The organism is Pseudoduganella sp. GCM10020061, from assembly GCF_042683405.1.
In the GTDB taxonomy this organism is placed as follows: Bacteria; Pseudomonadota; Gammaproteobacteria; order Burkholderiales; family Burkholderiaceae_D; genus Telluria.
On the sequence record NZ_JBHUJS010000002.1, the window covers coordinates 677101 to 733826 of the forward strand.

Below are 56726 nucleotides of genomic sequence, written 5' to 3' on the forward strand. Positions count from 1 at the left end.
CGTTTCGCGCCCGCCGGCCGTTATCGCAGCGCAAACGCCGCGGTCATCCCGGCGCGGGCCGGGATCCATGCCGGACTACCGGAGTTGGCACGCCTTTGCGGGCGGCGGGGCGACGACGGTTATTCGCGCACGATGCGCAGCAGGCGCCCTTCCGCCTCGTCGGTGAGCGCATACAGGTGCCCGTCCGGCCCCTGCTTGACGTCGCGCACGCGGGCGCCGATTTCCAGGCGCTCCTGGCGCACCGCGTTGCCGTTCTTGTCCACCGCGATGCGGCGAATGTCCATGCCCACCATCGCGCCGCTGAAGACGCTGCCGCGCCATTGCGGGAACTGGCTGCCGCTGTACACCGTGAGCCCCGACAGCGCCGGCGACGGGACGTACGCGACCTTCGGCCCGACCATGCCCGGTACTTCCCGCTGCCCCACCGGCTCGGCGGTCACGTAGTCGGCGCCGTAGCTCTGCAGCGGCCAGCCATAGTTCTGGCCTGCCACCACCAAATTCAGCTCGTCTCCGCCGCGCGGGCCGTGCTCGGTCGCCCACACCTGGCCGGTGGCCTTGTCGACCGCCAGGCCCTGCACGTTGCGGTGGCCCATCGACCAGATCTCGGGCAGCGCGCCCGGACGCTTGGCCAGCGGGTTGCCCGGCGCGGCCTTGCCGTCGGCAGTCAGGCGCAGGATCGAACCCTGGTGCGTGGCCAGGTTCTGGGCCTGTTCGCGCGCGAGGCGGTCGCCGATGCGGGTGGGCGGATTGCCGCCGTCGCCGATGCTCATCAGGAGCGTGCCGTCGGGCAGCCACGCCAGGCGCGAGCCGAAGTGGGCGCCGCCGCTCTTGTCCGGACGGGCCTGGAACAGGGTCTCGATGCCGTGCACGCGCTTGCCGTCGAAGGTGCCGCGCACCAGCGTGGTGCGGTTGGCGGACGAGGTGCCGGTGGCCAGCGTCATGTAGATGCGCGGATTGTCCTTGTCGCCCGGGTGCACGGAGACGTCGAGCAGTCCGCCCTGGCCGCTCGTGAACACTTCCGGCAGGCCTTCCAGCGGCACTTCGTCGAAGCGGTTGCCGTTCACGACGAACAGCTTGCCGTGCTTGCTGGTGACCAGCGCGCGGCCGTCCGGCAGCCAGGCCATGCCCCACGGCCGGTCCACGCCCTTGGCGACGGTAACCGCGCGCCAGCCCTTGACGGCGGCCGGCGGGCCGCTTGGCTCGATCGCCGCAGCGTGGGGTGCAAATGCAGCTGACAGTGCGAGGGCGACGGCAAGGGTGACGGTGGATTTCAGCGGGAAGGTAGGCACGGACAGCTCCTCGGAACGGGAAGTTCAAATTGACAATAATCCTACATGATACCGCGCCTCGCGGACGGCTTCCGGGGAGCCCCATACCACCAGGAATGCTGTTATATTCAAAAAGTATCACAGGGGCTCCTGTGAAACACGCAAAGTATCGAAACTGGGCGACGGTTACCCAGCGGGTAGAATTTGCTGATGGATAACTTGAGCCACCTGGCCGCCGGCCTCGCCGCGGGAGAACTCATTCACCGCCTGCTCCCGCGCGAGGCGGACCCGCACGGCCACGGCACGCGCCGCCGCCTGCTGCTGTTTTCCTGCGCCGCTGCGAACACCTTTCCCGACCTGGACCTGGTGCTCACCCAGATGCTGCCCGCGCCGCTCGGCTACCTGTTGCACCACCGCGGCCACACGCACACGATCCTGTACGCGATCCCGCAAGCGCTCGTGCTGATGCTGGCCACGCTGCTTGCCTGGCCCAATGCGCGCCACCTGGTGCGTGCCAGCGGCGCCGCCGGCCGCGGTTTTGTGGCGGCAGTGACGACCGGCTTCGGCCTGCACCTGCTGATGGACTTCCTCAATTCGTACGGCATCCACCCGTTCTACCCGCTCGATGCGGAATGGCGTTATGGCGACATGGTGTACATCATCGAGCCGGTGTTCTGGGTCGCCTTCGGCGTGCCGCTGGCGATGATGGTGCGGCGGCGCATGCTGCGCGCGATGCTGCTTGCGCTACCCTGCCTCGCGCTCCTGTTCTTCACCGTGCGCGGCTTCCTGCTGCCCGCCTCGCTGGCGGTGTTGGCCGCGCTGGGCGCGGGCGCAGCCATCGCGCAGCACCGTTCGGGTCCGGCCGGCCGGGGCGCGCTGGCCGGCGTGTTTGCGCTGATGCTGGGATTCGTCGCGCTGCAGGGGGCCGCCTCGTCCCACGGCCGCAGCATGGTCACCCAGGCCCTGCTCCGCGCGCAGCCGGACCAGCGCGTGCTCGACGTGGCGATGACCTCCTTCCCGTCCAATCCGCTGTGCTGGAATTTCGTGTCAGTGCAGGCGAACGAAGGCGCCGGCACCTTTACCGTGCGCCGCGGCGTGGCCAGCCTCGATCCCGCCCTGCTCGCCCCGTCGCAGTGTCCCGCCGCCATGCTCGCCATGGGCGGCGGCACGCCCGCCGATGGCGCAAGCGGCGCTGTCCTCGTCCAGCTCACCCGCGAGGCCAGCCTGCCGGCGCTGCGCGCGATGTACCACAACGCATGCCACATGCGCGCCTGGCTGCGCTTCGTGCGTTCGCCGGCGCTGGACGCGGAAGGCGGCTGGGACCTGCGCTACGGCAGCGGCCCGGACGGGAATTTTTCCACCATCCGCCACCGCGATTTCAGCGGGCAGCCCTGCCCGCAAGGCGTTCCCGAGTGGGGATTCCCGCGCGCTGATTTGCTCGGGCTGCAATAGGGTAAAATGGACGGGATATCCCACTTTTCCCCGCACGCTTCCATGAGCAACGATAAGAATAATCCGGCGCCTGTGGCGCCGGCGCCCAACTTTTTGCGCACGATCATCGAGCAGGACCTCGCCGCAGGCAAGCATCGCCGCGACGGGCTGCCGGACGTGATCACCCGCTTCCCGCCGGAGCCGAACGGCTACCTGCACATCGGCCACGCCAAGTCGATCTGCGTGAACTTCGGCCTGGCCAAGGATTACGCCGGCCGCACGCACCTGCGTTTCGACGACACCAATCCGGAGAAGGAAGAGCAGGAATACGTCGATTCGATCATCGACAGCGTGAAGTGGCTGGGCTTTTCTTGGGGCGAGCACCTGTACTACGCGTCCGACTACTTCGAGCAGCTGTACCAGATGGCCGAGTACCTGATCGAAAAAGGCTACGCCTACGTCGACAGCCAGAGCGCCGAAGAGATGGCCGCCAACCGCGGCAATTTCGGCACGCCGGGCACCAACTCGCCGTACCGCAACCGCCCTGCCGCCGAATCGCTGCAGATGTTCCGCGACATGCGCGCCGGGAAGTACAAGGACGGTGAGCACATCCTGCGCGCCAAGATGAGCGAAGACGCGATGTCCTCGCCGATCATGACCAACCGCGATCCGGCGCTGTACCGCATCCGCCATGCGCACCACCACCGCACCGGCGACAAGTGGTGCATCTACCCGATGTACGACTACACGCACCCGATCTCGGACGCGCTGGAAAACATCACCCATTCGATCTGCACGCTGGAGTTCCAGGACCACCGCCCGCTGTACGACTGGCTGGTCGACACGCTGGCCGAGGGCGGCTTCTTCCGCAAGCCGGTGCCGCGCCAGTACGAATTCGCGCGCCTGAACCTGACCTACATCGTCACCTCAAAGCGCAAGCTGCGCGCGATGGTCGAGGAAGGCATCGTGGACGGCTGGGACGATCCCCGCCTGCCGACGCTGGTGGGCATGCGCCGCCGCGGCTTTACGCCGGAAGCGATCCAGATGATGGCGCAGCGCACCGGCGTGACCAAGTCGGACGGCTGGATCGACTTCGGCGTGCTGGAAGGCTGCGTGCGCGAGGACCTGGACCCGAAAGCGCCGCGCGCGATCGCGGTGCTGCGCCCGCTCAAGCTCGTCATCGACAACTTCCCGGAAGGCCAGTCGGTCGAGTGCTCTTCGCCGGTCCACCCGCACCATCCGGAGATGGGCGAGCGCACTTTCCCGCTCACCAAAACGCTGTGGATCGAGCAGGAAGACTTCATGGAGACGCCGGTCAAGGGCTACTTCCGCCTCACCCCGCCGGTCGGCGATGCGCCGGGTTCGCGCGTGCGCCTGCGCTACGGCTATGTGGTCGAGTGCACCGGCTTCGACAAGGATGAACAGGGCAACGTGACCGCGGTCCACTGCAAGTACTTCGAGGATTCGAAGTCCGGCACGGAAGGCGCGAACAACTACAAGGTCAAGGGCAACATCCACTGGGTGTCGGCCGAGCACGCGCTGGCCACCGAAGTGCGCCTGTACGACCGCCTGTTCACCGACCCGATGCCCGATTCCGGCGGCAAGGACTTCCGCGAATTCCTCAACCCGCAGGCCAAGGAAGTCGTCCAGGCCTACCTGGAGCCGGGCATCGCCGCCGCCCAGCCGGAAGACCGCTTCCAGTTCGAGCGCCACGGCTACTTCGTCGCCGACCGCGTCGATTCGAAGCCCGGCAAGCCGGTCTTCAACCGGATCGTCACGCTGAAAGACAGCTGGCAGAAGTAAGCGTCCATAAAAAATCCCGCTGCGGCGGTAATGCCGTTCAGTTAGCACTGAACGGCATTTTTCATGGCCGCTTCCTTTGCGTCATCCCAACGCCAGAGCGGCACTCGACTTATCGCTTTCAACAGTTCAGCAGGCACAAATAGCAAACATATCAGCGGAGCCCCCGCCCCAGCGGTAGGAATAGCACAGGGTGGGTCCTCCCAATTCCGAGAAAAATTGTCTGCTCTATCGTTTTCCGTCGCTTTTGCATTTTTTGGGCTAAATCCGTGTCTGTTTACCTTGAAAACGGATCGGTTGCACAATCTCATGGACAAAAAGCGACATCGCTCGCGATCGAAACAGACAAATTTTCCGGGGCTTCGCGTTCAATCGCGAATCTTGACAGACCAAACGCGACATTTAGCCGCAGTCCAAGCGACACAAATCGCGCTCGAAGAGACGTTTTCCTCACCACCCGTTTCGCTGCCTGAGCGAGGAGGCAATCTTCCAGCTCGTGTCATACGGAAGATGCACCCACACGTGCCGCCAGGCGTTCCGTCCCTCGACGCCGAACGCGTTTGCAAACACATGCGGCGACATTTCCTTACCCTCGCACTGGATCCGGTCGCCTTGCACGGCGGCGTAGTAGGTCCTGCGCCGGACACGGGTTTTCAGGCGCGTGCCGTCGGGTAGAAAAACGTCCTTCCATTGAAATCCTTGCGGCGCCTTGCCCGGCGCTTCGGCGGCACGCGCACGTCCGTTGGCGATATATGCCAGGATCGCGTCGCCCGCAACGAACGCGATGTCGCGTTTGCAGCGTACTCCGTCCATGTAGTCGCACAGTGCATTGAACGCTTTATCTGGTACAGGAATCGGGATCGTGATGACGGTTCTGGTTTTCATCGCAAAGTCTCCAAGTCGTGTCGGTTTGAGGGTGCAGAAATGTCTGGAACGTTCGGAGCAGTGTCTGTTTCGATCGCGCGGGCACGCGATTTTTGTCGCAAACGCATGTGCGCGATGTCTGTTTCGTACTTTGGTTTGACGGCCTGCGGCAAAAACAGTTCAGTTAACAGGCCCAGATCGGTGAAAGAGTACGAAAGCGACGAAAAACGATCGAAGAGACAAAAATATTCGGAGTTGGGAGGACCCACCCTGTGCTATTCCTACAGTCGGGGATGGCGGAAACGGCCCATTTATGGCGAATTCCGCCACAAGTGACCACCCCGCACGGCTGGTGGAAAAGTGGCCGGCCGGCAGCCGCATGCCGTTCAGTTAATGCAGCATCCTGCCCTTAAGACCGGAGCCCGACTTCACGTTTCTTGACATTAGTCAATTTGTGGTTACAGTTGAGTTCCATCTGTTTCTGTACCGGTGACTCGTGGACAAAAAGAAGACTCTCTCCGCCCTGCTGGCCGGAGCAGTACTCTCGGCGGTGGTGGGCTACCTGCTGCACTGGGTGACGGCCAGCTGGATCGAGGCGGACAACCGCGAACGCTTCGAGCACCTGGCGCGCAACGCCCAGTACATGATCAGGACGCGCCTGAAGAGTTATATCGATGTCCTGCGCGGCAGCGCCAGCATGATGCGGACCCTCGGCAATCCGACCCGCGAGCAGTTCCACCGCTACGTCGACGGCCTCGAACTGCCATACCATTTCCCCGGCATCGTCGCCGTGAATTACGCGCGCCGCGTGCCGGCGGCCCAGATGCCTGCATTCCTGGCCGAGATGCACTCGCTGCCCGTCGACGGCCCCGATGGCTACCCCGCTTTCCCCGAGTTGACCTACAACGGACGCGCGGATCCGGAGTTGATCGTGCTGATCGATCCGGTGGAAGTGTGGCGCGGGCGCTACGGCCGCGATGTGGGCGCGCACGATGTCTGGGGTGGCCTCGACCGCGCGCGCGATACCGGCGGCATGGCCAGCTCCGGGCTTCCGCTGCCGATCATGAACGACCATCTCAACATGGGCATGGCCTTGCGCCTGCCGATTTACCGTGTCGGCATGCCCACCAATACGGTGGCGGAGCGGCGCGCGGCCTATGTCGGCTCGATCGGCATCGGCTTCTCGATGCGCAACCTGGTGCAGAACGTGCTCGACGAGATGGGCGCGGACGACGTGCGTCTGTCCATGTCGGACAGCAAAGCAGGGATCCTGCTGTACGACAGCGCGTCGACCAGGGCCAATCCCGCGCCGCCCATGCCGCGAGCGGACCATCACACCTTCGTCACCCAGGTCGAAATCCCGTTCGCGGGCCGCACCTGGGTCGCCAGCTTCAGCACCCGCAAGCAGGACGCCTACACCCGTTTCGACGCCAGCCTGCCGTGGATGGCCGCCGCGGCCGGGTTCGTGGTGACGATGCTGCTGTCGGCGCTGTTCCAGACCATGGCCACCTCGCGCCGGCGCGCGCTGCACCTGGCGAACCTGATGACGCGCGAACTGCGCGAAAGCCAGGACCGGCTCGAGGTCTCGCACCGCAAACTGCGCGGCCTGGCCGCGCATGCGGACCACATCAAGGAAGAAGAACGCAAGCGCATCGCCCGCGAGATCCATGACGACCTCGGACAGAACCTGCTGGCGCTGCGCATCGAGGCGGACGTGCTGTGCTCGCGCACGGCCACGCGCCATCCGCGCCTGCACGCGCGCGCACGCGAAACCATGGAGCAGATCGACGCCACCATCAAGTCGGTACGCCAGATCATCAACGACCTGCGCCCGAACGTGCTGGACCTGGGGTTGTCGGCGGCCGTCGAATGGCTGATCGCGGACTTCCGGCGCCATACCGGCATCGCCTGCGAGCTGGTCGACGGCAACCACGACGTCGCTGTGGACGACCATTGCGCCACCGCGTTCTTCCGCATCCTGCAGGAGTCGCTCAGCAATGTGCGGCGCCATGCGCGCGCCACCCATGTCCAGGTGGAATTAAAGTGCCGCGACGGCGTGCTGTCGATGACCGTGGCCGACAACGGCATTGGCATGCCGCCTGGCGGGCGCGACAAGGCGAACTCGTTCGGGCTGGTCGGTATCGAGGAGCGCGTCAAGATTCTCGGCGGCACGTTCGTGGTGCGCAGCGAGCCGGGCGCGGGAACCCTGATCTCGGTCTCGGTCGCACTGGCCCGGTCCGACAGGCCGCTGAACGCCGCGCAGCCAAACCCTGAATTATGTGTCTAAAAGTTATTAATTGCTCGCGAAAAATGTTGACGTAAATCAACATCCACCGTGGCTTTTATAGCAGACTTTGATCCGGCGCCTTGCCAAACTCTTACGACCGGAGGAACCCCATGGAAACCACCCACGACGATTTCGCAGCCATCGCAGCCCTCGACCTGGATCCGATCAAGGTCAAGCTCATGCACGCGCAGTCCGGCGAGGGATGGTCGCGCGAGAAGGCCGACGCGGTCGAGTTCGAGTACCGGCGCTTCCTCTACCTGATGAAGAAGTACCCGCACGAGCAGAGCGCGCCGCTGTTCGATGTCGACATCTTCTGGCACTACCACATCCTCGATACCATGAAGTACATGCAGGACTGCGATGCGGTGTTTGGCCACTACCTGCACCACTTCCCGTATGTCGGCCTGCGCGGCGAAGAGGACGAGGCGCTGCACGAGCGCGCCGGCGACCGCATGAAGGAACTGTACGAGGAAAACTTCGGCAAGGACTCGTTCGCGCATGCGGCCAGCCAGATCAACGGGCCGCGCCAGGACGTGAACGCATGGTCGATGGTGCCGCCTGCCCAGGCCGTCGCGGCCTGGTCGATGGTGCCGCCCAAGCAGATCGCCACCGCATGGTCGATGGTGCCGCCCAAGCAGCCTGCCACGGCGTGGTCGATGGTGCCGCCCAAGCAGCCTGCCAGCGCGTGGTCGATGGTGCCGCCTTCGCAGATGTCCGCCAGCGCGAGCGGCGCCCTTTCCCTGGCCCGCCCTACCCTCTGACACCGTCGTCCCGGCGCTAGCCCGGACCCATGCCCGCGTGGCATTGCGCATGCGCGATGGTGCGCTCGCTCAGGATGGGTCCCGGCCGTCGTCCGGCCGGCAGCCGTCTTCCCGGAATGCCGCCAGCGCCGCCTGCACCGTCCGATAGCGCAAGCGCACCCCAAGTTCCGTGCGAAGCCGCCCATTGCCGATCCGCCGCGATTCGGACATGAAGGACAGCCGCAGCGGCGTCGATTGTGCCGCCAGTTCGGCGCGCGACAGCCGGGGCGGACGCGCCAGCCCGAACGCGTCGGCCACCGCATCGAAGTACTCGCCCATCTTCATCTCCGTATCGTCCACCGCGTTGTAGACCCGGCCCGGCAGGCCGCGGAACAGCGCCAGCGCGGCGATGCGCGCCAGGTCGTCCGCGTGGATATGGTTGGTGTACACGTCGTCGGCCGGCGCCAGCGCCGGCGTCCCCTCTTCCAGCCGCTCGAGCGGCAGCCGCTCGCGCGCATAGATCCCCGGCGCGCGCAGTATCGCCAGCCGCCCGTGGCGCGCCAGCACCGCCTGGCGCAGCGTGCGCTCCGCATCCACCCGGCGCCAGGCGCGCGCATTGTGCGGCGCGGGCGGCCGCGTTTCGTCGATACGCGCCCCCATGCAGTCCCCATACACGCCGGTGGTGCTGATGTAAACGACAACTGCCCCCTCGGGTAGAATGGCGGTCACGTTGCGCGTGCGGCGGTCGAGCATGCCGTCCGCCTGTGGCGGCGCCAGGTGCACGATGTAGCGCGCCAGCCCCTTGAGGCGCTTGAGCGTGCCCGGGCGGTCGAGGTCCGCCACGACCGGAATCGCGCCTGCCGCGCGCAGCTCGGCGCGGCGTTCCGGCCGGCTGGTCAGCGCAAACACGCGAAACCGGTCGCGCACCAGCGGCAGCAGGCGCATGCCCACGTCGCCGCATCCGATGACCAGGAGGCGCGGGCGCCCCGTTTTTATGTTGTTCATTTTGAGGATTGTATGACTTTCGAGATCACTGTCCAGCCAAGCGGCCACCAGTTCAGCTGCGAGGAAGACGAAACCGTCCTGGCCGCGGCCATCCGCACCGGCGTGGGCCTGCCGTACGGCTGCAAGAACGGCGCCTGCGGTTCGTGCAAGGGAAAAATCGTCGAAGGCACAGTGCAGCACAAACCCTACCAGAAGCGCGCGCTGTCGGACGAGGAGAAGGCCGAGGGCTTCGCCCTGTTCTGCTGCGCGCTGCCGCAAACCGCGCTGACCATCGCCGCGCGCGAAGTCACCGGTTCCAGCGAGTACCCGGTGCGCAAGATGCCCTCGCGCGTCATCTCGATGGACCGCGCCGCGCCGGATGTCATGATCGTCAAGCTGCAGCTGCCGGCCAGCGAGGCGTTGGCCTACCGCGCCGGCCAGTACGTCGAGTTCCTCCTGCGCGACGGCAAGCGCCGCAGCTACAGCATGGCCAGCGCGCCGTCCTCGCTGGAGTCGCCGCTGGAGCTGCACATCCGCCACATGCCGGGCGGGGTGTTCACGGAGCAGGTGTTCGGCACGATGAAGGTGCGCGACATCCTGCGCTTCGAAGGACCGCACGGCAGCTTCTTCCTGCGCGAAGAGTCGGACAAGCCGATCGTGATGCTGGCGTCGGGCACCGGCTTCGCGCCGATCAAGGCGCTGGTCGAGCACATGGCGCACCTGAAGTCGGAGCGCCCGGTGCACTTCTATTGGGGCGGGCGCCGTCCGCAGGACCTGTACATGCACGCGCTGGCGGAGGAATGGGCGCGCACCATCCCGAATTTCAAGTACATTCCTGTGGTCTCGGACGCGCTGCCGGAAGACGGCTGGACGGGCCGCGCAGGTTTCGTCCACCAGGCCGTGATGCAGGACCTGCCGGACCTGTCCGGCTACCAGGTCTATGCCTGCGGCGCGCCGGTGATGGTCGACTCGGCGCGACGCGACTTCATCGCGCAGTGCGGACTGCCGGCCGACGAGTTCTACTCCGACGCGTTCACGTCGGAGGCCGACCTGGCGCAGCCCTGAGCCGTCGGCAGGTCATGCACTCCCCCGTCATCCCGGCCAAGGCCGGGTAGTGACGGTTCGTTCAATCCGAGCAGTTATGAAAGGGTCTTACGACATGCAAAAGCCAAACCGGTTCGTCCACTTCATCGCCGCAGCGTTAATGGCGGCCTGCATCCTGCCTCCCGCAAGCGCGCAATTCAGCGCGTTCCAGGGCGCCATCGAGCACAAGGCGCGCGAAGGCGACCGCAAAGATGACGCCAGGCGCAAGCCAGCCGAGTTCCTCGCGTTCACCCAGGTCAAGCCGGGCATGAAGGTGCTGGACGTGGCAGCTGGCGCCGGTTCCACTTCGCAGCTGCTGGCGCTCGCCGTAGGTGAAAGCGGCACCGTATATGCGCAGACCGGCAAGGAATCGGAAAAGCTGAAACAGCGCCTTGCGGCAAACCCGCAGGCCAACCTCAAGCCGGTGGTCGCGCCGTTCGACAATCCGGTCCCGGCGGGCACGCCGCCGCTCGACCTCATCGTCATCAACATGTCGTACCACGACATCGTCAACACCCCGGCCGACCGCGCCGCCATGAACAAGGCGCTGTTCAACGCGCTCAAGCCGGGCGGCAAACTGGTCATCATCGACAACGCGGCCAAGGCTGGCGCGGGCATCGGCGCGACCAAGACGCTGCACCGCATCGAGGAAGCGGCCGTGATCGAGGAAGTCACGCGCGCGGGATTCTCGGTCGATGCGCGTTCGGACTACCTGCATGTGCCGAGCGATCCGCGCGAACAGCCCTTCTTCGAGATGAAGGGCACGCCGGATGACAAGTTCGCGGTCCGCTTCATCAAGAAGTAAAGGGCCTGACAGGCGGGGGACTGTCCCGCAGCCGCTGAGCGGGCAGTGACAGTCCCCTTCCCACGCACACCATGTCGATCACTTCGCCGTCAGGCGGTTTCGGGGTTCTCCGCAACCGCAATTACTCGCTCTACCTTTCCGCGCGCATCCTCGGCACCCTGGCGGTGCAGATGCAGAGCGTGGCGATCGGCTGGCAGGTGTATGAAATCACCGGCAACCTGTTCCACCTGGGCCTGATCGGGCTCGCGCAGTTCGCGCCGTTCCTGGTGCTGATCCTGTTCGCGGGCCACGCGGCCGATACCTTCAACCGCCGCAACATCATTGCCGCCTGCCTGGCGGTGCAGATGCTGGTCGGGCTGCTCCTGCTCACGTTCACGCTGTCCGGCAGCACGGTGGTGTGGCCGGTGTTCGCGATCCTGGTGCTGTTCGGATCGGCGCGCGCGTTCATGATGCCCGCCTCGCAGGCCGTGCTGCGCAACCTGGTGCCGATCCAGGACTTCAGCCAGGCGGTGGCGCTGTCGTCCTCCGCCTTCCACGTCGCCGTGATCCTGGGGCCGACGCTGGGCGGATTGCTGTACATCGCGGGCGCCAAAGCGGTCTATATCGTTTCCTCCTCCCTGCTGCTCATCTCGACCGCCGCCATGCTGATGACACGCGCGGCGCCGCAGGCGAAGAGCAGCGAACCGTTCAGCTTCCATACGCTGTTCGAAGGCATGCGCTTCGTGCGTTCGCGTCCGATCATGCTGGGCGCCATTTCGCTGGACCTGTTCGCAGTGCTGTTCGGCGGCGCCACCGCGCTGCTGCCGGCCTATGCGCGCGATGTGCTGCACGCGGGCCCGGAGGCGCTCGGCATGCTGCGCTCGGCGCCCGGCATCGGCGCGGCAATCTGCTCGATCGCGCTGGCGTTCTATCCGATCCGCCGCCACGTGGGTGTGTGGATGTTCGGCGGCGTCGGCGCGTTCGGACTGGCCACGGTCGGCCTGGGCGTGACGGACAGCTTCCACGTGGCGCTGGCCTGCCTGTTCCTGCTGGGGTTGGGCGACATGGTCAGCGTCTACATCCGCCACCTGCTGGTGCAGTTCGAGACGCCGGACGAGATCCGCGGCCGCGTCAGCGCGGTCAACGCCGTCTTCATCGGCGCATCCAACGAGCTGGGAGAATTCGAATCGGGGATCATGGCCGGCTGGCTCGGGCTGGTGCGCGCGATCGTGCTGGGCGGGGTGCTGACGCTGGGCGTCACCGTGCTGTGGGCGTGGAAGTTCCCGGTGCTGTCGCGAATGGACCGTTTCCCGCACCACGGCAAGCCCGATTAGGGCTCAACCGGTTGCCAGATGACTTTCATTTCCGCTGAGAAATAGATCGATGCCGTGTATGATCAAATCGTCTCAATACAAGCGGGAGCAAGAATGCAAATCAATGTGAACACCGACCACACGATCGACCGGCACCAGGGCCTGGACGAGCACGTGACCCAGGTGGTGAATGCCGCTATCGGGCGCTTCGGCGAGCAGATCACGACGGTGGAAGTGCACCTGAGCGACAACGTGCGCGAGAAGTCGGCCGACGGCGCGAACCGCTGCATGATGGAGGCGCGCGTGACGGGCTATGCACCAGTGGTGGTATCGGACCATTCGGCCACCCTGCACCAGGCGGTGAACGGCGCCGCCGACAAGCTGAAGCGGGCGCTGGACAGCGCGATCGGCCGCCTGCACGACAAGGACAAGAAACACCCGTCCATGAAGCACATGGCGGCGGACGGCAGCAGCGCTGCCGAGATAGTCGAAGATTAAGCCCGGACGGAAAAGCCGCTCCGGACTGACGGTTTCATCCCCGCATGGCGCGGGGATGAACGCGCCAACACCAGGGCCCGCGGCGTCAGCCCTCGGCCAATTCCCTCAGGTAGCGCAGTCCGCGCACCGCCCTGCTCCCGTACCACGACAGCATTTCGCCATCCACCAGCCGGACCGGCTTGCCGAGCTGCCGTTCGAGCGCGTCCGCGTGCTCCTCGGTAAAGCGGTACGGTTCGGTCGACAGCAGCACCTGGTCCAGCGAGCGCACCAGCGCGTCGCTCCACTCGAAGCGCGGGTAGCGCGCCTCGCCCAGTTGCGGCACGGTCCAGCCGATCTCCGCCAGCATCGCGGCAATGTAGGTGTCCTGCGACACCGCCATCCACGGATCCTTCCAGATGCAGTACAGGACGCGGTTGGGGCGCCGCGGAGCGGCCTGCAGCAGCGCATATTCCCGCTCGAAGGCCGCGCACAGCGCTTCCGCCTCGTCCTCGCGCGCAAAAATGTCGCCCAGCAGGCGGTACAGCGCCAGGTTGTCGCGCGGCGCATTCGGATGGGTCACCACGATATGGGGCACGAAGCGCGCGATCTCGTCGACGGTCGGCTTTTCGTTCTCGTCGACGTTAACCACCACGTGCGTCGGCGCGATCCGGCGCAGCTTGTCCAGGTTGACGTCCTTGGTGCCGCCCACCTTCGGAATCGCCGCCACCGCTTCGGCGGGATGGATGCAAAAGCCGGTGCGGCCCACCAGTTGCGGCGCCAGGCCGAGGTCGCACAGCAGCTCGGTCACCGACGGCACCAGCGAGACGATGCGCGCGTCCGGCGCGGTGTTGTGATGCTGCCCGATGGCGTCAATATATGTCATGGCGGATAGAAAAGTTGCTGCTCACTATTGTATGATGACGCGGTACAGAATCCGAGAAACGCAATGGAGAGAATCGGCACCTTCGGTGCATCGCGCTACACGGTGGGCCAGCTCCAGCTGTTTTGCGACACCAATCACGAGCAGATCGCGGCGGCCATCGCCGAATGCGCCGTGGTCCGGCTGCGCAAAGGCGCGCGGCTCGAAGACGCGCACCGCCCGCGACTGTACATCGTGCTGTCCGGCTGCCTGTCGGTCGAGGGCGACCAGCGCGGCCTGTCCGACTCCGCGGCCGGCCAGATCTACCCCGGCGAAAGCGTCGGCGAGCAGTCCGTGCTCGACGAGGCGGCCAACCTGTCCGCCATCGGCGCGGTGGACGACACCGAACTGCTGGCGATCGAGCCCGAACTGGTGTGGCGCCTGATCGACAGCTCCAACGGCGTCGCGCGCAACCTGCTGCGCCTGCTCTCGTTCCGCATCCGCGCCGTCAACGCCACCCTGCGCCGGCGCGAAAAGCTCGGCGAATTCTACCGCCAGCTCTCGATGAACGACGCCCTCACCGGCCTGTACAACCGGGCCTGGCTGAACGACGTGCTGCCGGGCCTCGTCGCCAGTGCGCACGCCGGCAACACCCCGCTGTCGCTGGTGATGATCGACATCGACCACTTCAAGCGCTTCAACGACACCCACGGCCACCAGGCCGGGGACGACGCCCTGCGCCTCGCTGCACGCACCGTCTCGGCCGCGCTGCGCCCCTCCGACTTCGCGGTACGCTATGGCGGCGAAGAGCTCATGGTGCTGCTGCCGAACACGCCCGAACATGTCGCGCTGATCGTGGCCGAGCGCCTGTGCCAGCGCATGCGCGGCGCGGTCGTCTTCGACACCCCCGACATTCCGATGCCGCAGCTGACCGCCTCCTTCGGCGTGGCCAGCCTGGCCGCGGAACAGGACGAGCGCGCGCTGGTCAAATGTGCCGACGCCGCCCTGTACCGCGCCAAAGAAGCGGGGCGCAACCGCGTCTCGCTATGATTGACAGACCATGACCCATACCTTCCTCTGGCACGACTACGAAACCTTCGGCGCGACCCCGCGCCGTGACCGCCCTGCGCAGTTCGCGGCAATCCGCACCGACGCGGAACTGAACGAGATCGGCGAACCGATCATGCTGTACTGCCAGCCGGCGCCGGACTTCCTGCCCGACCCGGTGTCGTGCCTGATCACCGGGATCACGCCGCAGCAGTGCCTGGAGCTGGGCGTGCCGGAACACCGGTTCGCCGCGACGGTCCAGCAGGCGTTCAGCGAGCCGGGCACCATTGGCGTCGGCTACAACACCATCCGCTTCGACGACGAGGTGACGCGCTTCCTGTTCTGGCGCAACCTGATCGACCCGTACGCGCGCGAGTGGCAGAACGGCTGCGGGCGCTGGGACCTGCTGGACGTGGTGCGCATGACGTACGCGCTGCGCCCGGAAGGACTCGAATGGCCGCGCAAGGAGGACGGACGCCCCAGCTTCAAGCTGGAAGACCTGGCGCGCGCGAATGGCCTGGTCCACGAAGCGGCGCATGATGCGCTCTCGGACGTGCGCGCGACCATCGCGCTGGCGCGCCTGATCCGCTCGAAGCAGCCGCGCCTGTTCGACTTCTGCTTCGCCCTGCACAAGAAGGACCGCGCGGCGCAGGAGGTCGGCATGCATCTGGCGCCGGAGCTGCGCCAGCCCTTCCTGCACGTCTCGGGCATGTTCCCGGCCGAGCGCGGATGCATCGGCCTGGTGTGGCCGCTGGCCGCGCATCCTACCAACAAGAACGAAGTCATCGTGTGGGACTGCAGCCACGACCCGTCCGAACTGTTCGGGCTGGACGCGGAGACCATCCGCCTGCGCATGTTCACGCGCAGCGACGCGCTGCCGGAAGGCGTGACGCGCCTGCCGGTGAAGAGCATCCACCTGAACAAGTCGCCGATGCTGGTGGCGAACCTCAAGACGCTGAGCGCCGAGATGGCCCAGCGCTGGGGCATCGACATCGAGCAGGGCCGGTCGCATGCGGCGCTGATCGCGGCGGGACCGGACATGTCCGCGGTGTGGGCGCAGGTATTCAAGCGCGAAGCGGCCGGCGGTCCGGTCGACGTGGACGAGGACCTGTACGGCGGCTTTATCGGCAACGGCGACCGGCGCAAGCTCGATGCGCTGCGCAGCGAGAAACCGGAGCAGCTGGCCACCGCCAGCCCGGCGTTCGACGATCCGCGCCTGCACGAACTGCTGTTCCGCTACCGCGCGCGCAACTTCCCGCATACGCTGTCGGAAGCGGAGCAGATCCATTGGGAGCAGCACCGCGCAAACCGCCTGTTCGACGGCGAAGCGGGTGCGCGCACGGTCGAGCAGCTGTTCGGCGAGATCGATGCACTGTCGGAAGAGGCGGACGAACGCGCAGAGCACATTCTCGGCGCGCTCTATGACTACGCCGAGCACATCGCGCCCCAGCGCTACTGATCAAAGGGAGCGGTCCCCGCAGGGACCGTCCCCGGCCTAGCGGTAGCGGTTGATTTCGTCGCGGGTCTGGATCGCGACGCGGCGCGCGGCCGCAGCAAAGTCCTCGCCGTGGTTCGGCAACGCGTACAGGATCGCGCGCGACGAATTGATCATCATGCCCGTGCCGTCGGCGGTCTTGCCGGCGGTGACGGTGGCCTGCACATCCCCACCCTGCGCGCCCACACCGGGCACCAGCAGCGGCATGTCGCCGACGATCGCGCGCACCTGGCGCAGCTCTTCCGGGAAGGTGGCGCCCACCACCAGCGCGCACTGCCCGTTCCGGTTCCACTTCTGCGCCACCAGCTGAGCGACATGCTGGTACAGCGGCTTGCCGCCCACGTCCAGGAACTGCAGGTCGGAGCCGCCCGGGTTGGACGTGCGGCACAGGACGATCACGCCGCGGTCCGGCCACTCCAGGTAAGGCTCGACCGAATCGAAGCCCATGTAAGGGTTGACGGTGACCGCGTCCGCGCCATAGCGGTCGAATGCTTCGCGCGCATACTGGTGCGCGGTGGCGCCGATGTCACCGCGCTTGGCGTCCAGCACCAGCGGGATCGACGGATATTTGGTGCGGATGTAGTCGCAGACCTGCTCCAGCTGGTGCTCGGCGCCCAGCGCGGCGAAGTAGGCCACCTGCGGCTTGAACGCGCAGGCCACGTCCGCGGTCGCGTCCACGATCGCCTTGCAGAACGTGACGATGCCGTGCGCATCCTGCAGCCCCGCCGGCATTTTGGCCAGGTCCGGATCGAGGCCGACGCACAGCAGCGAGCGGTTGGCGGTCCATGCCGCGGATAGCTTGTTGATGAAATTCACGGCTGCGCCCTCCCTGGTTAAGAACCTGCCATTGTAACAAGAGCTGCCCCGTCGTCCCAGCGCGGGCCGGAATCCATGGGGCGTGCGCACCCGGCCCGCGCCGGGATCGCGAAGCGCATGCACCGGTCGATTTGAGGTATATTTTGATATCAAGACAACTTTCTGATGGAACCGCCATGACCAATTCGGTATACGCCCGCTGGATTCGCCTGATGCTCGCCCTGTCCCTGTTCGGCTCGCTGCTGTCGGGCTGCGGCTACAACACCTTCCAGGAAAAGGATGAGGGTGTCAAAGCCGCGTGGGGCGAAGTGGTCAACCAGTACCAGCGCCGCGCTGACCTGATTCCCAACCTCGTGAACACGGTGAAGGGCTACGCTTCGCACGAGCGCGAAACGCTGGAGGCGGTGACCGCCGCGCGTGCCAAGGCAACCAGCTTCCAGATCACGCCGGAAGTGCTCAACAACCCGCAGGCGTTCCAGCAGTTCCAGCAGGTGCAGGGCGAGCTGTCGAGCGCCCTGTCGCGACTGATGGCGGTCTCCGAGCGCTATCCGGACCTGAAAGCGGACACCAGCTTCCGCGACCTGCAGTCGCAGCTGGAGGGCACCGAGAACCGCATCACCGTGGCGCGTGCGCGCTACATCGCGGCGGTCCAGGACTACAACGTCTCGGTCCGCAAATTCCCGACCAACCTGACCGCCATGATCTTCGGCTACGACGTGCGCCCTTCGTTCACGGTGGAGAACGAAAAGGCGATTTCGACCGCGCCGACCGTCGATTTCGGCGGCGAGAAGAAGTAAGCGATGCCGATGCTGCGTGTGCTGCTGCTGGCGGTGTTCGCGCTCTGGATGGGCGCGGCATCCGCACAGCAGCTGGTCCCGGTGCCCGAACTGAAGGGCCGCGTGAACGACAACGCGTCGATGCTCACGCCCGCCCAGCGCACGCAGCTGGAAACGGTGCTGGCCGACTATGAAAAGCAGACCGGCAACCAGATCGTGATCCTGACCGTCTCCAAGACCGAGCCGGAAGCGATCGAGCAGTACAGCATCCGCGTGGTCGAGGCATGGAAGCTGGGCCGCAAGGGCATCGACGACGGCGTCCTGCTGATGGTCGCCAAGGATAATCCGAGCAGCCTGCGCCGGCTGCGCATCGAGGCCGGCCGCGGCGTGCAAGGCGTGCTGACCGACGCCCAGTCCAAGCGCATCCTGCAAGACGTGATCGCGCCCCATTTCCGCCAGAGCCAGTACTACGACGGCATGGTCGCGGGCGTGTCCGCGATCGCGGCGCTGCTGCGCCAGGAACAGCTGCCCGCCCCCGCCCGCGAAGCCGAACGCGCGGCGGTGGAGAGCGACGGCGGCCCGTCGTGGCCCTTCATCCTGTTCGGCGTGCTGATCGCGATGTCGATCCTGCGCTCGCGCGGCGGACGGCGCGGGCGCGTGCGCCGTGGCGGCTGGAGCTCCGGCGCCACCGGCTTCATCCTCGGCAATGCGATCGGCGCGATGACCAGCCGCGGCCACCATGGAGGATTCGGCGGGCTTGGCGGCGGAGGCGGCTTCTCGGGCGGCGGCGGAGGCTTCTCGGGCGGCGGAGGTACATTTGACGGCGGCGGCGCCTCGGGAGACTGGTGACATGGCTGGGTTCAAGGACAAGCTGGCGCGCCGCTTGCGGCATCTGCAATCGGGCATCGGCCCGGGCGAAAAGCTGTTCCCGCAAAACGTGCTCGACCTGATCACGGCCGCGATCGCGGAAGGCGAAGCTACGCATCGCGGCGAAGTGCGCCTGATCGTGGAAGCGGCGCTGCCCGGCGAATTGATCTGGGACGGCGTCACGGACCGCGAGCGCGCGCTCGACCTGTTCGCCGAACACGGCATCTGGGACACCGAGGACAACTGCGGCGTGCTGGTGTACGTGAACCTGGCCGACCGCAAGGTAGAGATCGTGGCCGACCGCGCGATCAACCGCAAGGTCGAACATGCGCAATGGCAGGCCATCTGCGACACCATGACGCAGGGCTTCCGCCAGGGCGACTACGGCCGCAGCACGCTGGCTGCCATTGCACAGGTCAACGCGCTGCTGCGCCAGCACTTTCCTGCCGACGGCAGCCGCGGGCCGGACGTCAACGAACTGCCCGACCAGCCGGTCATGATCTGATTTTGCCCCGCCGCGGGCTGCTCTGGTTAAAATCGCCATGGTGAACCACAACGAAAGACAGAGCATGAAATTAGCAAACAAGGTAGCGATCGTCACCGGCGCGACGCAGGGCATCGGCCTCGCGTGCGCGCAACGCCTGCTGGCGGAAGGCGCGAGCGTGATGCTCGCCGACGTCAAGCCCGAAGGCGCAGAGGTCGCTGCATCGCTGGGCGAGAAGGCGCGCTTCTGCGCAGCGGACGTGAGCAAGAAGGCGGACGTGGATGCGCTGGTCGAACAGACCGTGCGCGAATTCGGCCGCATCGACATCCTGGTCAACAACGCCGGCGTGACGCACGCCGCGGACTTCCTCGACCTGGCCGAAGAAGACTTCGACCGCGTGCTCGGTGTGAACCTGAAATCCATGTTCCTGTGCAGCCAGGCGGCGGCGCGCCACATGGCGAAGCAGGGCTCGGGCTCGATCATCAACATGTCGAGCGTGAACGCGACGCTGGCGATCCCCAACCAGGTGCCCTACGTGGTGTCCAAGGGCGGCGTGAACCAGCTGACCCGCGTGGCGTCGATCGCGCTGGCCGCGCACGGCATCCGCGTCAACGGCGTGGCGCCTGGCACCATCCTCACCGAACTGGCCAAGAAGGCCGTGATGGGCAGCCCGGAAGCGCGGCATACCATCCTGTCGCGCACCCCGCTCGGCCGCTGCGGCGAGCCGGAGGAAGTGGCGTCGGTGGTGGCGTTCCTGGCCAGCGACGATGCCTCGTACATGACCGGCGAGACGGTGGCCGTGGACGGCGGCCGGCTTGGCCTCAACTACGTGGTGCCGGTCCGGGAATAACCGTACGCGCCGGCCGGGCGGTGATATATCCAATGTTTATGACAGTCATCGGAAACATCCATTGGACGAATATGATTGCAAACAGCATAATCTCACCTGTCTCCACTATTCTCCTCCAAGAAATAGTTTTAAGCCCGCTCACGTAGCGGGCTTTTTTTTATCCGGCGCTGGCCGCCGGCAGGCAAGCGCAGTACGGCGCGGCGGGCCTGCCGGCCGAGTTCCGCGCGCGACCCGCAGACGTTTGACGTACGTCATACCCCTGTCACATCCACTCCCTATACTGGTTTTCATCCGCGGTACGCGCAACCGATCTGCGCGGCGGCGGCCAGGCGGTCCGGTCAAGGCCGATCGCCGCTCCCCCCGAATTCCCCAGTAGCACGCAGTGACTCTTGGCCCGATCTTGGGTTTTGCCCGCTCCAAGCAGCGGGCATTTTTTTTTATCCCTGGTGCCGCCGCGCGTGCTTGAATGCCGGGCGCGATAGGCTTACGATGATCGTTCGGCCATTGAAGGAGTATCCACAAATGGAAAAACAGAATGTCGCGAGAATGGACCTGGACGCCGCCAGCCACCCGCAGCGCCGGGCGAATGAAGGCATGCAACACTTATTCCTGCGCGAGCTGGATCCGGCGGACGTATTCGACCGGCCGCAGGCACTGTCGCTGCCGCTCCTGTCGTTCGGCACCGTGCGCGAAACCTGCCCGCACTGCGCCGGCCAGCACCTCAAGCTCATCCTGCGCCAGGAGACCGTGCGCCTGGCCCACCTGTTCTGCGAGCACTGCCACGCGTGCTTCGATGCGCGCTACGCCAACGGCCGTTGCGCCCTGACCATCTGAGCCTGCCCATGGTATCGTTCGGGTTCCGTAAACCCGACGATTCCCATGATGTCCCTGCTTCGAGCCTGGCTGTTTTCCCCTGACTACAAGACCCTCCGCTACGCCGGCGCCTGGCTTGCCTATGCCGTGATCATCATGGGCGGCGCCATTCCCGGCGCACGCGCCGAGATGGGCAACGTGGCGCCGGGCATCGTGCTCCATTCGGTGGCCTACGCCACCATCACCTACCTGCTGCTGACGGGCGCGAACGGAAGCCTGCCCGCGCGCGCGGTCAAGGCGGTCCTGACCGTGGCGGCCATGGGAGCGCTCGACGAAGCCATCCAGACCCTGCTGCCCTACCGGCGCGGAGCACTGATGGATTGGGTGGTCGATGTGACGGCGGCGCTCACCTGCGCCGCCGTCTGCTGCATCTTGATGCGCGGACGGCGCGCTTAAGGAAGGCTGTCGCAGTCGCAGTCCGAGTGGCTGCCAAACTGCAGTTCCTGCTGGGCCAGCTGCGCACGCGCGTGGACGCCGGCGTCGCGCCGCAGCTGGCGGATGCGCGACGCGCGCACGTAGTTGCCGTTGGTGCGCAGCGCACGTTCCGCATTCTTGCGGATCTCGGCCAGCTGCTCGCTCTTGGCCTGGCGCACCAGGGCGTGCAGGACCTGGCGCATGGCGTAACGGTGCCTCTCTCCCTCCCCTTCCCAATGGTTTGCGGCAATGAAATCTTCAATGATGGTATTGCAGCTAAGCATTCTTACCCTCCTTAAGCGACGAAGCATTATTCGCCAATTCATCAGGGAAATTATTGATAGCGCTCAAACGCAGCGCGAAGGGCGAAGAAGCGTGCAGTTGAGCTGATCTGGCACAAGGCACGCACGCCATCCGGGAACCCGCCCATCGCGCGCCAGTCTCAGGCAGGTGGAGGTATAACACCAGACGGGTCACTAACGACAGGAGAACAAGATGAAGATTGCACAAATCCGGGCGCTTCCATTGGCGCTCGCACTGGTGGCGCTGGCGGGATGCGAACACATGAAAAAGGACCAGGCCGGCACCGATACCATGGGCCGGAGCAGCACCACGGCCAGCACCTCCACGACCCAGTCCTCCTCCGATCAGGGAGCCAGCGGCATGCAGGCCGGCACGGCAGCGCCGGGCGGCACGGGACAGGACATGGCGATGGCGCCCAACGCGGTCGTTGTCAGCATCGAGCCGATGTCGCGCGAATCGGCGACGATGGGATCGTCCTCGTCCGGGCAGGCCGGCAGCTCGCGCACCGCGACGGGCAGCGACCAGGTGCACCGCGTCACCGTGCGCATGGACGATGGCAGCATGGTATCGATCGTGCAGGAAGCGGCGCCCACGTTCAAGAGCGGCGACCGGGTGCACGTGTCGAACAACATGATCCAGCAGCGATAGCCGTCCGCCAGGCAGCCGCGCCGGCTGCCGAATACATCGCGAACGCGCAACAGGCAGAGCACGCCGACCCGGTCCTGCCGCGCGGTTCGCGCCGTCAAGCGGCAGCGGCAGGTGCGACATACCCCCTGCCTTTTTCGTGCACCGGCTTGGCCCTGCCTATACCCCCTCCTTTTTCCTGCATGATCAGCGGCGCGCCGCATACCCCTGGTCGCGGAAACGCTTTTGCTGTTCGGGTGGCCAGGATATTGCGCCCCCAAAATAAATGGGGACGGTCCCGGAAGGAACGTCCCCACTTTTTTCGAATGCGCGTGCAAGGAAGCCGGAGCCGTCCGGAAGGACGGTCCCAGTGCTGCCTTACTCGGCCGCGGAGGCGCGAGCCGCTTCGCGCAGGCGCAGCACGTCTTCCGCTGCCTTCTTGCCCGCGACAAAGGCGTGGTCGGAGTTGTAGTACTCCCACTCGCTGTAGCGGCCGGACAGCAGGATGTCGTAGCGCGCCAGCCAGTCGCGGATGGTCTTCACGTTGTGCGCACGCTGGTGGTCGTACACCACGTATGCGTACGGCATGTCGACGATGTTCGCAGCGATGATCTTGTCGTCCTCGCGCAGCATGGTGACCTTCTTGCAGTCCTCGATGCAGCGGTCGATCAGCTCCTGCCCGTCGCACGGCAGCGGCTTGTACGTCGGCGAGTAGGTGATCTCGCAGGTCAGGCCAAAGCCGCCCGGCGGATTGCATTTCGGGCTGGCGTTGCCCTGCACGAAGATGCGGTGGAAGATGGTCTCTTCCGGGTAGTACACCCAGTGCTTGTCGGTGATATTTTCGCGCGCGACGCCAAGGTTCACGCACTTGACCGAGATGTGCTTGAGGCCGCGCGCGGCTTCGCGCACTTCCTCCGGCGCCTCGGCGCCGATCAGCTTGATCAGCTCCGGCAGCGGCATGGTGCTGATCAGGTTGTCGTAGCGGTACCGGCTACCGTCGTCAAGGACGATCATGTGGTCGCGCGGCAGCACCTGCGCCACTTCCACGCCCAGCTGCAGCTTGCCCTTCAGGTGCGGCAGGAAGCCTTCCATCAGCGCCTGGAAGCCACCCTCCAGCGGATAGCCGAAGCGTGCGTTCGGACCCATCGGCTTGCCGACCGGTTCGAGCGCGCCTTCAATGATCTCTTCCAGGTTCGGCAGCGGCACGCGCCCGCCCAGCCAGGACGTTTCCATTTCAGTGAGCGGCACGCTCCACAGCTTGCGGTTGTACGGGATCGCGAAGTGCTTGGCGATGCCGGCGCCCCAGACCTTGTAGATGAATTCCTCGAAGTTGGCCGGCTCGCGCTTTTTCGCAGCTGGCAGCGTGGCGGTCGTGCCCGAGGCGATTTCCACGGTGCCGTCGGCGCAGCAGTCTTCGACCGGCTTGGCCGGCGCCGCTGGCGCACTGGCGCTGCCGTAGCGCGCTTCGATCGCGCCCATGATGCATTCGGTGATGACCTTCGGTGGCAGGCCGTACAAGGCGCCCTGGAACGGGTAGCGCGTGTAGACGTCCTTGGAATACACCCACGCCTCACGGTTCTGCCAGTGCAGGTTCTTGCCCAGCAGGATGTCGTACATCTTGAGCACGTACGGGTCGTTCGAGAACATGATGTGGCCGGCGTAGTCGAACGTGAAGCCGTTGTCGCGGATCGAGCGGCACCAGCCGCCGACGGTCGCGTTACGTTCGATCAGCACGCTGCTCTCGCCCAGGTGGTAGGCGGCCGACAGGCCGGTTGGGCCGGCGCCGATGATGGCGGTCTGCACCGGTTGGGCCGTCTGCGCCGACGCGGTACGCAGCGGGTTGACTTTGGCGGTGCTGCCGCCGAGGGTCGCTTCCGCCGCGACGGCGGGCGTGGTAAAGCGCGCTGGCTGGCGCGCCGGGGTGGTGTTTTTCATCAGTTCTACCATTCGTTGTGCGGTCTTGTTCCACGAGGTTGCGGAAACGATTTCGCGCATGCGCGCGGCCATCTTTTCCTTGTCGGCCGGGGACATGGCGAGCGCGCGCTCGCAGGCGGCGGTAAATTCGGCCGGGCTGTGCGCGATCGCGACGATGTCGCCATAGGGGCGGACCACGTCGGTAATCGGGGTCGAGACGATCGGGCGCTGGGCGGCCATGTATTCCAGCACCTTGGTCGGGCTGATGAATTTGGTCGACTCGTTGAGCGCAAACGGCATCAGGCACACGTCCCAGCCCGCCAGCAGCTCCGGCAGCGCCGAGTACGGCTGCTGGCCAAGGTAGTGGACGTTCGGGCGCTGCGGCAGGCTGGCCGGGTCGATCTTGACCACCGGGCCGACCAGCACGATCTGCCATTCGGGATGCGCGTCGGCCATTGCCGCGATGATCTCGGGATCGAAGCGCTCGTCGATCACGCCGTAGAAGCCCAGGCGCGGATGCGGCAGGTGCTGCTGGCCTTCGTGCTGCAGCGACCGGTCGAGCGACTTCTCAAAGTGCGCAACGTCAACGCTGCTCGGGAAGCAATGCGCGTTGGCGTGGCGTTCCTTTTTCGCTTCGTACAGGCTCGGCCCGCCGGTGAACACCAGGTCGGCGACTTTGAGCAGTGCGCTTTCGCGCTGCAGCAGCTGCTTCGGCGAATTCTTGAAGGCGGCCAGTTCGTCCATGCAGTCATAGACCACCAGGCCGGCGTGAAGTTCCGGCAGCAGCGGCAGCGCCATCGGGGTGTAGAACCAGGCGATCGGGTCGTGGTCGTCCGGGACCAGTTCGGCCAGCAGCGGGCGCAGCACGGGAATCTGGTCGTCGTGGAAGCCATGCGCGGCCACCTGCGTATGCGGCTGGCAGATCGTGATGTTCGGCTCGGGACTGTGCTTCTTCAGGAAGCTCTCGCCCTCGTGATAGATGGGCTCTTCGACCACAAGCACGTTGTAGTGTTGCGCCAGTCGGCTCAGGAGGTGCTGGGGACGCTGGTACACGAAGTCCCAGCGCAGGTGGCAAAACACGATAATCGTAGGCATATCTCTTCCTCATTGTGGCCCCCGGGGGCCTTCACAGTTATAAGTAGTTGATGCTGTTTACTCTTGTCTAAACACTCCCTCCGGCGGCGCGTTGCGTGTCGCCGCCTTGATCATTTCCAGTGGCACCTTCGGGCTACGGTCCGCCTTGAGCAGGCCGTTCGCCTCCTGGAAGGTGTCCGCAAACTGGGTGTAGCAGAAGCCTGCAAACATCGCGGTGTTGTTGACCACGGCGAGCATGCGGCGGTACAGCTCCAGGAAGCTCTCGGCGGTATGGGTGCGCGAGTAGCCCCAGGTGTGCTGGTCGGGCGGCGCGTCGAGGTCGCAGGCGACGCCGCCAAATTCGGTCAGGACGATCGGCTGGCCGCGGTGCGGGAAACCGTCCAGCGTCAGGATGCGCCCGCCCGGACGGCGCTGGTCGAACAGCACCCGGTGTTCGGACGTTTCGTAGCGCTGGCGCAGCCGCTCCGGGTCGCCCTCGTAGTCGTGGATGCCGAGGATGTCGGTGGCCGAGGCTTCCCAGCCGTCATTGCCGATCACCGGGCGCGTCGAATCCAGCGTCTTGGTCAGGTGGTACAGGGCTTCGACCGCGTTGCGATGCGCCTGGGTCAGCGTCAGGTTCGGCACGCCCCACGACTCGTTGAAGGCGACCAGCACGATCACGCACGGGTGGCTGTAGTCGCGCTCAATGGCCTCGGTCCATTCGCGCACCATGCGCGTGATCGCGCGCTGCGTGAAGCGGTATGACGACGGCATCTCTTCCCACACCAGCAGTCCGAGCTTGTCGGCCCAGTACAGATAGCGCGGCGACTCGATCTTCTGGTGCTTGCGCACGCCGTTGAAGCCCATCTCCTTGGCCAGCTCGACGTCGTGCTTGTAGGCGTGGTCGTTGGGCGCGGTCATGAAGCTGTCCGGCCAGTAGCCCTGGTCCAGCACCAGCCGCAAGTGGTAGGGACGGCCGTTGAGCATGATGCGGTCGCGGTTGACCGAGATCGAGCGCAGCGCGGTGTAGCTGCGCACGGTGTCGAGCACCTTGTCGCCGTGGCGCAGCGTGACTTCCGCGTCCAGCAGCGTCGGCCGCTCCGGGCTCCACAGCAGCTCGTTGCGCGAATCGTCGATGCCCGGGTCGGACAGCGCAATCTTGCGGTTGGCCTCGTTGTTCAGCAGCTTGTAATAGTCGTCCGACAGCAGCTCCTTGCCGTGCCAGATCTTCACTTCCACAAACAGGTCGTCCTTGATGTCGCCCGGCGCCACGATCTCGCAGCCGATCTCGAAGGTCTCGAAGATCGGGGTCCAGCGCAGCGTCTGGATATAGGTGTTGGAGACCTGCTCCACCCACACGCTCTGCCAGATGCCGGTGGTGCGCGGGTACCAGATCGAATGGGGTTCGAGCAGCCAGTCCTGCTTGCCGCGCGGCTTGGCCAGGTCATGCGGATCGTCGGCCACGAAGACGGTCACGGTCTGCGTGCCGGCGCCGTCCAGCGCGCACGAGATGTCGATCGTAAATGAAGTGTGCCCGCCCTCGTGCTCGCCCACCAGCTGGCCGTTGACCCAGACCCGCGCGAAGTAGTCCACCGCGCCGAAGTGCAGCAGCGTGCGGCCGTCGTGCGGCATCAGCTCGAACTCGCGTTCGTACCAGCAGTGCGGGTGGAAACCCGTATCCTCGATCCCGGACATCTTCGACTCGGGGCAGAACGGCACCTCGATCTCATGGGTCCAGGTCAGCTGGTCGCCCGGCACCTTGCACACGCCACCCTGGTCGAAGGTAAAGCGCCATTTGCCGTCAAGGCTCAGCCAATTGTCGCGCACCAGCTGCGGGCGTGGATAACCAAACTTGCTCATGTGCTTTCCCCATTGTTTGCCGCCATTTCCGGGATCAGGATGCGGCCCTGGCGGTGCGCGGTGTTGTAGCGGAATAGCGCTTCGCGCGCCGCCGACTGCGCCCTGCCCTTTTCGCACAGGGCCACGACGGCCCCGCCAAATCCGGCGCCGGTCAGCCGTGCGCCATATACGCCGGGCTGCTCGCGCAGGCGCGCGCACAGCACGTCGAGCTCTTCGATCGAGACTTCGTAGTCGTCGCGCAGGCTGGCGTGCGATGCGTTCATCAGCTCGCCGAAGCGTGCGGCCGACACCCCGCGCGCAGCTTCCAGCACGCGCATGTTTTCGCGCACCACGTGGCGCGCGCGCTCGCGCAGCGGCGTGGGCAGGCGTTCGACGGAATCGGGGTCGGTGACGTCGCGCAGCGCCTGCACGCCGAGCATGCGCGCCGCCTCGTTGCATTCGGCGCGGCGCTCGTTGTACTTGCTGGCGGCGAGCTTGCGCGGCACGCCGCTGTCCATCACGATCAGCTCGGCGCCTTCGGGCATCGGCAGCAGGTGGTGTTCCAGTGTGCGCGCGTCGATGAACAGCAGGTGCTCCTCGTCGGCGATGCTGGAGGCCATCTGGTCCATGATGCCGCAGTTGACGTGGGCGAAGCGGATCTCGGCCTGCTGCGCCATGCGCGCCAGCAGCACGTCGTCGACGTTGGCGCCGGTCAGCTCGCGGATCGCGCGCAGCACCGCCACTTCCAGCGCGGCGCTGCTGGACATGCCGGCGCCCACCGGCAGGTTGGTGCTGACATACACGCGCAGCGGCGGCACGTCCACGCCGTGTTCCTCCATCAGCCGCACGCAGCCTTCGATATAGCTGCCGAAGCCTTGCGGCGCATGGAACTTGCGGCCGAAGGAGACGCTCTCGTCCAGAGTGCTCGAATAGAAATGGAAGTGGTCGTCGCCGCTCGGCTTGACCGCGGCCAGGGTGCGCTGCGGCGTCGCCACCGGCAGCATGAAGCCGTCGTTATAGTCGGTGTGCTCGCCCAGCATGTTGACCCGGCCGGGCGCGGACGCGTTGACGGCTGGTGCGCCGTCGAAGAAGGTTTCCGGCGAAATCATGATTCCTCCAGCACCACATGGACTTCGCGCAGCTGCGCAGCGGTGGCTTCCGGCAGCACGTCCATCGCGAACATGCCCGCGCCCAGCTCGGTCCCGGCCAGGTACTTGAGGCGGTCGCGCGATCGGTATGGCGGCGAGAAGGTCGCGTGCAGCTGCGTCTCGGGATGCGCGCGGCCGTCCAGGGGCGCTTGGTACCACGTCATCAGGTAGGGGAACGGGCGCTGCCACAGGCCTTCGTACTTCAGCAGCACGGTCTTGAGCGCGCGCGCCAGGTCGGCCCGGGCCTCGGGCGTGAGCGCATTGAAATCGGGGGTCGGCGCGATCGGAGTCACCCACACCTCGTACGGATAGCGCGCGCATGGCGGGACGAAGGCGACCGCGTGCTCGCCGCGGTACAGCAGCCGCTCGCCGTTGGCGATCTCGGCCTGCACCATCTGGCACAGCAGGTTCTGGCGGTGGCTGGCGAAGTGCGCGGCCTCCTGCTCCAGCATGCGCGCCGGCACCGGCGGGACGAACGGATAGGCGTACAGCTGGCCGTGCGGATGGTGCAGCGTGACGCCGACTTCCGCGCCGCGGTTCTCGAACGGCAGCACGTAGCGGATCTGCGGATTGCGCGCGGCGCGCGCGGTACGGTCGCCCCACACCTGCAGCAGCAGCTCGATGCGCGACAGCGGCAGGCCGGCCAGCGACGCCAGCGGATCCTGGGTAAACACCACGACTTCGCAGATGCCCTCCCCGGCCGCGGTGGGCACGTCCAGCGTGGGCGGGCTGTGCGATTCGAGCGTCAGCGTCGGGAAGCGGTTCTCGAACACCGCCACTTCATAGTCGCCCGGCGGCAGCTCGGTCGGGTTGGCCGGATCGACCATCGGCGCCAGCGGGTTGTACTCAGGCGGCGGCTGGAAGGTGCGGTTCTGGCGGTAGGCCGCATAGGCGACCCACTCGCCGCGCATGGGGTGCCAGCGCAGGTGCGGATTCGCGCCTTGCGGCTCCGCAAACGGACTGGGCGCAACGATCGTGCCCTCGATGGGGCGGTTGCTGTACAACGTCAGTTTGCGCCCGTCGGGCTTGTTCAGGTCGAGACTATGCATGGGAAATATTCGTTGAAGAAACGCTCATGTCACCGTTTCGGGGACACCAGCAACGATGCTATCAGAGGGTTTTTCGAGGTATTTCTGACAATCCATTTCTTCTCAGGAATTTGTAACTAGCAGTACACAAACAAAAATAACAGAATGAAAATTCAGGATGGCTGCGCCAAGGGAATCGGCGCTTTCGATAACTGGTGTGTAACCATGCGTAGGCGTAGACCTACGACTTAGTTAGACAAATTCGACAGACCCGACAAGGCGAGCGCCTACACGTGCATTACCCGCAAAGTCAACGGTGCGACCCGGTTTTCGATGTTATTTGATCAACGGAAATTGCCGTTAGACTAGTTTCCAGCAGCCCATGCGTGTGGCCCGCGCCGGCGGCATCGGGTATCGTGGCGATGACAGGGAGATCACACATGAGCGACAGGACCATCCGGCGGCTGCATGCTGCCTACCGCGACGATATCGGCGACCTCGGCACGCGCCGGCCCCTGCCCGGGCCGCAGATCGCGCAGCTCGATCCTTTCCTGTTCCTGAACCACCATGGCCCGCAGACTTACCCTCCGAGCAACCGCGGTCTGCCGTTCGGGCCGCACCCGCACCGCGGTTTCGAGACCGTCACCTTCATCCTCGAAGGCTCGCTGATGCACAAGGACAGCGCCGGGCACGCCAGCGTGATCGGCGCGGGCGGGGTCCAGTGGATGACGGCCGGGCGCGGGATCATCCACGCCGAGATCTCGCCGCCCGAATTCCTGGAGCACGGCGGCGCGCTCGAAATCCTGCAGTTGTGGGTCAACCTGCCCGCGCGCCTGAAGATGACCGCGCCGGCCTACGTGGGCCTGCAGGGCGGCGAGATTCCAGCGCACCCGGCGGCCGGCGCGACTGTCAGGCTGATCGCCGGCGAATGGGAGGGACACCGCGGGCCGGTGCATCCGCTGCTGGACATGTTCATGGCGGTGGTGGAGTTCGAGCCTGCCGGATCGGCGTGGTTCCACGGCCTGGAGGGGCGCAGCGTGTTCCTGTATGTGGTGCGCGGGACGGTCTCGATCGCGGGACAGCTGGCGCCGCAATACAACCTGGTCGAGCTGGAAGACGGCGACACGCTCCACCTGTCCGCGGTGGACCGCGCGCTGGTGCTGGTGGGGCACGCCGCGCCGCTGGGCGAGCCGGTCGTGGCGCACGGCCCGTTTGTCATGAATACGCGCGAGGAGATCGTCCAGGCCATCGACGACTACCAGGCCGGCAAGTTCGGCCCGCCCATGTGAGCCGCCGATCCGGCTGTCCTGGCGGTTCCAGCTAAAAAAGCTGGGGACAGTCCCTTGCAGGGACAGTCCCCGTGCGCCCCGTTTGCTTGCCCGGCGATATGATGATCCCGGAATCTGTCGGGAGCATGCAATGAAGTTGGTACCACTCGTCGAAACAACGCGCGGCGGTCACGTCGAAAACATTCACTTCGGTTCGGTTGCGGTGGTGGACACCAGCGGCAAGCTGCTCTGGTATGCGGGCGACCCCGAGTTCCCCACGTTCACGCGCTCCGCGCTCAAGCCTTTCCAGGCCCTGCCCTTCATGCTCGACGACGGCCCGGCCCGGCTTGGCCTGTCGCTGCGCGAAGTGGCCGTGATGTGCGCCAGCCATTCGGGCGAAGAGCAGCACGTCGACACGGTGCGCGGCATCCTCGACCGCATCGGCCTGGACGAGAGCCACCTGCAATGCGGCTGCCACCAGCCGACCTTTTATGAAACCCTGAACCTGCGCGTGCCCGGCGACCGCACCTGGACGCCGCTCCAGCACAACTGCTCGGGCAAGCACAGCGGCTTCCTGGCCTGGTGCACGCTGCATGGCGCGCCGACCGAGACCTACGTCGATCCGGACCATCCGCTGCAGCGCGAAGTGCGCCTGCGCCTGGGCGAAACGCTCGGCATGGATGGCGACATGCTGGCGCGCGGCATCGACGGCTGCTCGGCGCCGAATTACGCGTTCCCGCTGTCGCGACTCGCGCACCTGTACGCGCGGCTGGCGCAAGGCGCCAGCGATCCGCAATGGGGTGCGGCCATGGGCACGCTGCGCGAGGCCATGACGATGCATCCGGAACTGGTGTCGGGCGAAGGCAGGTCCGACCTGGTCTACATGAGCGTGTCGAAAGGGGACTGGGTGACGAAGGTGGGCGCCGATGCGGTGCAGGCAGTCGGCGTGACTTCCGCCGGGCTGGGCATCGCGATCAAGATATCGGACGGCGCTCCGAGGTCGCTACAGGCAGTGACGATGAGCGTACTGGATCAACTTGGACTGATGAATGAAGAACGTGCCGCTGCGGTCGAGCGCTACAGGCAGCCGCCGCTGCGGAACTGGCGCGGCACGGTCGTGGGGGATATACGGCCGGTATTCAGGCTTGCGCGCGCAGGGTCTTAGCCTGCGCGCGCCTCACCTGGGTACTGGTTAGCGCGCCATGCGGACCGAGATGTCGTCGCCGCGGGTCGCGTCCTTGTCGAAGCTCACTGCCAGCTTGGAGTCGACGCTGACGAAGGTGTTCGGGGTGACCGACAGCAGTTCCACTTCGGTGCCGTCCATCGACGCGTAGTAGCGTGCGTTGCGGCTCGACAGTTCGATCTCCGAGCCGTTGGTCAGCTTGTAGCTGCCGTTGAACTGGGTGGCGAATTCACGTGGGCTCACTTTGTAGCGGTGCACGGCGCTTGGCTGGCCGCCTTGCACGCGGACCGACGAGATGGCAGCGTTCTGCTGCTCGATGGTGGAAGGGACACCTGCTGCGAAAGCGGAGGTGGAAACCAGGGCAGCTGCAACGACGATAGCGATATGGCGCATGATATTTTTTCCTGTCAAAGTGATTGGAGAAGATATCGCCATGTCTGTTTTGTGTTGCATGGCGAATGATGAAACTGTACCCATCACGCGGACCGGATGCATGCGGATTGCGACAAAATGCGGGATTTGGAGGACAGGATGCAGAAACGCCAACCTGATGTGAAAAACGCTAGAACGGGCGCAGGTACAGGCTGCGCCTGATTTCGAATATGCATAAGAGGCGGCGTTGGGGACTGTCCTTTCGCGTCAGGATGGCAGCACCTTTCCCTGGTTTATGCATGCATATGAGGGTGCATGCCGAAGACCTGGACACGGCTCTGCCGCATGGCGATCAGCGGACAGTCCCCTCGCTCAGTGCGCGCTATTGCGGCGGCTGAACAGGTAATAGCCGATCGCGCCAATCGCGGCGGCCACGCCCACCTTCATGGCAAGCCCTTGCGGGTTATGCTTGATCTCGGCCTTGATGCCCATCTCGCCGAGGAAGTTGGGAATGTGTCCCTGCATGAGGTCGTCGCCGATGCCTTCCACCACGTCCACGCGGTCGGCCAGCAGCAGCATCTGCCAATGCCGCACGTCGTTCTCCGACAGCTTGTAGGCGGCTTCGCGCATCTTGCCCGACAGCCCGCGCGGCGGCGTGCTGGTGCCGAACACGGGGGTGATGCCGGGCCGTTCGGTCGAGTGGAACACCTTGATGCGCAGCGGCTGCTGCTCCGGCTGGTTCCAGTGCACATTCTCCAGCCGCGGCGGGTTGTGCTCCATCGGCACTGCAGGGCGGTTGGCACGGTCGAGGTCCGAACCCCAGCCCGGAATATGCGACATGTCCCTGTTGCGATGCTTCTGCGCCTCGCCGTGCGAGTGGTGGTCGTGGCCTGCGCCTTCGAACTCGCGCATCGAGTCGTTGCCCTCGGTGGTAAAGCGGGGCGCGTCGTTGTAAGTCTGCGTATGAGTATGCATGCTGTGCTCCCAATCAATGACGTGCGGACGAGCCCGGCGGGATCAGCACCGGCTTGATGCAGTTGTCCAGCTTGGCCGAGAAGATGTGGTACGCATCCGAGACTTCTTCCAGCGGCACGCGGTGGGTGATGACCTGCTTCGGATCGATATGGCCGGCCTGGATGTGCTCGATCAGGCGCGGCAGGTGGCGCTTGACGCTGGCCTGGTTCATGCGCAGGGTCAGGCCCTTGTTCAGCGCGCTGCCGATCGGCACCGCGTTGAAGGTGGGGCCGTACACGCCCACGATCGACACATTGCCGCCCTTGCGCACGGAGTTGATGGCCCAGTGCAGCGCGGTCGCCGCGCCTGCCTGCATCATCAGGTAGCGCCCGGTCAGGCTCTGCATGGCATTGCCGGACGCTTCGCATCCGACCGCGTCGATGCATACATCGGCGCCCAGCCAGTCTGTCATCTTCTTGATGTGCTCGGCCATGTCGCGCACGTCCTTGAAGTTCACGATCTCGCAGTGGGCGAAGTGCCTGGCGAACTCCAGGCGGTAGTCGATGTGGTCCACCACAATTACGCGGCCGGCGCCGAAGAACCACGCGCACTTGGCCGCGAACAGGCCCACCGGGCCGGCGCCGAACACCACGACCGTGTCGCCCTGCTTGATGTCGCCCATTTCCGCCGCCTGGTAGCCGGTCGGGTAGGCATCGGTCAGCAGCACCGCATCGTCCTCGTGCAGGTCGGCCGGGATGATCGTCGGACCGACGTCGGCCATCGGCACGCGCACGTACTCGGCCTGGCCGCCGTCGTAGCCGCCGCCCGTGTGCGAGTAGCCGTACATGCCGCCGGACGCGGTCGCTTGCGGATTGGTGTTGTGGCAGTTGCCGTATAGTTCCTTCTGGCAGAAGAAGCAGGATCCGCAGAAGACGTTGAACGGCACCAGCACCCGGTCGCCCACCTTCAGGTTCTGCACGCTCGAGCCGATCTCCTGCACCACGCCGATAAACTCGTGGCCGAAGGTCATGCCGACCCGCGTGTCCGGCACCAGCCCGTGGTACAGGTGCAGGTCGGATCCGCAGATGCAGGCACGCTCCACGCGCACGATCGCGTCGTTCGGATGCTCTATGATGGGCTCGGGCTTGTGTGCAGCCCGGATGCGGTACGGTCCTCGATAGTCCATTGCTAACATACGCTTCTCCTGTTCTTGAGGTCATGTTCGTGGTCTGTACGCTACGCGAAACGCTCAGTCTTGGCGATGAGCGCACGGAAATTCATCAGTAGAAAACGGAGAATCCATGCCTGTTATTTCTTGCGGCACATTGATCATCGACGATCAGCGGCGCATCCTCCTGTGCCACGCGACCGGCACCCGCAACTGGGATATACCGAAGGGCATCCAGGACCCGGGCGAGACCACGCTGGAAACGGCGCGCCGCGAAATGCTGGAAGAAACGGGGCTCGCATTCGATGCCGCGCTGTTCCAGGACCTGGGCGAATTCGCGTACCGCAGCGACAAGCGGCTGCACCTGTACAAGGTGGAGGTGGGCAGCTCGCTGTGTTCGCTGGATCATCTCCACTGCACCAGCCACTTTCCGCACCGGTACACGGGCAAGCCGACGCCGGAGGCGGACGCATTCGCGTGGTGCACGCGCGAGCAGGTGCGCACCATGTGCTGGCCGCGCATGGCGCAGCTGCTGCTCTCGCTCGACTGGTAGTGCGGAAAGGGGGCGGCCCCCTTCCCTGCGCACGTCTGCGCCCGTATAATCTTCGGCTCTTCGAATCAAGATGCACACGTAATGAGCCTCACCGCCGCGCCCGCCGAATCCCTTCCAGTTGTCGTCCTCCTCCACAGTTCCATGAGTTCGCAGTCGCAGTGGAACAAGCTTGTCGCACGCGAATCGGGCCGCTACCGCTTTGTCGCAGTGGACCTGCTGGGCTACGGCCGTTCGCCGTTCCCTCTGGAGCCGGACAGCTTTACGCTGGGCCACGAGGTCGATGCCGTGATGGCCTCGATCGCGGCGCATGTGGACACGCACGAACCGCTGCACCTGGTCGGCCACTCGTACGGCGGCGCCACCGCGCTGCGCCTCGCGCGCGAGCTCGGGCCGCGCGTGCGCTCGCTGTGCGTGTTCGAACCGGTGGCATTCCACCTGCTGCCGCAAGGCTCGCCGGCCCGCACCGAGATCGTCGCCGTCGTGGCCAGCATCGAAGCGGCGCCGACGCGCACCGCCGCGGCGCGCAGCTTCATCGATTACTGGAACGGCGCAGGCACCTTCGACACGCTGCCCGAGGCGCAGCAGGCGCGCTTTGCGGCGCAGATCGACAAGGTCAAGCTGGACTTCCAGGCCCTGCTGGGCGAACCGGCCACGCTGGCGGACTGCGCGCAGCTGGACATGCCGGCCCTGGTGCTGTCGGGCAGCGCCAGCCCGCGCTCCACGCGCGAGGTGGCGGCGCAGCTGGCGTCGGCGCTGGGCGATGCGCGCAGCGCGCAGGTCGCCGGCGGCCACATGGCCCCGATCACGCACGCGGATGCGGTCAACGAACTGATTGGGGAATTCCTGCGCGAGCACGCGCTGGAAGCCGCCGGCGCCGCGCTCTGACACCTCCCGCCGGCGCCGGTTCGTGCGTCGGAAAAATGCGTGCTCCGATAAGCTGGGGCCATCCCGGCTCAAGGAGGAAAGATGGCGTCACCGGTGCGCCCGATGACACGCGGCGAAGTCGAGATGGCGCGCCTGCTGTTCCGCGATGCAGTCGACTACGAGCGCGTGCGCATCTACGGCCGCGGTTTCCTGTGGTTCGGCCTGCAGCATCCGCACGTGGCCATTTCTCCCAACGGGAACATCTACTTCACCGCGGCCCGCTTCCGCGAGGACTTCTCCCGCAGTACCGACAAGGACATGCACTGGTTCATTCATGAAATGGTGCACGTGTGGCAGCACCAGCTGGGCTATCCGGTGCTGATGCGCGGCGCGCTGCGGCTGTTCCTGCGTTACGACTACGTGCTCGAGGAAGGCAAGCGCCTGTGCGATTACGACATGGAGGCGCAGGGGGAACTGCTGGCCGATTATTTCGCGCTGCGCTACCTCGGCAACCGCGAGGTCATGCGGCGCAGCCGGGAATATGGCGCCGACCTGTCCCGCTTTGAACGGGTGCTGGCGGGCTTCCTGGAAAATCCTGGCGCAAAGGTGCACCTGCCGCGCTCGCTCTTCTGGCGCGCGGCCTAGCCGGAGGGGACGGCCCCTGCGGGCCTGTCCCCGAACCCAGCACTTACGAAGTCATGCGGTCCCAGCCGTGGCGGACGGCCGCCTTCATGCGCTCCCACGCGGAGTTGGGATTGCGCTGCTCCCAGTCGCTGCGCAGGTACTCTTCCACATCGTCCCATTCGCGCCCGCGGTACTTGGTATGTGTCGCCATCGACGAGCCGTAGCGGTAGGCCGGTTCGTACTCGTCGTAGCTGCTGCCTTCGTTGGCGTAGTTGCTGGACCAGTGGCTGCGGTAGGCGCTGTCGTGATCGTCCCCCGTGATGCGATCCCAGCCGTGACGCACGCCGGCCTTGACCCGTTCCCAGGCGTCCGACGGGTGGCTGGTTTCCCAGCTGCTCCTGAGTTCAGGTTCCACTTCGTCCCATGCGCGGCCCTTGTAGGTGGTCGATGCCATCGTCGAGCCGTAGCGGTAGGCCGGCTCGTAGTCCTCGTAGGAGCCGCGTCCGCCATAGTTGCTGGACCAGTGGCTGCGGTAGGAGCTGTCGTCGTCCTCGTCGCCCGTCATGCGATCCCAGCCGTGGCGCACCGCGGCCTTGAAGCGCTCCCATGCCGAGCCCGGGTTCTTCGACTCCCAGTCGCCACGTAGGCTGGTTTCCACATCGTCCCAGCTGCGGCCCCGGTAGACAGGATCGCTCGCCATGCTCGAGCCATATTGGTAGGCGGGATCGTAGTCCTCGTAGCTGCCGCCCAGCATGGCCATGTGGCTCATGTAATGGCTGCGGTAATACGTTTCGTCGCCGGCCCCCGTCACCGAACTGCCTTGCACGCGCGAATACACGCGCACGCCGCCGGTCTGGCCGGTGCGGTCGCCCATCCTGATGTCGCTGCTGGCAGGCATCGCGCCGGTGCTGCCCTGCCGCGTGTCGCGCTGCTGCGAGTCCGCGCCCTGGACGGTGCTGCCGGGCGCGGACGATCCCTGCAGCGGATCGCGGCCGGTGCCGAACGAGCCCGTGCTGCCGGTGCTGGTGGAGGCGCCGGAGAGGTTGCCGGATGCGCCGGCGCCGCTCATGCCCGAGGTCCCGCTCTGCAGGCTGGAGGCGCCGCTGCCGGAGGAGCCGGCCTGGCCGGCCTGCATGGACGCGCCCTGGTAGCCGGGCGTGCGCAGCGCTTCCGCGCCGGTCCAGCCGCCTGCGCGCCACTGCGATTCGTATTCGTCGATGTCGACCGGACCATAGGCCTCGATGATGTCGGCGGCCCGCTCGACCTTGTCCTGGTCGTCCGTGACGAAGGTGAGGACCGTGTTGCCGCGGCTGACCGCCTCGGTGTACACGTGGGTGTCGGCGTGGTGCGCGCCGAACAGGTCGCTGAAGAAATGCATCACGCTCTGGCCGAACGATTCGTCACGGTCGCCCGTCTCGATCCGGCCGGCCGCGTCTTCGCTCCCGGTGGACGAATCCTTGAGCGCCAGGTCCTCGCTCGAGAAGCCGCAGCGGACTAATTCGTCCATCGCCTGCTGCGCCGAAGTGCGGTTATCGAAAACTGCTGCAAGTGTATGTTGCATGATCGTCTCCTGGTGGCAGGTGAAGTGGCGTATGCGGGAGCGTCGCCCTGGCCGTCCAGTTTACGACCGCCGCACCATCGCCCGCGCACGCTTGAATGCGGTAAACCGCTAGCCGCAGCCGCCCAGGTAATGGCACTCGGCGCAGCGGGTGCAGCCATCGACCTTGTGCAATGCGCGCGCCCCGCATTCCGGACAGCGGGCTCCGGCCGCGGCGGGCGCCACGCCCGCGCTGGTGGCGGCATGCGGCTGCCCGGCCGCTTCGGCGGCGGCTCCCCGCTCCGCCAGCTGGCGCGCCAGCCGCACCGCCGGCACCTGGTTGCCGAACGGGTCGAGGAAGCCGCGCCGGATCAGGATCCGCTGCAGCATAAAGGCGATCGCCGCCACTTCCGAGTCGTGGTAGACGGGGACTTCGGTGCCGTCCTCGCGCGTCAGGTAGCCACAGCGCACCGGCCCCTTCTCCCACACGACCTCGCGCAGGTCGGCCAGCGCCTTGGCGATCGGGCCGCCGGCGCGCGCCACCAGCGACAGCAGGCGCATCGCCGACGTGATCCACTGGTGCCCGCCCGTGTTCTGGTTGGCCGGCATGAAAAACTCGAACGGCCGCTCGATCGTCAGCGCCTCGCCGCCAAGCGAACCTTCGGCATGGATGAAGCTCACGGTGAGGTAGACCGCGCGCTTGCCTTCGCTGGTGGAGTACTCGATCTTGGTAGTGACCGATTCCAGCTCGCCCAGCGGACGCCGCTCGAAGCGCCGCAGCAGCGGGTCCTCGTCCTGCGGCGCAGGCGCGGGGCCGGGCACGCTCAGCACGCTGCCGGTGACCGGGTTCGGGCGGTAGGTGGCCAGTCCCTTCAGGCCGGCGTGCCAGGCTTCCGTATACAGGCCCTGGAAGTCCTCGTAGGGATAGTCCTCCGCCACGTTGACGGTCTTGGAGATCGCCGTGTCCACGAAAGGCTGGACCGCTTCCACCATCCGCATGTGGTCCAGGGCGCTCATCTGCAGCGCGGTGACGAACTGCGGCGGCAGCCTGGCCTCGTCCGAGACGTCGTTGCCAAGATGGCGGTACAGGCGCCAGGCGTGGTCGGCCACCTCATACACGCGGGTGGTGCCGTCGGCCATGCGCTTGCGGCGCTGGTACACCCATGCGTAGGGAGGCTCGATGCCGTTCGACGCGTTATCCGCGAACGCCAGCGAGATGGTGCCGGTCGGTGCGATCGACAGCAGGTGCGAGTTGCGGATGCCGTGCTGCGCGATGGCAGCCTGGATCGGCGGAGGCAGTCGCCGCACGAAGCTGCCGTCCAGGTAGCGCGCCGCATCGAACAGTGGGAATGCACCCTTCTCCTGCGCCAGGCTGACCGAGGCCATATAGGCGGCGTCGCGCAGCTCGCCGGCGATGCGCGCCGCCATTGCGCGGCCCAGGTCGGAGTCGTAGCGGATTCCCAGCATGACCAGCGCGCTGCCCAAGCCCAGGAAGCCGAGTCCTATCCGGCGCTTCTGGCGCGCTTCGCGCTCCTGCTGCGCCAGTGGCCAGGCGGTCGCGTCCAGCACCAGGTCGAGCATGCGCACGGCGACCTCGGCCACCTCGCGCATCCGGGCAAAGTCGAAGCGCGCGCTGTCCGAGAACGGGTCGAGGACATAGGCCGCCAGGTTGAGCGAGCCCAGGTCGCAGCAGCCGTAGGCCGGCAGGGGCTGTTCGCCGCAGGGATTGGTGGCGCGCAGTTCTTCGGCGTAATACAGGTTGTTCTCGGCATTGATGCGGTCGATGAACAGCACGCCCGGCTCGGCATGGTCGTAGGTGGAGCGCATGATCCGGTCCCACAGCGCGCGCGCCGCCAGCTTGCGGTACACCCACAGGCCGTCGGCGCGGCGGTAGGCGCCCTCGGCCAGGTCCTCGTCGCCCGGTTCGGCGCGGTGCACCAGTTCGAAGCCGGCATCGGCCGCCAGCGCCTCCATGAAGCGGTCCGGCACCCCCACCGACAGGTTGAAGTTGGCAAAACCGCCCCCGTCCTTGGCGGCGATGAAGCGCTCGATGTCGGGATGGTCGATCCGCAGCACGCCCATCTGGGCACCGCGCCGGGCCCCTGCCGACTCGACCGTCTTGCAGGAGGCGTCGAACACTTCCATATAGGAAACCGGCCCGGAGGCGCGCGACTGGGTGCCGCGCACCTTGCTGCCGAACGGCCGGATGGCGGAAAAGTCGTAGCCGACGCCGCCCCCGCGCCGCATGGTCTCGGCCGCCTCCGCCACCGCCGTGTAAATCCCGGGCAACCCGTTTTCGTCGACGCCGGTCACCGAGTCGCCCACCGGCTGCACGAAGCAATTGATCAGGGTGGCCTTGCTCTCCAGGCCGGCCGCGGAGTTGATGCGCCCGGCCGGCACGAAGCCGTTGTCCTGCGCCCAGACGAAGCGCGCCTCCAGCGCATCGCGCACGGAGGCATCCTCCTGCGCCGCCAGCGCGCGGGCGACGCGCAGCCGCACTTCGCCGATGCTCTGCTCGTCGCCCTTGGCGTATTTTTCAAGCAAAACATCGACCGACACCTCTTGCGGCGTCATCGGCGGAACGGGGCTGGCTGCACGCTTATTCATGATGGGCTCGTGTACAGGCTTGGATCGGGGGGGCGGCGCCATGCCGGAACACGGCGGAAGCCTAATTTCAGCGAAAAACAACGCAAAATCGGCCAATTTTTCCTAAAGGACACACAAAAATATCCAACTGGAAATCTTGAACGTTAGCTGGCTAACACAACTGATAAAAAACTTAGCCGAACCTTAAGCACGATTGGCAAAAATGCCAACTTTTGCGAAAGCTCAATGTTAATCTTTAACCCACTGATGAGCCCGACAGAGATGAACGACAAAACGATCGAGCATCGAACCGACCCGAAAGGCGGCCGCGGACATCAGGTTCGGCCGACGTGCTCCGTCAAGCCGGCGCAGCTAAATTTAACGTTACTAACCTGTCAATTGGAGATACATATGAAACTGAAGACCATCGCCGCCGCAGCGGTACTCGCACTGGGCGCAAACACCGCTTTCGCAGCTGACATCGTGCATGATGCTGGCATGATCCCTGTCGCTCCGGACACCTTCTACCACCTGTTCGACCACGACACGATCGGCACCTTCACCGACACCATCAACTTCACGATCACCGCGGGCGACCTGGCTTCTTCGGCCAACCCACTGAACGTGATGCTGTCGGGCCAGAACGTCAGCAACATCGACAACCTGCAGTACACCCTGTGGTCGGGTTCGACCTCGCTGTACACCTTCAACGGCGACAACACCACCAACTGGGCAACCTCCCTGCCAGCTGGCGACTACGTGATCAAGGTCACCGGTAACGCCAACGGCTCGCACGGCGGCACCTACGGCCTGGCAATGCAACTGGCTCCAATCCCAGAGCCACAAACCTACGCAATGCTGCTGGCAGGCCTGGGCCTGGTCGGCTTCGCTGCACGCCGTCGCGCCGCCAAGTAATAGGTCGCTTTAAGCTGCGTCGTATCGCAGCGGACGATGGACAAGCCCTGGTTCGCCAGGGCTTTTTCCGTTGTCGCCGTGAACACAACCATACTACGCCCGCGCATCCGGGCACGCACGCCAGCGCGGCGCACGCAATGGGGCGAACTGCTATAGTGAATCGGAAGATGCCGCGCGGCGCGGGGCAAGCCGGCCGCGGCCTTGCGGAGGATATGTGAATCCCTTTTCATTTCCGATCGCCGTTTTCGTGATCGACGAGGAAGGCAGGATCCAGAGCTGGAACAAGGCATGCGAAAAGATGTCCGGCTTCAGCGCAGATGAAATCCGCTGCCAGCCCCTGGGCCAGATCGTCACACCGCACCAGAACACCGGCACCGCTCCCCTCAAGTTCGACCACGACTGCGACCTCGACGCCTGGCTCACCCGCAAGGACGGCAAGAGCATGCCGGTCCACGTGACCGCCGCCCGCCACGTGCTCGACCCGGACCATCCGCACTCGTACAGCGTGATCGTCATCCCCAAGGGCGAACAGCCGCCCGCCTCGCAACAGCTGATCCAGGATGCACCGCTGCTGGACATCATCGAGGGCCTGCCCTGCGTGTTCTATGTGATCGACCAGAGCGGCCACCTGCTGCTGTGGAACCGCCGCCTGGAAGAAGCGCTGGAGATGGACGGCGAAGCACTGCCGCTGGTGAACGTGGCCGCCTTCTTCGACGAACGGGAGCGCGCGGACATCGAAAACAAGATCCGCGAAGCCTTCGTCACCGGCAGCTCCAGCCATGAGGCGTACCTGATCGGTTCGAAGGGCAAGCGCACGCCTTTCCTGTTCAATTGCGCGCTGATGAGCCTGGGCAGCATCCCCTGCATCTTCGGCACCGGCCTGGACATCAGCGCGCAAAAGGAAACCGAGCTGCGCCTGCTGGTGCGCGAGCGCGCCATGTACTCGAGCGTGAACGCGATCGTGATCACCTGCTGCGACAGGGGCGACAACATCATCGAGTACGTCAACCCGGCGTTCGAGCAGCTGACCGGCTACAGGCTGGCCGAGATCAAGGGGCGCGATCCGCGCTTCATGGCCATGCCCGGCTGCGACGAGGAAGAGCGCGACAAGATCCGCGCCGCCCTCAAGCGCTGCGAAAGCGTCCGCGTGGTGCTGCGCAACCGGCGCAAGGATGGCGAGGTGTTCTGGAACGACCTGCGCCTGGACCCGGTGCGCAACGCCGAGGGCAAGGTTACGCACTACATCGGCGTGATCGAGGACGTGACCACCAAGCGCCAGTACGAGCGGCGCCTGCAGCACCTGGCCAACCACGACCCCCTCACCGGCCTGGCCAACCGCGCCCTGTTGCAGGAAAAAGTACAGCTGTCGATCATGTTTGCCCAGCGTAACGAAGCGCTGCTGGCGGTCGCCTTCCTCGACCTCGACAACTTCAAGTTCATCAACGATAACTACGGCCACGAGATCGGCGACGTGGTGCTGAAGGAAGTGGCCAACCGCCTGCGCCGCAACGTGCGCGAGGAAGATACGGTCGCGCGCCTGGGCGGCGACGAGTTCGTGCTGGTGATCACCAGCCAGCCCAGCGTCTCGCACGTGGCCGAAATGATGGAGCGCGTGCGCGCCAGCGTGAGCGCGCCGGTCCGGATCGACTCCAAGGAAGTGCTGCCGGGCGTGAGCATCGGCGTGAGCCTGTACCCGCGCGACGGCGACACCGTGGACCGCCTGATGCGCGCCGCCGATGCCGCCATGTACCACGCCAAGACTTCGGGGCGCAATACCTGCACCTTCTATTCCGAGGACCTGAACCGGTCGGTGCACGAGCACCTGTCGCTCAAGGCGCGCCTGTCACAGGCGATCGCCGAGGGGCAGCTGTCGGTCGGCTACCAGCCCAAGGTGGACCTGCGGACGGGCCAGGTGGTCGGCGCGGAAGCCCTGGTGCGCTGGAACGATCCCGAAGCCGGCGAGATCTTGCCGGGCAAGTTCATTCCGGTCGCCGAAGAGACGGGGCAGATCGTGCAACTGGGCGAGTTCGTGCTGGCGCGGGCCTGCGAGACCCTGCGCGAGTTGCAGGACAAGGGGCTGCGCGAGTTCACCATCTCGGTCAACCTGTCGGTGCGCCAGCTGCGCGAAAAGGAGTTCGTGGACCGCCTGGCCGCGCTGCTCGCACAGCACCAGCTGGCGCCCGGCTCGCTGGAACTGGAAGTGACCGAAAGCCAGCTGATGGACGACCCCGAAGAAGCGGTGAAGAAGCTGTCGAGGCTCAAGGAGCTGGGCGTGCGGCTCTCGATCGACGATTTCGGCACCGGCTATTCGAGCCTGAGCTACCTGCAGAAATTCCCGGTCGATTACATCAAGATCGACCGCACCTTCCTGCGCGAAGTGGGCTGGGGCGAGCGCGACACGGTCATCGCAAAGGCGATCATCTCGCTGGGGCACAACCTGAACCTGACCGTGATCGCCGAAGGCGTCGAGACCACCGAGCAGATGTCGTTCCTGCGCGACCACGAGTGCGACCAGATGCAGGGCTTCTATTTCAGCCCGGCGCTCAGCCGCGAACAGCTGGCCGGGAAGATGCTGACCCGGCTGGAGCTCTCCGGCTAGCCCGCAGCCCGTCTCCCCGGCGCAGGCCGCGATTACGCGTGTGCGACAACCTTGCCCGCGAACGGGCGCGCATCGATCGGGAGGTCGAGCGCAAACGTGGTGCCATCCCGGACGGTGCTCGATACATGCACGCTGCCTCCGTGCGCCTCGGCCACATGGCGGATGAACGACAGACCCACGCCCCACCCCACGCTCTTGCGGCGCGCCTGCTCCGCGCGCAGGTACAGCTGGAAGATCGATTCCATCATCTCCACCGGGATCGGCGGGCCGTCGTTGTGGACCGATACCTTTACCCGCGTCGATGTCAGGTGCACCCACAGCTGCACCGGCGTATTCGGCGCGCCATGCTTGATCGCGTTGCTGATCATGTTCTCGATGGCACGCTGGAGCGAGCTGCGGCACCAGTAGCCGTGCGCGCTCGCCGGCAGCACCTGCAGGTCCACGCCGTGGAAGCTGGCCGTATGTTCCGCGACCTCGGCGACCAGCGCGGCCATGTCGAACTGCTCGATCCGCAGCGGCATGGCCGCGGCGCCGGACTCCAGCAGGTTGTCGAGCATCTGCGTGGCCATGTCCTCGATACGGCTGGTGTTCTGCAGGATGCGTGCGGCCAGGCCCTGCGCCTGCTGCAGCGACGAGGCGCGCTGGATCAGTTGCGCGGCGAGGTGGGCGTTCGACAGGGGCGTGCGCAGGTCGTGCGCGAGCGCCGCGGCAAACTGTTCGCGCAGCGCCGCCTGCGCGGTGGCGAAGGCGTTGGCGCTCTCGCGGATGGCGCTGTCGATGGCGGTGTGGATGGTGCCGGCCTCGCCCGCGCCGAGGGCAACGCCGGCCGCGTGCAGGGTTTCCATCAGCACGCTGCGCAGCAGCTGCAGCTCATGGATCAGGGTGGTGGTGTCATAGCCGGTGAGGCGGGCGCGCTCGTCGCCGTGGGCGATGGCGATTACCGAAATATCGATGGCGGCGCGCTGGACATAGGCCGGCGTGAGCAGCAGCGCCAGGCTGTCCATCAGCGACGGCAGGGTATTTTCAAGGATCGGCTCGTGCAGTTCGGCGGCCTTGGCCAGCGTCTGCGCGACCAGCGCCTTCCAGCGGCCCATCACCTCTTCCTGCAGGCGCAGCACCTGCCGGGACAGTGCGGACAGCTGCGCCGGATCCACGCTCGCCAGGCCAATCATCTGTTCGGACACGCCACCTCCCTGCAATCCCGCGAGTGCCGGCCGCCCAGCCCGCGGTATTGTTGTTTTCCAGAGCTGGACTGTAGCGCATCGCACGGCACCGTTCTGTTTGCTCACGCACAGACCGCGCGCCGCTCGTCAGGGCGCGGGCACCGCCTTGCTCACGAAATCCGTGATCTCGCCGGTGGTGGCAGGGTCGACTTCGACGAACATGGCGCCGACGCGAAAGCCTCCGGGCACGCCGCTGGTACTCTGGTTGACGATCTTGACGAGGATGTGGTGGCGGGTGCGGCTGCCGGGCAGGCCGAATTCGATACGGCGCAGCGCACCGCTTTCGATGACTTCAGGGGTCGCGAAACTGGCGCCGCGCAGCGAGATGTCGAGCATGATCACGGGCGTGCGGCCCGTCCCGTCGGGGGACAGCAGGAACGCATGCTCATGCATCAGCGCCCTCGTGTGTGCGCGGCGTTCTCTCAAGGCGGTGGCTCCGGTAACAAGATGCAGTCCAGTGTAAGCCGCAGGCCGGCATCGGGGCGCACTCGTGGGCTGGGGAGCCGGGACACGGTCCGTCGGACGTCCCCCGGCTTGCGTGGTGGAAGGCAAGGGACAGTCGCCGGGACCATCCCCTGCCCGGACAGCATTACAGCTTGTAGTTCAGGCCCAGCAGGTACTGGCGGCCATACTTCTCGTACGCCTCCGGCGCCAGCACGCCATTGGCGGTACCGTTGACGGTCGCGTACGGCGAGTTGGTCAGGTTGTTCACCTGCAGCAGGATCGACAGGCCCTTCATGCGGCCGGCGCCGAACTCATAGCCCAGCTGGAGGTCGGTCTGGCGTTCCGCCGAGATCTCGGTGAAGCTGCGCGCGTAGTGCAGGCCGCTGATCTCGCCGCGGAACGCCGAACGGTAACGCTGTCCGACGCGCGCCGAGAAGCCATCCTTCTCGTAGTAGACCGTCAGGCCCGCAACGGTGCCGGAGAGGCCAGCCAGCTTGGTCGGCTGGTCCGGCCCCATCGGGCGCAGGTTCGACTCGGTGTAGGAGGCGCTGGCCTGAACGCCAAAGCCGGCCAGTGCACTGACCACGGAACCCGCATCCAGCGCGCCCGAGAGCTCGATGCCGCGGACGTTGCCGCCCTGGCCGTTTTCCGGACGCCAGAACAGGCCGATCGGGCTGGCCGGCTGGATGCCGCTCGGATTTGGCACGCCCGTGAAATCGTATTCGGCTTCACGCTCGTAGATGTAGTTCAGCAGCTTCTTGTGGAACCCGGCCACGGCGACGTAGCTGCCTTTGCCGAAATACTTTTCATAGGAGACGTCGAACGAGTTGGCCAGCCATGGCTTCAGCTGCGGATTGCCGCCGTAACCGCTCCAGGTCTTGCTGGTCGGGTCGACAGACACATCGTTGCCCGCCTTCATGTCGTCGATGCGGCCGCGCGCCATCGTCCTGGCGGCGCCGACGCGGACGTACTGGTCATTACCGAAGTCGAAGTTCAGGTTGAGGCTTGGCAGCATGTTGCTGTACTCGGCGCCGCGCGTGGTTTCCGACAGCGTCGTGCCCATCCACGAGAAACCGTGGGAGCTCTGTTCGGTACGAACGAATTGCAGGCCGGCGTTACCGAACATGCGCACGGTGCCGATGTCGGTATCCAGGTTCAGTTTGGCATACGCCGTGGCGACCTTTTCCGACACTTCATAGTTGCGGTGGATGATTTCATATTCCGCGGTCGGCGCGATGTCGTACAGCGCATTCAAGGTATCCATCAGGCGATACGACAGGACGCCGCCAGGCATGCCGGCAAACGACAGCGGGGTGGGCGATACCAGCAGCGAGGCCGGCACCAGCACCGGCGCGCGGTCGTTCTTCAGGTTCGCGGTGAACTCGTTCATCTCGCGCGCCTTCTCGCGCTTCGAGAAATTCACGCCCACATCGAGGCTGCTGAACATGCCGTCGAACTCGCGGCGCGCCTCCAGGCGCAGCGCCTTGATGGTGTCGTCCACGCGCGGCTTCTTCCACAGGGCATCGTGGCCCCAGCCGGCCGGATCCATCAGGCGTACGGTGGAGGCGTCGGCATAGTTCAGGCCGCGCGTCGTGATGACCGGGAAGCCCGAGCCCGTCGGCAGCTGGATCGACAGGTCGACCGGGCCGGCCACGCCTGCATAGCTCTCGATGACGTGTTCCTGGCGCTTGGCGTTCGAATAGCTCAGGTCGGCGATCGCACTCCACTTGTCCGCCAGCTTGATGCGGGTATTCCAGCCGAGCGAGCGCATGGAATCGTCGCGGGTGTTCAGGTCGTTACGCACGAGCAGGCCCTCGGCGCGGATATCGGCTGCGGTCACCAGCTGGCCGTTGCCGACAGGGGTCAGCTTGACGTTGCTATAGGCCGCGCCAGGGATGCCACCCCAGCCGCCGCCCAGGCCGCCCATCAGGCCGCGCGAGGTTTCTTCATTGTCGAACTGCGAGTAGTACACGTCGAAGGTGCTGTGGAACCTGGCGTGCGGCTTGAACTCCAGCACACCCATCACGCCGTCGCGCTTCTGGTTGCGCGAACGGGCGGAAATCTCGAAGCCTTGCTGGAACACCGCGCCATCGGGCACGCCGGTCGCCGGGCTGCAGCCCCAGTCGAATTCGTGCTGCTGGCAGAAGTTGTCCGGGCCGGCCGGCTCGAAGCCCCAGGCCTTGTACTGCTCGGCCTGTCCCGGGGAATCGAGGTGGGCATAGCCAACCGCCACGCCAATCGTATTGTTGGCGAACTGGTCGATGTAGGACGCGCTCAGGCGCTTGCCCTTGGCGCTCGAATCCTGGTTCAGCTTGCCGTTGGAGTTGTACTCGCCGCGCGCGTTCAGCGCGACTTTGCGCTCGCGCAGGTCGAGCGGACGCACCACGCGCATGTCGATGGTGCCCGACAGGCCCTGGCCGATCAGGCCCGCGTCAGGGGTCTTGTAGACGGTCGCGCTGTGGATCAGTTCGGACGGGAACTGGTCGAACTCGACTCCGCGGTTGTCGCCGGTGGTGACCTGCTCGCGGCCGTTCAGCAGCGTGCCTGCGAAGTCGGGCGACATGCCGCGAATCGCGATCACCTGCGCGCGGCCCTGCACGCGCTGGCCTGCCAGGCCAGGCAGGCGCGCCAGCGATTCGGCGATGCTCACGTCCGGCAGCTTGCCGATGTCTTCGGCGGTGACGACTTCCGTGACGCCTTCCGCGTTCTTCTTCGCGGCGATCGAGGTCTCGATACTGCCACGGATGCCGGTGACGACAACCGACACCGGTTCCGCCTGCGCCGCTTCCTGCGCATGCGCGGCGGTGGCGAACAGCAGCGCGGAGCATGCTGCCGCGACCGGAGTCATCGAAAATACGGTACTGCCTGGTGAACGGCGGCTGGCCGGGGTGATTGCTTGTTTCATCTGATCCTGTCTTCCGAAAAGTGCGTATGAATTTTTTACGCCAGCCCACATGGGGCGCCAGGACTTCTCGAAGGAACAGGCGCGAGCCGATGACCATCAAAAAAATCCGCAGCCTCAAACGAGGACCGCGGATTCTTATGTCCGTAATACCTGCTGGACCGAAACGCTGCGCGGGCTCGGGAGACTGCTCCCGGAAATCCCGCGTAAATCAACAGCTTGACAGGAGTGGAGTAAAAAATCTTTGCGTTATTTATGCAACCGCTGATGCTACCACTGGCATCTTTCCCCGTAAACATGAAAGCTTCACCGCTGCAACAGTCGCTCACCCGAAAATACCAACGGTAGCAAAACTCGTTGTCGAACTGCTACATCCGCCCTCCGGCGCGGGCGGTGCTACGATACCCGCATGTCCCAAGCAACGGAAAAGCCATGTGCGTGAACTTTCGTCCTCCCAGCCCGGAACTGCTCGATACGGTGATGGGCGTGCTCATCGAGATGAACGATGTGTGGAAGTCGGAAACCTGGAAAGACTATGACGCGCCGATCGTCCGGCACGACGACGGCGGCCGCCGCATCGGCCAGCTCGCGTCCTACGGCATGGTCCCGCGCCGCCACATACCACCGCACGTGCGCGTGTGGGACACCATGAATGCGCGCGCGGAAACCATTGGCGAAAAGCGCTCGTTCGCCGGCGCGTGGCGCAGCGGCCAGGTATGCCTGGTGCCGATGACGGCGTTCTACGAACCGAACTACGAGAGCGGCAAACCGGTGCGCTGGGAGATTGGCATGCACGACGGCGCCTTGTTCGCGGTGGCGGGGCTGTGGAAGAACTGGAAAGAGCCGGACGGCAGCATCTCGACCGCCTTCACGCAGATCACCATCAATGCCGACGACCATCCGCTCATGAACCGCTTTCACAAGCCGGGGGACGAGAAACGCGCGCTGGTGATCGTGCCGCCCGAGGAATGGGATACCTGGCTGGGATGCCGCGACCCGGAACTTGCGCGCTCGTTCCTGCGCCATCATCCGCCCGAGCTGATGGCCGCGCGGGCAGCGCCGCTCCCGCCGCGCAAGAAGAAGGAGCCGGCTGTCGCCGAGACTCCCGCGACTGGCACGCTCTTTACCTTCGACTGACCACGTCCGGGACTTGCGCTTCGGCTTCGGCACGGGCGCATGGGCCCCAGCCTTCGCCGGGGCGCCTGCGGGTCAGTTCAGCATATTGAGGAAGTCGCTCAGCCGCGAAGGCTGTACCGGCTTGGTGAAGTGCATGTTGAAACCGGCGTCGCGCGCGCGCGCCAGGTCTTCCTTCGCGCCCCACCCCGAGACCGCCGCGATGACGCTGCGCTCCACGCCCGGCATCTGGCGCAGGCGCGTCGCCACCTCGTATCCGCTCATGTCCGGCATGCCGATATCGAGGAAGACCACGTCCGGCTCGAACTGCGCGGCAAGTTCGAGCGCTTGCTGTCCATTGTGCGCGATGCGCAGTTCGTGGCCGTACATCTCCAGCAGCGACGACAGTGTCGTCGCCGCGTCCACATTGTCGTCCGCCACCAGGATGCGGTACGCCCTCGGCGCCACGGCCAGCGCGCCGTCCGCGGCGCCGGCTCCCTGCACCAGCTCGGCATTCGTGAAGTCGATCGGCAGCCGGACGATGAAGGTGCTGCCCTTCCCTTCCCCTTTGCTGATGGCCTCGACCGTCCCGTCGTGCAGCGCGACCAGCTGGCGCACCAGCGACAATCCGATGCCCAGGCCGCCCTGCGAATGGCTCATGTTGCGGCCCACCTGGCTGAACATGTCGAACACGGATTCGAGCGACTCTTGCGGAATGCCGATGCCGTTGTCGGACACGGAAATCACGGCCTGGCTGCGGTCCTGCTCGACCGTGAGGCTGATGCTTCCGCCCGGCGGCGTGTACTTGGCCGCGTTGGTCAGCAGGTTGCCGACCACCTGCGCGATGCGGGTCGCATCCGCGTACACCGGCAGCGGCGCGCTGTGCAGCTTGAGCGTGAATTCGTGGTGGCCCTTGTCGATCAGCGGCAGGCTGGTCTCCACCGCGTTGGACACGATCGACTTGAGGTCGACCGCGTCCTTGCGGATGTCGACCTTGCCGTTTGTGACCCGTGCGATATCGAGCAGGTCGTTGATCAGGTGCGAAAACTGCTGGACCTGGCGCTCGATGATGCCCCGCACCTTGACGATGGTTTCGGGATGGTCGGCGCGGATGCGCATCATCTCCAGGCCGGTCAGGATCGGCGCCAGCGGGTTGCGCAGTTCATGCGCCAGCACGGCGAGGAACTCGCTCAGGTTCTTGTTGGACCTGGCCACTTCATCGAACAGCGCGCGCTGTTTCGCCTCCGCCTCGCGCAGTGCGGCTTCGGTACGCTTGAAGTCGTCGATGTTGGTGACGATCGACACCTGGCCCTTCGGCGCGCCTTCCGCGTCCTTCAGCGGGACGGCGGCGATCTGCGTCCATATCTCGACGCCATCGTCCCTCGTGTACACGGCCTCCATGCCAGGCACCACCCGTTCACCGCGCAGTGCACGCGCCCCGGGGAATTCGTACTTCTCGTAGAGACTGCCGTCGGCACGGTAGAAGCGCCAGCGGCGATAGCGCTCGTCGTCCATGGATGGCATGCGATTCGTCGGCAGGTACTGGTGCATTTCCCGGTTCGACAACTGCAGCTCGCCGGCCTGGTTCACGACACCGACGCCGACCGGCAACGCGTCGAACACCGCCGACAGCATCTCGCGCGTCTCGTCCAGGGCCTGCTCGGCGGCGCGCCGGTCCGTGATATCCAGGACGTTACCGACGAATCCGAGGAACTCGCCGCTCGGCAGGAAGCGGGGTCGGCCCGTGTCGATCACCCAGCGGTAGGTGCCATCCACGTGCAGGACGCGGTGCTCGAGTGCGAACTCCACCTTGCGCTCGTTCGCGTCCATGAACAGCTGCCTCGCCCAGTCGCGCTCCTGCGGATGGATCGCGTTGATCCAGCCGAAGTCGAGGCCCTCGGCCTTTTGCTGTCCCGTGAAGGCATACCAGCCGCGCGAAAGGAAGGAGCACCTGCCGTCCGGCTCCGTCACCCAGAGCATCGCGGGCGCCGCGTCCGCAAGGTCGAGGAAGCGCTGCTCGCTGATGGTCAATGCCTGCTCGGCCACGTGGCGCTGCAGGACGACAGTCGCCTGGTTGGCGGCCACGCCCAGCAGCAGGCGTTCGTTCTCGGTCGGGAAATCGGCGCGGGCGGAACCCACGAGGATGGCCCCGATGTCTGCGGTGATACCGAAGCGCACGACGGTCGCGTGCAGCTCCTCGCCGGAAGGCAGCGCAAAGGCAAGCGGTGCGTTCAAGCCGTACTGTGCCGGGCTGCCGGCCAGTGCCTCCCGCGCGGCCGCAAGCAGATGCGGTTCCGCTTCCGTGTCGCTGGTACGGATCGCCTCGAGCGTGCCGGCCTCGTCCGGGCCAGGCAAGCGGACATAGGCCAGGTCCAGGTCCAGCATTTTCATCAGGACGCTGCACAGGCTGTCGATCACACTGGTGGGCGGGAGCGTGCCCCAGATCGCAGGAAGGGTGGTGAGGGCGACGAGGTCGCGCGTGGTCTGACGGAGGCGCTCCGCCTCCGCGTTGGATGTCACAACTGCAGGCATGTCGGTCGGCGTCGCCTTAAGCGGCTTCACTGAGCGTGGCCGCGTGCCGGGCCTTGCGCGCTTGCAGTTCTTCGACCATCTGTTCGGATGGCACAAAGAACGGGTTCTCCTGCAGGATGCCGCCGATGATGACCATGGGGTGCGTGCGCAGGATGTCGATCACCACGTCCGCATCGAACTGGGACAGGTCGTAAGTGCACACCACCGGATCATGCTGCTCGGGCAGCGCCGCGTTCAGGCGCGCTTCGTATTCCACGATGTCGTCCACGCCCGGCCGGTCTTCCAATGCCCACGACATGCTGGCCACGTTGCGCGAGATCTTGCCGGGCTCGTTCTCGCGCGCCAGCATTTTCAGCAGGGTGTCGATCATGCGGAACTGGTCGAAGTGTCCGTCCACGAGGTAGGTTTCGCCCCAGGTCCGCACCTCCAGCTGGCCGCTCGATTCTGCTGCGGCGGTATCGATGCCGGCCTTTTCCATCAGTTCCAGGTGCGCGGCGCGGAAGGCCGGGTTCACGATGTGGAAGGCGCGGTCGCCGTTGTCGAAGCCCTCTTTAATGAAGGGCATCAGGACGTCGTACTCCTCTTCCTTGGAGTGGAAGAACGCGCAGGCGTGGCACGAGTGTGTGAGCTTGGCGCCGGCCAGGGTTACTGGCTTTTTCATAGTGGTCATCTGGTCCCTCTCTGGAGGCTGGTGGTAACCGGCCGGCTCCGTTCATATATGGAAAAATTAATTATAGACCGGCCACCCGCAGACCCCGGTTTTTGCAGGCAGCCCGGCAACAACTGTTGCTATCGCCATACGCCCTTGACATGCGCCCATTAGTCCGCTTTGGCGGAATCGGCCAAAACATGGCCGATTCCGCCAATTGCCGGGCTCAAGTTGGCGGAATCCGCCATAACTGGGCCGATTCCGCCAGAATGGCCGGCAAGCACGGTGATCGGAGAAATCCTGGTCGCAGGGAGTTTCGGTGACGGGCGACCGCGGCGCCATGCAGTCCCGGAGCACGGGACGATGGCCTCGACAGGTTTGGTTATGGCTTCAACTGACCGATCACGCTCGCCACTTTGGTCGTGATCACGTCCACCGCCGGGCCGTTGGCGCCGTGCGGGAGAATGACGTCGGCGTAGCGCTTGGTCGGCTCGATGAACTGCTTGTGCATGGGGCGCACGGTTTCCAGGTACTGATTGACGACGCTGTCGACCGTGCGGCCGCGTTCGGTGATATCGCGCTGCAGGCGGCGGATGAAACGGACGTCGGGCGCCGTATCCACGAAGATCTTCAACGACATCGCTTCACGCAGGTCGGGGTCGTACAGCGCGAACAAGCCTTCCACCACGATCACCGGCGCCGGCTTGACGTGGATCGTCTTGTTGGAGCGGTTGTCGATGGTGAAGTCGTACTCGGGCATGTCGATCGCCTCGCCGCGGCGCAGCGCTTGCACGTGCTGCACCAGCAAAGGCCAGTCGAATGCCTGGGGGTGATCGTAGTTGGTCTTGCGCCGAACCTCAGGGGTGAGATGGGACTGGTCTGCGTAATAGTCGTCCTGCATGACGACGGACACCAGCTCCGCGCCGAACGAGGCAAGCACTTGCTGGGTCACGGTGGACTTGCCGCTGCCGCTGCCGCCGGCCACGCCGATCACGAAGGGGAAAGAGGAATTCTGGATCATCCCGCCATGATACTGGAGCGTGACCGGATGGGACAGCCCGGACCATCTTCACAGCGAATGCGGGACTCAAAAATAGGCAATCATTCGATACATCAAGTGCCTGTTGCAGCGTGCTGCGCCACCCGCCGATCATTCATATTTTTTGAATGAAGTCGTCAAATGCGGTGACTCTCCGACAAGGCCACTGCGCGCACAATGGATCCCATCAACCAAGGAGATCCAGATGCTCACCATTCGAAAATCGCAAGAACGCGGCTACGCAGACCACGGCTGGCTCAAGAGCTACCACTCGTTCTCGTTCGCGAACTACTACGATCCTGCCCACATGGGCTGGGGCAACCTGCGTGTCATCAACGAAGACCGGATCGCCGCCGGCGCCGGGTTCGGCCAGCACGGCCACCGCGACATGGAAATCATCAGCTACGTGCTGGCAGGCGAACTGGCGCACCGTGACAGCATGGGCAACGTCAAAGGCATTCCGCCGGGCGACGTGCAGCGCATGAGCGCCGGTACGGGCGTGACGCACAGCGAGTTCAACCATGCGCAGGGAAAGGAAACGCACTTCCTGCAGATCTGGTTGCTGCCGGACGTGGCCGGCATTGCGCCAGGCTACGAGCAAAAGACGATTCCGCCGGCCGACAAGCGCGGCAAGCTGCGGCTCGTTGCTTCGCGCGACGGACGGGACGACTCGGTGCTGATCCACGCGGACGCGTCGATGTATTCGGGGCTGTTCGACGGTGCCGAGCAGGCCGAGCTGGCGATCGATCCGCGCCGCAAGGCTTACGTGCACCTGGTCCGCGGGGCACTGGCGGTGAACGGCCGCCAGATCGAAGCGGGCGACGCGGTACTGCTCGAAAACGAAAGCGGCATCACCCTGACCAACGGGCGCGATGCGGAAGTGCTCGTGTTCGACCTGGCCGCCTGACCTCATTCATTCATCTAGAAAGGAATCATCATGTCCAATCCACTTCAAACTCCACTTTCGCTCGCTGGACGCGTGCTCCTCGCCCTGCTCTTCATCCCTGCCGGGTTAAGCAAAATCGGCGGCTTTGAAGGTACTGTCGGGTACATCGCCTCGGTCGGCCTGCCATTGCCTGAGCTGGCAGCTGCGGCTGCCATCGTGGTCGAAGTCGTCGGCGGCGTCGCGCTGCTCGCAGGATACGGTACCCGTCTTGCGGCACTCGCGCTTGCGCTGTTCACGCTGGTTGCCTCGTTCTTCTTCCATGCCTACTGGGCGGTTCCGGTGGACCAGCAGATGGTGCAGGAGCTGATGTTCTTTAAGAACATCGCTGTGGTCGGCGGCTTGCTGACCCTGGCTGCAGCGGGCGCCGGCGGCTGGAGTATCGACGCGCGCCGCGCCGCCTGATCCATCGCCGGGCCGCAGCAATGCGGCCCGGCTTTGCCGCCGTGCCCGTTTGGTGGCATCATTCAAAAAAATTGATCTCAACAGGCGTTTATGCTCACCCCACGCGAAGTGTTGACCCCCGGCGCGCTCTCGATGCTGCAAGTGATTGCCGATACCGGCAGCTTTGCAGCGGCGGCGCGTTCGCTCAACATGGTGCCAAGCGCCCTCACTTACCGGGTGCGGCAAATGGAAGAGGCGCTGGACGTGCTGCTGTTTGACCGCAGCTCGCGGCAAGCGCAACTCACCGAAGCTGGCGCCGAACTGATCCGAGAAGCCGGCGGCCTGCTGGCTGAGATCGACGCCATCGCCAACCGGGTCCAGCGCGTCGCGACCGGCTGGGAAGCGCAGCTCACCATTGCCATCGACAGCATCATCGATTCCGTCACGGTGATGGAATTATGCGAGCGCTTCTTTGCGCTGAACCCGCCCACGCGGCTGAAGCTGCGTTCCGAGACTTTGGCAGGCACGCTGGAAGCGCTGGTGTCAGGCCAGGCAGACCTCGCGATCGGCGTGGTCATGGATAACAACACCAAGACCGGACTCCATCGTGAAGCACTTGGCGCCGTCGACTTCGTGTTTGCGGTGGCGCCGCATCATCCCCTGGCAAAGATGCCGGAACCGCTATCCGACCAGGTGATCCGCCAGCACCGCGCGGTCGCAATCGCGGACTCGATCCAGCACGGTGGCGCGTCCCTTTCCGTCGGCCTGCTGACGGGACAGGATGTGTTCACGGTCGCGACGATGGCCAGCAAAGTAGATGCGCAGGTACGCGGACTTGGTGCGGGGTTCCTGCCCGTCTGCCTCGCCGGCCCCTACATCAATACCGGACGACTCGTTGCCAAGCGCGTAGAGCGGACGGAACATCGCGTGCAATCCTGTTATGCGTGGCGAAAGAGCGGCAAGGCCGGGAATGGCCGCGCCTTGCAGTGGTGGCTCGATCAGTTGCAGGCCCCGGTTACGCGCTCGTCCCTGCTGGGTGGACGCCACCTCGCCTCAACCTAGCTTTCGACAGAGACATTACCGCGACTTGAGTTCGGAATGGACGGGTCTTGCAATGGTGGCTCGACAGTTATAGGCGCTGGTCACGGGTCATCCCTTCTTGGGGGACGCTATCTCGCCTCAACTTTACCGAATAGTTTATTTTGTTGGCGGGGATGCCTTAAGCAGTACCGCTTCGAGCGCCGGCGAAGACACCGGCTTGGTCAGGTGCGCATCGAATCCTGCCTTTTCCGAGCGCGCCCGGTCGGCTTCCGATCCCCATCCAGTGAGTGCCGCGATCGTCATCGACTGCATGCCCGGCAAGTCGCGCAGGCAGCGGGCCAGCTCATAGCCTGAAATGTCAGGCAGGCCGATGTCGAGGAATGCCACGCCA

At 65.4% G+C, this 56726-nt stretch carries 50 protein-coding genes (1 of these 50 running past the window's edge); 28 read left to right on the forward strand and 22 right to left on the reverse strand.

Annotated features, from left to right (window positions below):
- Positions 1-119: 119 nt before the first annotated feature.
- Positions 120-1289 carry a PQQ-dependent sugar dehydrogenase gene (locus ACFSQR_RS06900; RefSeq protein WP_377728911.1) on the reverse strand — a complete coding sequence of 390 codons (1170 nt, stop codon included), beginning with the start codon at positions 1287-1289 and terminating at the stop codon, positions 120-122.
- Between the two features lie 189 nt (positions 1290-1478).
- Between ACFSQR_RS06900 and ACFSQR_RS06905 the strand changes: the two genes are divergently transcribed.
- A complete protein-coding gene (locus ACFSQR_RS06905; protein WP_377728913.1) occupies positions 1479-2720 on the forward strand; it encodes a metal-dependent hydrolase in 1242 nt (413 codons plus the stop codon).
- A 42-nt stretch (positions 2721-2762) separates the two neighbouring features.
- On the forward strand, positions 2763-4502 hold the full coding sequence (locus tag ACFSQR_RS06910) for a glutamine--tRNA ligase/YqeY domain fusion protein (protein WP_377728914.1): 1740 nt from the start codon (positions 2763-2765) through the stop codon (positions 4500-4502).
- A 447-nt stretch (positions 4503-4949) separates the two neighbouring features.
- Here ACFSQR_RS06910 and ACFSQR_RS06915 read toward each other — a convergent pair whose 3' ends face one another.
- The gene (locus tag ACFSQR_RS06915; RefSeq protein ID WP_377728915.1) at positions 4950-5384 is read right to left on the reverse strand and encodes a hypothetical protein; all 435 of its coding nucleotides are present in this window, start codon (positions 5382-5384) and stop codon (positions 4950-4952) included.
- A gap of 475 nt (positions 5385-5859) precedes the next feature.
- On the opposite strand from ACFSQR_RS06915, the gene ACFSQR_RS06920 reads away from it, so the two are divergent.
- Positions 5860-7650: a CHASE domain-containing protein gene (locus ACFSQR_RS06920; RefSeq protein ID WP_377728916.1), complete on the forward strand. Its 1791-nt coding sequence runs from the start codon at positions 5860-5862 to the stop codon at positions 7648-7650.
- 110 nt (positions 7651-7760) lie between these two features.
- Complete coding sequence (locus ACFSQR_RS06925; protein WP_377728917.1) at positions 7761-8411, forward strand: glycine-rich domain-containing protein; 651 nt, start codon at positions 7761-7763, stop codon at positions 8409-8411.
- A gap of 69 nt (positions 8412-8480) precedes the next feature.
- On the opposite strand, the gene ACFSQR_RS06930 is transcribed toward ACFSQR_RS06925, so the two are convergent.
- Positions 8481-9395 (reverse strand): SDR family NAD(P)-dependent oxidoreductase, encoded by a 915-nt coding sequence (locus ACFSQR_RS06930; RefSeq protein WP_377728918.1) that lies wholly within the window; start codon positions 9393-9395, stop codon positions 8481-8483.
- A gap of 12 nt (positions 9396-9407) precedes the next feature.
- Between ACFSQR_RS06930 and ACFSQR_RS06935 the strand changes: the two genes are divergently transcribed.
- From ACFSQR_RS06935 to ACFSQR_RS06950, 4 genes are all read left to right on the forward strand, one after another.
- Complete coding sequence (locus ACFSQR_RS06935) at positions 9408-10439, forward strand: CDP-6-deoxy-delta-3,4-glucoseen reductase (RefSeq protein ID WP_377728919.1); 1032 nt, start codon at positions 9408-9410, stop codon at positions 10437-10439.
- A 94-nt stretch (positions 10440-10533) separates the two neighbouring features.
- On the forward strand, positions 10534-11262 hold the full coding sequence (locus ACFSQR_RS06940; protein ID WP_377728921.1) for a class I SAM-dependent methyltransferase: 729 nt from the start codon (positions 10534-10536) through the stop codon (positions 11260-11262).
- A gap of 71 nt (positions 11263-11333) precedes the next feature.
- Complete coding sequence (locus ACFSQR_RS06945) at positions 11334-12575, forward strand: MFS transporter (protein WP_377728922.1); 1242 nt, start codon at positions 11334-11336, stop codon at positions 12573-12575.
- 93 nt (positions 12576-12668) lie between these two features.
- On the forward strand, positions 12669-13052 hold the full coding sequence (locus tag ACFSQR_RS06950; protein WP_377728924.1) for an HPF/RaiA family ribosome-associated protein: 384 nt from the start codon (positions 12669-12671) through the stop codon (positions 13050-13052).
- 85 nt (positions 13053-13137) lie between these two features.
- Here ACFSQR_RS06950 and ACFSQR_RS06955 read toward each other — a convergent pair whose 3' ends face one another.
- Positions 13138-13914, reverse strand: coding sequence for a helical backbone metal receptor (locus ACFSQR_RS06955; protein ID WP_377728925.1), 777 nt, complete (start codon positions 13912-13914; stop codon positions 13138-13140).
- 63 nt (positions 13915-13977) lie between these two features.
- On the opposite strand from ACFSQR_RS06955, the gene ACFSQR_RS06960 reads away from it, so the two are divergent.
- Both ACFSQR_RS06960 and sbcB read left to right on the forward strand, forming a co-directional pair.
- On the forward strand, positions 13978-14940 hold the full coding sequence (locus tag ACFSQR_RS06960; RefSeq protein WP_377728926.1) for a GGDEF domain-containing protein: 963 nt from the start codon (positions 13978-13980) through the stop codon (positions 14938-14940).
- Between the two features lie 10 nt (positions 14941-14950).
- Complete coding sequence (gene sbcB, locus ACFSQR_RS06965) at positions 14951-16396, forward strand: exodeoxyribonuclease I (RefSeq protein ID WP_377728927.1); 1446 nt, start codon at positions 14951-14953, stop codon at positions 16394-16396.
- Between the two features lie 36 nt (positions 16397-16432).
- Here the strand turns inward: sbcB and pyrF are convergent, their stop codons facing one another.
- Positions 16433-17248 (reverse strand): orotidine-5'-phosphate decarboxylase, encoded by an 816-nt coding sequence (gene pyrF, locus ACFSQR_RS06970; RefSeq protein WP_377728928.1) that lies wholly within the window; start codon positions 17246-17248, stop codon positions 16433-16435.
- 212 nt (positions 17249-17460) lie between these two features.
- Here pyrF and ACFSQR_RS06975 point away from each other — a divergent pair, with 212 nt between their 5' ends.
- From ACFSQR_RS06975 to ACFSQR_RS07000, 6 genes are all read left to right on the forward strand, one after another.
- Positions 17461-18045, forward strand: a complete 585-nt coding sequence (locus ACFSQR_RS06975; protein WP_377729036.1) for a LemA family protein — start codon at positions 17461-17463, stop codon at positions 18043-18045.
- Positions 18046-18048: 3 nt separating this feature from the next.
- Complete coding sequence (locus tag ACFSQR_RS06980; RefSeq protein WP_377728929.1) at positions 18049-18873, forward strand: TPM domain-containing protein; 825 nt, start codon at positions 18049-18051, stop codon at positions 18871-18873.
- A 1-nt stretch (position 18874) separates the two neighbouring features.
- A complete protein-coding gene (locus tag ACFSQR_RS06985; protein ID WP_377728930.1) occupies positions 18875-19396 on the forward strand; it encodes a TPM domain-containing protein in 522 nt (173 codons plus the stop codon).
- A gap of 64 nt (positions 19397-19460) precedes the next feature.
- On the forward strand, positions 19461-20225 hold the full coding sequence (locus ACFSQR_RS06990) for an SDR family NAD(P)-dependent oxidoreductase (protein ID WP_377728931.1): 765 nt from the start codon (positions 19461-19463) through the stop codon (positions 20223-20225).
- A 522-nt stretch (positions 20226-20747) separates the two neighbouring features.
- Entirely contained in the window at positions 20748-21059 is a 312-nt protein-coding gene (locus ACFSQR_RS06995) for a hypothetical protein (protein WP_377728932.1), read from the forward strand.
- 45 nt (positions 21060-21104) lie between these two features.
- Positions 21105-21494 carry a VanZ family protein gene (locus ACFSQR_RS07000; protein ID WP_377728933.1) on the forward strand — a complete coding sequence of 130 codons (390 nt, stop codon included), beginning with the start codon at positions 21105-21107 and terminating at the stop codon, positions 21492-21494.
- On the opposite strand, the gene ACFSQR_RS07005 is transcribed toward ACFSQR_RS07000, so the two are convergent.
- Positions 21491-21796 carry a hypothetical protein gene (locus ACFSQR_RS07005; RefSeq protein ID WP_377728934.1) on the reverse strand — a complete coding sequence of 102 codons (306 nt, stop codon included), beginning with the start codon at positions 21794-21796 and terminating at the stop codon, positions 21491-21493. The two genes, ACFSQR_RS07000 and ACFSQR_RS07005, sit on opposite strands and share 4 nt — an antisense overlap.
- A gap of 211 nt (positions 21797-22007) precedes the next feature.
- Here ACFSQR_RS07005 and ACFSQR_RS07010 point away from each other — a divergent pair, with 211 nt between their 5' ends.
- On the forward strand, positions 22008-22463 hold the full coding sequence (locus tag ACFSQR_RS07010) for a hypothetical protein (protein ID WP_377728935.1): 456 nt from the start codon (positions 22008-22010) through the stop codon (positions 22461-22463).
- A 354-nt stretch (positions 22464-22817) separates the two neighbouring features.
- Here the strand turns inward: ACFSQR_RS07010 and ACFSQR_RS07015 are convergent, their stop codons facing one another.
- Genes ACFSQR_RS07015 through galT form a run of 4 tightly spaced genes read right to left on the reverse strand, consistent with a single transcriptional unit; the run spans position 22818 to position 29463 of the window.
- A complete protein-coding gene (locus ACFSQR_RS07015; protein ID WP_377728937.1) occupies positions 22818-25448 on the reverse strand; it encodes an NAD(P)-binding protein in 2631 nt (876 codons plus the stop codon).
- Between the two features lie 57 nt (positions 25449-25505).
- Complete coding sequence (locus ACFSQR_RS07020) at positions 25506-27287, reverse strand: glycoside hydrolase family 2 protein (protein ID WP_377728938.1); 1782 nt, start codon at positions 27285-27287, stop codon at positions 25506-25508.
- Positions 27284-28375, reverse strand: coding sequence for a galactokinase (gene galK, locus ACFSQR_RS07025; RefSeq protein ID WP_377728939.1), 1092 nt, complete (start codon positions 28373-28375; stop codon positions 27284-27286). The genes ACFSQR_RS07020 and galK overlap by 4 nt, the downstream gene beginning before the upstream one ends.
- A complete protein-coding gene (gene galT / locus ACFSQR_RS07030) occupies positions 28372-29463 on the reverse strand; it encodes a galactose-1-phosphate uridylyltransferase (protein WP_377728940.1) in 1092 nt (363 codons plus the stop codon). The genes galK and galT overlap by 4 nt, the downstream gene beginning before the upstream one ends.
- A 419-nt stretch (positions 29464-29882) precedes the next feature.
- Here galT and ACFSQR_RS07035 point away from each other — a divergent pair, with 419 nt between their 5' ends.
- Entirely contained in the window at positions 29883-30731 is an 849-nt protein-coding gene (locus ACFSQR_RS07035) for a pirin family protein (RefSeq protein ID WP_377728941.1), read from the forward strand.
- 130 nt (positions 30732-30861) lie between these two features.
- Positions 30862-31875: an asparaginase gene (locus ACFSQR_RS07040; RefSeq protein WP_377728942.1), complete on the forward strand. Its 1014-nt coding sequence runs from the start codon at positions 30862-30864 to the stop codon at positions 31873-31875.
- Between the two features lie 27 nt (positions 31876-31902).
- On the opposite strand, the gene ACFSQR_RS07045 is transcribed toward ACFSQR_RS07040, so the two are convergent.
- From ACFSQR_RS07045 to ACFSQR_RS07055, 3 genes are all read right to left on the reverse strand, one after another.
- Entirely contained in the window at positions 31903-32286 is a 384-nt protein-coding gene (locus ACFSQR_RS07045; protein WP_377728943.1) for a hypothetical protein, read from the reverse strand.
- A gap of 351 nt (positions 32287-32637) precedes the next feature.
- The gene (locus tag ACFSQR_RS07050; protein WP_377728944.1) at positions 32638-33240 is read right to left on the reverse strand and encodes a hypothetical protein; all 603 of its coding nucleotides are present in this window, start codon (positions 33238-33240) and stop codon (positions 32638-32640) included.
- Positions 33241-33253: 13 nt separating this feature from the next.
- Complete coding sequence (locus ACFSQR_RS07055; protein ID WP_377728945.1) at positions 33254-34414, reverse strand: zinc-dependent alcohol dehydrogenase; 1161 nt, start codon at positions 34412-34414, stop codon at positions 33254-33256.
- A 106-nt stretch (positions 34415-34520) separates the two neighbouring features.
- On the opposite strand from ACFSQR_RS07055, the gene ACFSQR_RS07060 reads away from it, so the two are divergent.
- The 3 genes from ACFSQR_RS07060 (at position 34521) to ACFSQR_RS07070 (ending at position 36449) form a co-directional block, all read left to right on the forward strand.
- On the forward strand, positions 34521-34940 hold the full coding sequence (locus tag ACFSQR_RS07060) for an NUDIX hydrolase (RefSeq protein WP_377728946.1): 420 nt from the start codon (positions 34521-34523) through the stop codon (positions 34938-34940).
- Positions 34941-35021: 81 nt separating this feature from the next.
- On the forward strand, positions 35022-35825 hold the full coding sequence (locus tag ACFSQR_RS07065) for an alpha/beta fold hydrolase (RefSeq protein WP_377728947.1): 804 nt from the start codon (positions 35022-35024) through the stop codon (positions 35823-35825).
- Between the two features lie 81 nt (positions 35826-35906).
- Positions 35907-36449, forward strand: coding sequence for a Rhs element Vgr protein (locus ACFSQR_RS07070; RefSeq protein ID WP_377728948.1), 543 nt, complete (start codon positions 35907-35909; stop codon positions 36447-36449).
- 43 nt (positions 36450-36492) lie between these two features.
- On the opposite strand, the gene ACFSQR_RS07075 is transcribed toward ACFSQR_RS07070, so the two are convergent.
- Both ACFSQR_RS07075 and ACFSQR_RS07080 read right to left on the reverse strand, forming a co-directional pair.
- Positions 36493-37989 carry a hypothetical protein gene (locus tag ACFSQR_RS07075; RefSeq protein ID WP_377728949.1) on the reverse strand — a complete coding sequence of 499 codons (1497 nt, stop codon included), beginning with the start codon at positions 37987-37989 and terminating at the stop codon, positions 36493-36495.
- 108 nt (positions 37990-38097) lie between these two features.
- On the reverse strand, positions 38098-40572 hold the full coding sequence (locus tag ACFSQR_RS07080) for an adenosylcobalamin-dependent ribonucleoside-diphosphate reductase (protein WP_377728950.1): 2475 nt from the start codon (positions 40570-40572) through the stop codon (positions 38098-38100).
- Between the two features lie 390 nt (positions 40573-40962).
- Here ACFSQR_RS07080 and ACFSQR_RS07085 point away from each other — a divergent pair, with 390 nt between their 5' ends.
- On the forward strand, positions 40963-41466 hold the full coding sequence (locus tag ACFSQR_RS07085) for an FxDxF family PEP-CTERM protein (RefSeq protein WP_377728951.1): 504 nt from the start codon (positions 40963-40965) through the stop codon (positions 41464-41466).
- A 214-nt stretch (positions 41467-41680) separates the two neighbouring features.
- Positions 41681-44065: an EAL domain-containing protein gene (locus ACFSQR_RS07090; protein ID WP_377728952.1), complete on the forward strand. Its 2385-nt coding sequence runs from the start codon at positions 41681-41683 to the stop codon at positions 44063-44065.
- Positions 44066-44097: 32 nt separating this feature from the next.
- On the opposite strand, the gene ACFSQR_RS07095 is transcribed toward ACFSQR_RS07090, so the two are convergent.
- The 3 genes from ACFSQR_RS07095 to ACFSQR_RS07105 all read right to left on the reverse strand — a co-directional run bounded on the left by ACFSQR_RS07095 (position 44098) and on the right by ACFSQR_RS07105 (position 48637).
- Entirely contained in the window at positions 44098-45249 is a 1152-nt protein-coding gene (locus tag ACFSQR_RS07095) for a sensor histidine kinase (protein WP_377728953.1), read from the reverse strand.
- 126 nt (positions 45250-45375) lie between these two features.
- Positions 45376-45840, reverse strand: a complete 465-nt coding sequence (locus ACFSQR_RS07100) for a PilZ domain-containing protein (protein WP_377728954.1) — start codon at positions 45838-45840, stop codon at positions 45376-45378.
- A gap of 37 nt (positions 45841-45877) precedes the next feature.
- Complete coding sequence (locus ACFSQR_RS07105; protein ID WP_377728955.1) at positions 45878-48637, reverse strand: TonB-dependent receptor; 2760 nt, start codon at positions 48635-48637, stop codon at positions 45878-45880.
- Between the two features lie 429 nt (positions 48638-49066).
- On the opposite strand from ACFSQR_RS07105, the gene ACFSQR_RS07110 reads away from it, so the two are divergent.
- Entirely contained in the window at positions 49067-49771 is a 705-nt protein-coding gene (locus ACFSQR_RS07110) for an SOS response-associated peptidase (RefSeq protein ID WP_377728956.1), read from the forward strand.
- A gap of 72 nt (positions 49772-49843) precedes the next feature.
- Here the strand turns inward: ACFSQR_RS07110 and ACFSQR_RS07115 are convergent, their stop codons facing one another.
- The 3 genes from ACFSQR_RS07115 to udk all read right to left on the reverse strand — a co-directional run bounded on the left by ACFSQR_RS07115 (position 49844) and on the right by udk (position 53949).
- Positions 49844-52309, reverse strand: coding sequence for an ATP-binding protein (locus tag ACFSQR_RS07115; protein ID WP_377728957.1), 2466 nt, complete (start codon positions 52307-52309; stop codon positions 49844-49846).
- Positions 52296-52940: an MEDS domain-containing protein gene (locus ACFSQR_RS07120; RefSeq protein WP_377728958.1), complete on the reverse strand. Its 645-nt coding sequence runs from the start codon at positions 52938-52940 to the stop codon at positions 52296-52298. The genes ACFSQR_RS07115 and ACFSQR_RS07120 overlap by 14 nt, the downstream gene beginning before the upstream one ends.
- Positions 52941-53310: 370 nt before the next feature.
- Positions 53311-53949 carry a uridine kinase gene (gene udk, locus ACFSQR_RS07125; protein WP_377728959.1) on the reverse strand — a complete coding sequence of 213 codons (639 nt, stop codon included), beginning with the start codon at positions 53947-53949 and terminating at the stop codon, positions 53311-53313.
- A gap of 223 nt (positions 53950-54172) precedes the next feature.
- Here udk and ACFSQR_RS07130 point away from each other — a divergent pair, with 223 nt between their 5' ends.
- From ACFSQR_RS07130 to ACFSQR_RS07140, 3 genes are all read left to right on the forward strand, one after another.
- Complete coding sequence (locus ACFSQR_RS07130) at positions 54173-54874, forward strand: pirin family protein (protein WP_377728960.1); 702 nt, start codon at positions 54173-54175, stop codon at positions 54872-54874.
- Between the two features lie 30 nt (positions 54875-54904).
- Complete coding sequence (locus ACFSQR_RS07135; protein ID WP_377728961.1) at positions 54905-55315, forward strand: DoxX family protein; 411 nt, start codon at positions 54905-54907, stop codon at positions 55313-55315.
- A gap of 90 nt (positions 55316-55405) precedes the next feature.
- Positions 55406-56356 carry a LysR family transcriptional regulator gene (locus tag ACFSQR_RS07140; protein ID WP_377728962.1) on the forward strand — a complete coding sequence of 317 codons (951 nt, stop codon included), beginning with the start codon at positions 55406-55408 and terminating at the stop codon, positions 56354-56356.
- Between the two features lie 135 nt (positions 56357-56491).
- On the opposite strand, the gene ACFSQR_RS07145 is transcribed toward ACFSQR_RS07140, so the two are convergent.
- Positions 56492-56726 carry the end of an ATP-binding protein gene (locus ACFSQR_RS07145; RefSeq protein ID WP_377728963.1) on the reverse strand. Its footprint extends 2546 nt past the window's final position, so 235 of the gene's 2781 nt are visible here — the last part of the coding sequence; the start codon falls outside the window, past its right edge; the stop codon is at positions 56492-56494.

Excerpts from the sequence above, each read along its gene's own strand:
- ACFSQR_RS06905 (WP_377728913.1), top strand. The coding sequence starts at position 1,479 with ATGGATAACTTGAGCCACCTGGCCGCCGGCCTCGCCGCGGGAGAACTC.
- ACFSQR_RS06910 (WP_377728914.1), top strand. The coding sequence starts at position 2,763 with ATGAGCAACGATAAGAATAATCCGGCGCCTGTGGCGCCGGCGCCCAAC.
- ACFSQR_RS06915 (WP_377728915.1), bottom strand. The coding sequence starts at position 5,384 with ATGAAAACCAGAACCGTCATCACGATCCCGATTCCTGTACCAGATAAA.
- ACFSQR_RS06925 (WP_377728917.1), top strand. The coding sequence starts at position 7,761 with ATGGAAACCACCCACGACGATTTCGCAGCCATCGCAGCCCTCGACCTG.
- ACFSQR_RS06930 (WP_377728918.1), bottom strand. The coding sequence starts at position 9,395 with ATGAACAACATAAAAACGGGGCGCCCGCGCCTCCTGGTCATCGGATGC.
- ACFSQR_RS06935 (WP_377728919.1), top strand. The coding sequence starts at position 9,408 with ATGACTTTCGAGATCACTGTCCAGCCAAGCGGCCACCAGTTCAGCTGC.
- ACFSQR_RS06940 (WP_377728921.1), top strand. The coding sequence starts at position 10,534 with ATGCAAAAGCCAAACCGGTTCGTCCACTTCATCGCCGCAGCGTTAATG.
- ACFSQR_RS06945 (WP_377728922.1), top strand. The coding sequence starts at position 11,334 with ATGTCGATCACTTCGCCGTCAGGCGGTTTCGGGGTTCTCCGCAACCGC.
- ACFSQR_RS06950 (WP_377728924.1), top strand. The coding sequence starts at position 12,669 with ATGCAAATCAATGTGAACACCGACCACACGATCGACCGGCACCAGGGC.
- ACFSQR_RS06955 (WP_377728925.1), bottom strand. The coding sequence starts at position 13,914 with ATGACATATATTGACGCCATCGGGCAGCATCACAACACCGCGCCGGAC.
- ACFSQR_RS06960 (WP_377728926.1), top strand. The coding sequence starts at position 13,978 with ATGGAGAGAATCGGCACCTTCGGTGCATCGCGCTACACGGTGGGCCAG.
- sbcB (WP_377728927.1), top strand. The coding sequence starts at position 14,951 with ATGACCCATACCTTCCTCTGGCACGACTACGAAACCTTCGGCGCGACC.
- ACFSQR_RS06975 (WP_377729036.1), top strand. The coding sequence starts at position 17,461 with ATGCTCGCCCTGTCCCTGTTCGGCTCGCTGCTGTCGGGCTGCGGCTAC.
- ACFSQR_RS06980 (WP_377728929.1), top strand. The coding sequence starts at position 18,049 with ATGCCGATGCTGCGTGTGCTGCTGCTGGCGGTGTTCGCGCTCTGGATG.
- ACFSQR_RS06985 (WP_377728930.1), top strand. The coding sequence starts at position 18,875 with ATGGCTGGGTTCAAGGACAAGCTGGCGCGCCGCTTGCGGCATCTGCAA.
- ACFSQR_RS06990 (WP_377728931.1), top strand. The coding sequence starts at position 19,461 with ATGAAATTAGCAAACAAGGTAGCGATCGTCACCGGCGCGACGCAGGGC.
- ACFSQR_RS06995 (WP_377728932.1), top strand. The coding sequence starts at position 20,748 with ATGGAAAAACAGAATGTCGCGAGAATGGACCTGGACGCCGCCAGCCAC.
- ACFSQR_RS07000 (WP_377728933.1), top strand. The coding sequence starts at position 21,105 with ATGATGTCCCTGCTTCGAGCCTGGCTGTTTTCCCCTGACTACAAGACC.
- ACFSQR_RS07005 (WP_377728934.1), bottom strand. The coding sequence starts at position 21,796 with ATGCTTAGCTGCAATACCATCATTGAAGATTTCATTGCCGCAAACCAT.
- ACFSQR_RS07010 (WP_377728935.1), top strand. The coding sequence starts at position 22,008 with ATGAAGATTGCACAAATCCGGGCGCTTCCATTGGCGCTCGCACTGGTG.
- ACFSQR_RS07015 (WP_377728937.1), bottom strand. The coding sequence starts at position 25,448 with ATGCCTACGATTATCGTGTTTTGCCACCTGCGCTGGGACTTCGTGTAC.
- ACFSQR_RS07020 (WP_377728938.1), bottom strand. The coding sequence starts at position 27,287 with ATGAGCAAGTTTGGTTATCCACGCCCGCAGCTGGTGCGCGACAATTGG.
- galK (WP_377728939.1), bottom strand. The coding sequence starts at position 28,375 with ATGATTTCGCCGGAAACCTTCTTCGACGGCGCACCAGCCGTCAACGCG.
- galT (WP_377728940.1), bottom strand. The coding sequence starts at position 29,463 with ATGCATAGTCTCGACCTGAACAAGCCCGACGGGCGCAAACTGACGTTG.
- ACFSQR_RS07035 (WP_377728941.1), top strand. The coding sequence starts at position 29,883 with ATGAGCGACAGGACCATCCGGCGGCTGCATGCTGCCTACCGCGACGAT.
- ACFSQR_RS07040 (WP_377728942.1), top strand. The coding sequence starts at position 30,862 with ATGAAGTTGGTACCACTCGTCGAAACAACGCGCGGCGGTCACGTCGAA.
- ACFSQR_RS07045 (WP_377728943.1), bottom strand. The coding sequence starts at position 32,286 with ATGCGCCATATCGCTATCGTCGTTGCAGCTGCCCTGGTTTCCACCTCC.
- ACFSQR_RS07050 (WP_377728944.1), bottom strand. The coding sequence starts at position 33,240 with ATGCATACTCATACGCAGACTTACAACGACGCGCCCCGCTTTACCACC.
- ACFSQR_RS07055 (WP_377728945.1), bottom strand. The coding sequence starts at position 34,414 with ATGTTAGCAATGGACTATCGAGGACCGTACCGCATCCGGGCTGCACAC.
- ACFSQR_RS07060 (WP_377728946.1), top strand. The coding sequence starts at position 34,521 with ATGCCTGTTATTTCTTGCGGCACATTGATCATCGACGATCAGCGGCGC.
- ACFSQR_RS07065 (WP_377728947.1), top strand. The coding sequence starts at position 35,022 with ATGAGCCTCACCGCCGCGCCCGCCGAATCCCTTCCAGTTGTCGTCCTC.
- ACFSQR_RS07070 (WP_377728948.1), top strand. The coding sequence starts at position 35,907 with ATGGCGTCACCGGTGCGCCCGATGACACGCGGCGAAGTCGAGATGGCG.
- ACFSQR_RS07075 (WP_377728949.1), bottom strand. The coding sequence starts at position 37,989 with ATGCAACATACACTTGCAGCAGTTTTCGATAACCGCACTTCGGCGCAG.
- ACFSQR_RS07080 (WP_377728950.1), bottom strand. The coding sequence starts at position 40,572 with ATGAATAAGCGTGCAGCCAGCCCCGTTCCGCCGATGACGCCGCAAGAG.
- ACFSQR_RS07085 (WP_377728951.1), top strand. The coding sequence starts at position 40,963 with ATGAAACTGAAGACCATCGCCGCCGCAGCGGTACTCGCACTGGGCGCA.
- ACFSQR_RS07105 (WP_377728955.1), bottom strand. The coding sequence starts at position 48,637 with ATGAAACAAGCAATCACCCCGGCCAGCCGCCGTTCACCAGGCAGTACC.
- ACFSQR_RS07110 (WP_377728956.1), top strand. The coding sequence starts at position 49,067 with ATGTGCGTGAACTTTCGTCCTCCCAGCCCGGAACTGCTCGATACGGTG.
- ACFSQR_RS07120 (WP_377728958.1), bottom strand. The coding sequence starts at position 52,940 with ATGAAAAAGCCAGTAACCCTGGCCGGCGCCAAGCTCACACACTCGTGC.
- udk (WP_377728959.1), bottom strand. The coding sequence starts at position 53,949 with ATGATCCAGAATTCCTCTTTCCCCTTCGTGATCGGCGTGGCCGGCGGC.
- ACFSQR_RS07130 (WP_377728960.1), top strand. The coding sequence starts at position 54,173 with ATGCTCACCATTCGAAAATCGCAAGAACGCGGCTACGCAGACCACGGC.
- ACFSQR_RS07135 (WP_377728961.1), top strand. The coding sequence starts at position 54,905 with ATGTCCAATCCACTTCAAACTCCACTTTCGCTCGCTGGACGCGTGCTC.
- ACFSQR_RS07140 (WP_377728962.1), top strand. The coding sequence starts at position 55,406 with ATGCTCACCCCACGCGAAGTGTTGACCCCCGGCGCGCTCTCGATGCTG.